A 57293-nucleotide genomic window follows, 5' to 3' on the forward strand; every position below is an offset into this window, starting at 1 on the left:
GGGGCTCACGCCCGGAATTTACTATTTTCTTCGTACGCGGCAAGCCGCGGGGTATTTACCCGAACGTGAATAAAAAAGGAGGCGTTTTGACGCCTCCTTTCGCCGAAAATCGGCAAACCCTTACCCTTACTCCTTCAGCATGTTCGTGCCGATCATCTGGATCTTGCCGGAAATCTTGAACGTGCCCGTGTTAGCAGGATCCTCATCGCGTACCGTCACTTCGTCACTCGCCAGATCGATCCAGAACGTAAGTTTGTTATCAATGATCGATACCACATCACCCGCCACTTTCTCAACAGGCTTTGTTTGCTTGGTAACATCGATTTGGTAATAACCTTCCACCTGCGATGTGTACGTACCCGTATACTCGCGCTCAAATCCGGGATCGCCTGTAACCTTCACAGTACCCGTTGTACCGTTATGGCTCACCGTCACGCGCGCATTTTGTATATATCCCAGGCTGGTCTGCGGATCATTCACTACCTGAATATTGCCGACATAGGTACCGAGGTCTGCCCCGCCTGGCCCCGGATCGTTGCCGTCATCACTGCCACACGCCACGACACTCGTGAGCACCATACCTAAGAAGAGATTACGAACAGATGTTTTCATACGTCTAGTGAGTTTTTTGAACGCCTCAAAGTAAGGCACCCACATAACCCACATCAATCACCCGAAAGCAGCATTTTTTTCTACTGGTTTTCTGGTAGAACACATATGCTGGCGCAAGTTTGAGCGCCCAGCGTTAGCGTAGGCGCGGGAACTTGTGCCTGTAACTGACGGCAGTTTGTAACTGCCGTCAGCCTACTATCCAAAAAATTTCGTTTCTTCACAGTTCCATCTTCCAACCCTCATGCACAGAATATACCTCCTGCTCTTCTCACTAACGCTATCCCTAAGCGCATCCGCGCAAACGAGCTACTCCCTGGGCGACGAAGCCGCCTACATCACCCGCCAGGAACAGGAAGCCGCCGCCGCCCCAAACGACAGCATCAAAGCCAATGCCTATCTTAAGCTCTCGCTTCTCTACCGGCGTGTAAACGACGCCGAGAAAAGCAAAGCGGCTGTGCAACAAGGCACCGACCTCGCCAAAGGGTATCCCTTGCTGGAAGCCGCATCCTACTATTACAGATCGATCGTAGAATTTGTACCCGGCGACATTACCGCACTCGAAAAAAAGCTCATCACCAGCGACTCCTTGCTGCAACCCTTTAACAACCCGGAAGCCTACAAGCTGCGCAGCATCATCTGGAACAACTATGGCATCCTGCAACAAATGAAAGGCGATGAGAAAGGCGCGCTCGATGCGTTCGTCAACAAGGCCGTACAATATGCCATACAGTCGGGCGATCTGCTGGTCCTGGGAAAAAGCTATAAAGCCATGGCCATCATCTTCATGAACGCCAACCAGCGCGAGAAAGCAGCTACGTACATGCAACAGTCCATCGCCGCCTTGCGCCGTGCACCACTCGAAAACCCCATCAACCTGACCGAGCTGATCGAAGCCTATATCAACGCCGGCGAAAACTTTGTAAACCTGCCGGCGTACGACTCGGCACGCAACTCCCTTGACCAGGCGCGTCGGCTACTGACCCCCTACCCGGGCTCGAACCTGTACATGAGCTTTTATTTTGCAGAAGGAGTCTACCTGTATAAGACTAACCGATCCGCACAAGCCGTCATAAGCCTCGACAAGGGCATCGACCTGGCCACCAAACTTGGCGCTGTACACTCGCTGAACCGATTGACGTATGCTAAGTACAAAGCGTTATCCATCCAAAAAGAATACAAAAAGGCCGTCGTGGTGTTAGAGGAGCTGGTGCGTAGCCCACACGTATTTACCGTCGACAAACAGCTCTACTACCAGGAGCTGTATTCAACGTACGCGGCACTCGGCAACACACGCGACGCCTTTCGGTGGGCAAAGCAATACATCACCCTCAGCGACAGCCTGCACAAACAGCAGCTGCAAAAAGACATTGCCGAATTAGAGAACAAATTCAAACACGCGGAGAGCGAGCGTAAGATCACCTTGCTGCAAGCCGAGAAAGAGCGTGCTGCCACCGAATCACACAACAACCGCCTGCTGGCCGGGTTATTGGGCACCATCTCCTTATTTCTGTTTGTCAGCGTCGTACTGGGTGTAGTCCTCTATCGCCAGCGTAGCGTGCGTTACCGCCAGCAGCTGAAAGACACCGAGCAGCAACAGCAGATCCAGCTCACCCGTGCCTTGATGCAGGGCGAAGAGAAAGAGCGCAAGCGATTGGCCGCCGACCTGCACGACGGGCTCGGCGGGCAGTTAGCCGGCATCAAGATCAACCTCTCTCGCCTGGCCACCGGCACATCACATCCCGACACCCAACTGCAAAAGGTCATCGAGCAGCTCGACGTCTCGGCCAACGAGCTCCGCCGCATCGCCCGGAACATGATGCCCGAGTCGCTATTGCTCATGGGCCTCGAGCCCGCCCTGAAAGACATGTGCGATTCTCTCAGCACCGACACAATGTCTGTAAACTTCCAACCGTTCGGCATCCAGCGCGACATTCAACCCGAAGTACAAATAAATATATACCGCATCGTACAGGAACTCCTGACCAACGCCGTCCGGCATGCGCACGCCAGGGAGATCCTCGTGCAATGCAGCCAGAACGGCACGCGATTTTTTATCACGCTGGAAGACAACGGCAAGGGCTTCGATCCCGCAGCAATAATCGCCAGGCCCGGCATTGGGTTGTCAAATGCCCGCAGCCGCGTAGAATATCTCAACGGAAAGCTTGATATTACATCCGCCCCGGGCGAGGGCACCACCATAAATATTGAATTTGATGTCACAACCCGATAATACGTTGCGCATTGCCATGGTGGAAGACCACCCCGTCGTGGTCGAAGGCCTCCGCCGCATCCTGGCCCAGGAAATGCCGCACGCGGCCCTCCTGGAGTTTAACACCGGTGAAACCTTTCTGCAACATCTGCGCGAAGCACAACACCTGGTAACCCTGGCGTTACTGGACATCACATTGCCCGACACCAACGGCGTAGAGCTGTGTCAAAAAGCAAAAAATCTCTCACCCGATACCTGCGTGCTGGGATTTAGTAACCACAACGACCGGGCGCTGATCATGCAAATGTTGTCCAGCGGTGCAAGCGGGTATCTGCTGAAGAATGTCGGCGCCCCGGAGCTTATGCAATGCGTGCGCGAAGCGCTGAACGGCCAGATGGCCTTTAGCGACGAGGTAAAAAAGATCATCGCCAGGCCCTCTGCCGCACACGTCAAAGCCGTGCCACCCCTCACGAAACGCGAAAAGCAGATCCTTCGCATGATTGCCGACGGCAAGACCAGCGCCGACATTGCTGCCGAGCTGCTCGTAAGTCCGTTCACGATTGAAACGCACCGCCGTAACCTCATGCAGAAGTTTGACGTAAACAATGCCGCAGCGCTGATCCGCCTCGCAGCCCAGCTGCAACTGATTTAAGATTTTCGTATATTTGCATCACAACGAATTAACGTAAGCGTGTAGTCAGCTTTTCTTTCACCGGTCTAAAACGAAGCCCCTTTCCGGGCTTTCCTTGTTTCACTTTTTTACCGAAAAGAATATGCTTACGTTCAATCGTGTATCGTACATACACCCTAACGGCGATCGTCTGTTCGAAAACATCGATCTTGCCATTCATCCTCACGAAAAGATCGCACTCATCGGCAACAACGGCGCCGGCAAATCAACGCTATTGCAGTTGCTGGCCGGACAGCTACGCCCGGCCTCAGGCACCATCAGCCTGGAGACGAAACCTTATTATATACCGCAACACACGGGACAATTTAATGACCTTACCGTAGCAGAAGCGCTGCACGTGGACCGCCCGTTGCGGGCCCTGCAAGAGGTCATGGCCGGCCGTGCCACCGAAGAACACCTGGCCATGCTAAACGACGACTGGTTGTTGGAAGAACGCTGTCGCGACGCTTTTGCCGCCTGGGGCCTCGAAGACATTTCACTCCACCATACGATGGACACGCTAAGCGGTGGTCAAAAGACCAAAGTATTCCTGGCGGGCATTGCCATTCACCGGCCCGACATCGTTCTGCTGGACGAGCCCAGCAACCACCTCGACGCAACAAGCCGCGAGCAACTATACCGCTATATCTCCATCACGGACCACGGCCTGGTGGTCGTCAGCCACGATCAGACGTTACTCCGCTTACTGCCCCAGGTGTATGCACTGGACCGCCACGGCCTGACCCTCTACGGAGGCAACTATGACTTCTACAGCGAACAAAAGAAGATCGCCGAAGACGCACTGCAGCACGACCTGAAGAGCAAAGAAAAGGCGCTGCGCAAAGCGAAGGAAGTCGAGCGCGAATCACTGGAACGACGACAGCGCCTCGACGCCCGCGGCAAAAAGAAGCAGGAGAAAGCCGGTCTGCCCACTATCTCCATGAACACCTTCCGCAACAACGCAGAAAAAAGCACCTCGCGCATAAAGGACGCCCATGCCGACAAGGTTCAGAATATCGCCCGGGAGCTTAATACGCTTCGCCAGGAGATCCCTGACCTGGACAAAATGAAGATCGACCTGGACGACGCGAGCCTGCACCCAGGCAAGAGATTGCTGGAAGCACACGACATCAACGTCGCTTACCGGGACCGCCCGCTTTGGCGGCATCCGTTAACCTTCTCGGTGACCAGTGGCGAACGCGTGGCGATCGTCGGAGGTAACGGCTCGGGAAAGACAACATTGATCAGGATCATGCTGGGTGAGATCCAGCCGACCGCTGGTACACTGGACCGCGCCGCCGTGAGATGGGTTTACATCGATCAGGATTATTCCTGGATCGATCTGCGGTTAACAGTTTTCGAGCAGGCGCAACGCGTCAATGACAGCAAGTTGCCGGAGCACGAGATCAAAATACGCTTGAACCGATTTCTATTTTCAAAGGATGCGTGGAACAAGCCTTGTCACGCGCTGAGCGGCGGGGAAAAGATGCGGCTGATGTTATGCTGCCTCACCATCAGCGATCAGGCGCCGGATATGATCGTGTTGGACGAGCCTACCAACAACCTGGACATTCAGAATACGGCCATTTTGATCGCCGCCATGCGGGATTACCGCGGCACCCTCATCGTCGTGTCGCACGACAGGCATTTTTTGGAACAAGTACATACCGAACGCGAGATCGTAGTATAGGGAGGGATCCATGTGACTTTCCGGCCCGACCGGCATTACCGTGTTACCGCCGATCTTACCTAAACCGAGTGAGTGTATGTTAAAACAGCTTCTGACCGTTTTTTACCGCAATGCACTGCGGGCAAAAGGCACCTTCCTCATCTATGCCATCGGCTTCTCGACCGCGCTGACCGGCGTTATCCTGATCTATCTCTGGATAGCCGACGAGCTTTCGTTTGATCGATACCACACACCCCAGCTCTACCAGGCTATGTATCACCAACCCACGGCACAAGGCATTCAAACCAGTGGACAAACACCCCGCTTCCTGGCACCGGCGCTCAAAGCCGATATACCCGAGGTCGCCATGGTAGCCATCGCCACGCCACAACACTTCTTCCCCGAATTTACCCTCTCGGCCCGCGGGCAACATGTCAAAGCTACCGTCAAATTCGCCAGTGAAGACTTCTTCAGCATGTTCTCCTACCCGCTTGTAACAGGCACGCCTGAACGTGTATTGCGCGATAAATACTCCATCGTAATCTCGCAACGGTTAGCAAAGGCGTTGTTCGGAAATAACCCTCACCCTATCGGAGAATCCATTTCCTATTCGCTGTTGTCGATCCGACAAGACGTCGTCGTTTCGGGTGTATTCCAGGACCTGCCCGCCAACTCGTCTGAACCATTTGATTTCGTGCTGCCCTTTGCGCTGTTTGAAGACGTCGCAAAACCTGCTCCGCCCGACTGGAAATTCACCGAGCCATTCTCCACGTATGTGCTTCTAAAAGCCCCCGGCAACATCGATCGTATCAATCAAAAGCTTAGCCATTACATTCAGTCAAAAGACAAAGCCGCCACCAGCACGCTCTTTCTGAAACAATACACAGACAACTATCTCTACGGCCGGTATACCAACGGCAAACAAGACGGAGGACGCATTCACTATGTCATCATGTTTGGTATCATCGCCCTCTGTATCGTCACGGTCGCCAGCATCAACTTCATCAACCTTTCCACCGCACGCGCCACGCAACGGATAAAACAGATCGGCATTCAAAAAACAGTAGGGGCAAGCCGTCTTTCCCTCATGGTACAACAACTGGGCGAAACGATCTTTCTGACCTTGCTTTCCCTGGCCGTGGCGTTGGCCCTGGTTAAACTGATACTCCCGCATTTCAACATCATTACGCAAAAACACCTGGCCCTCGCACCGACGTACCGGTTTGTACTTGGCTTGATGGCCATCACGTTCACAACCGGTATACTCGCCGGCATTTACCCGGCCCTATACCTTTCGGGCATCGACCCGGCAAAGGCATTGAAAGGAAAGATCATCGGCCCACGCGCGGGAAATATGGTACGCGAGGGCCTGGTTGTTTTTCAATTTACCGCATCGATCATTTTTATCGTCGCCGTGATCATTATCTACAAACAAATCGCCTTTGTGATGTCTACGAACCTGGGGTATCAGAAAAACAACCTGTTATACTTCGACGTTGACGGCGCATTGGTACAAAAGACCGATGCGTTTCTGACCGAAGTCAAACGGCTGCCAGGCGTGGTCCAGGCTGCCGGCATGGTCGGTTATCTTACCGGCGACGGTACCGGACTACCGGGCTCATTCTCCTATAACGATAAGAAGATAACCTGCCAGGTGCTTCAGGGAACCGTCGACATGATCGAAACACTCGGGCTAACGATCAAAGAAGGCAGGGGATATTCCCGGCAACAGGATACAGGACAGGCTAATAGCCGATGGATCCTGAATGAGGCTGCGGTGGATGCCGTCGGCGAAGAACATGTCATTGGCAAGGTCGTTGACGGCCGGGAGGTCATTGGAATTGTAAAGAACTTTCACGTCCGATCATTACACGAAGCGATAAAACCCATGGCATTGGTGTTGTCGCCCACCGAAAGCATGACGCTGTGGGTGCGTATACATCCCGGACGGGAAGAACAAACCCTTGCCTCCTTGCGGAAACTCTATGCAACGTATAATCCCGGGTTTACCTTCGGCTATCATTTTATCGACCAGACCTATGCGCAACAGTATGCATCGGAGCAACGGACATCGGCCCTATCAAAATATTTTGCCGGGTTGACCATTATAATAGCATGCATGGGCTTGTTCGGTCTTGCAGTCTTCACCCTGGAGACCCGAAAAAAGGAGATCAGCATTCGCAAAGTACTGGGGTCCAGCGGGCGGGAGATAATACTACTCTTGCTGCGTAATTTTACACGGCCGGTAGGCATTGCCATTATTTTCGCCCTGCCCGTTAGCTACCTGGTGGTCCGTGCATGGCTTGCCACGTTTGCCTATACCGTTCCGCTGAGCGGTTGGTATTTCGCCATCGGGGGGCTCGTGCCCTTGGTGATTACAGGACTTACGGTAGGCTCCGTAGCCATGACCGCCGCCCGCGCCAATCCCGTACGGCACCTCCGACAGGACTAAGGCAAAAAAATATCGCGGCAATACACTATAGATGCGTGGCGTTTACTTTATTTGGAATGTTAAATCCGTTTCAAATACCCCTTAAGCCATGCCCCAACCGCGTCAAAGTTCAAAAAAAAGTATACGTAAACCTAAAACAGTCCTGGGTATACCCGGGAAGTGGGACAGTCGCGAGGCCCTTGTTGCCGCGATCCATGAGACCAACCGGGGTACTTTTGAATTTCAGGACGGCATTCTCAGGAACCTGCGCACCGGCGACTCCTACGAGGTCGTGATCCAGGACCGCAACGATGGTTTGCGCGAGTCCTTTGCCACCGCCGCCGCCTTTGACGAATACCGCCGCGTGGACGATGAATTTCTCGATGCGATAGACCAGCACACGCATATTACCTACGTTGTCGGCGAGACCGGCAGCTTTGCCACCGCCGGAGCAATTGCCGCGGCGGCCATCGCGATCCTAAATGCCGGGGGCGTAGGCATAAAGGTGGAGTCATCGGGTATAGCGTTTTCCCGGGCCGAGTGGGAGCATTGCACAGGCCGCCTGCACCCGGAAAATCAATATGCCGACGACGATGTAGACCTCATGTTGATGTTTGTGCACCCCGCCGTATACGACGGCAAGCAAACGACCTACTCCCGGGGCATGCATAACCTGGGCATGAAAGACGTGTTGATCGCTGGCCTGGAATTCGAAGGAGGCGCAGAGCTGGCGGTGGAGTTCAATACCTTCCAGGTATTAGACAAACCGGAATTCCCGGACGAAGGTTTTATATTCGAATTGGAGCTCGAAAATTCGGAAGAGAGTGCATTTGACATGCTCGCGATCTACGACCAACCACACTCCGGCGACGAGCTGTTTGAAAACCCTTACGGGCTCTGGCGCCTGAGCCCCTCCGACGAAGAGGCGTACGACGAAGAGGAAGAAGAGTACGATGACGAAGAAGACACCGATGATGGAGCCACACGATGAGAAATGAGCTGACCGCATTTCTACAACTTTTCACGGACATACCCGCAGACGACCAGGCGCTGATCGAAGCGGCCTTTACACCAAAGACGTTTGCCGAAGGTGAGATCTTGTTCGAAGGCGGGCACGTATGCCGGGAAATGTTCTTTATCCGGCGTGGGGTATCAAAGATCGTCGTGACCAACGAGAAGGGTACACGGGTTATTCATTATTTTCTCCGCCAGAATCAATTTTGCACGATCCTGGAAAGTTTTCTGCACGAGTCGGTAGCCGAAGAAGACATCGTGGCGGCATGCCCCTGTGAGGTCTTCAGCATCAGTAAGGCTGCGCTGCTGGCGCTGTACGACAAGATCTCCTACCTGGAGCAACTGATCGACCAGATACGGCAGCACGCCCTGCTCGACAAGATCCGCATACGGAACACCTACCTGGGCCACGATGCCCAGACCCGTTACAAGCTATTTTTAATGCAGCAATCTGACATCGCCCTGCAGGTGCCGCTGAGCGATGTCGCCTCTTATTTAGAGATCACCCAACAGTCCCTCAGCCGCATCCGCAAGAATCTGCGATAGTCTCTTCGTTTTTACCATTTGGTAAATCCATCCTCGCCGTGCCGACGGACCTTTGTAACAACAAACAAAGGATAAACATGAGCACATCAGACAAACAAGCCAATCGGTTTACACTGGCAGGAAAGAGAGTTATTATTCTGGGCGGCAGCGCCGGTATCGGACTGGCAGTAGCCCGGGCAGCGGCGGCAGAAGGCGCCGTAGTCGTGATCGGTTCCAGCAATCCCCAGCGCGTGGACGATGCGCTAAAAACATTACCCGCCACAGCCACCGGCTATACCGTGGACCTCTCGGCCGAAGAAGCGATTAAGGATTTCTTTGCTACCATGGGCCCGTTCGATCACCTGGTCTATACCGCCGGAGAGAACCTTCGTCTGAGCAACATCTCGGAAACCGACGTCGCTTTTGCCCGCAACTACTTTACCATACGCTACTGGGGCGCATTCCTCTCAATCAAATACGGAGCCCCCTCCCTGCGCGAAGGCGGTGCCATAACCCTCACCAGCGGAGTAGCCGCCGAACGTCCCGGCAAAGGCTGGTCACTCGGCACGTCAATCTGCAGCGCCATGGAAGGGTTCACCCGCGCCATGGCCGTAGAGCTGGCGCCCATCCGCGTGAACATTGTATCGCCAGGCATCGTGAAAACCGATCTGTGGTCAGCCATGAGCACGGAGGATCGCGAAAGCATGTACAACGCAACGGCCCATGCACTCCCGGTAAAAATGGTAGCCGGCCCGGAAGAGATTGCGCTGACATATCTGTACCTGATGAAGCAACCCTATACTACCGGCCAAACCGTGGTCGTAGACGGCGGGTGGGTGCTGGTCTAACGAAAGATTTCAACGATATTCCAGCGAAGATTAGCATAGGTCGGCCCAGGTAAAGCCAGGGTTATAGCACAGTTCCGGCACAGTTACAGCAGCCTATAGAGCGCTGCTGTATCTATGCGACAACGATAGTCGAAAGGTCCAGGGGCAGTGCCGCTGGTGTGGCTTTGCTCTGCGTAAGACCCTGACCATATCCACGTCAAATCATAGTTGTTCCCGTTTTTGGAGGTTACATGCGTGTATGCAATGTCCGGAAACGGGCTTTTTTATGGAATCACGCTTATTTACTTAACGAAAGTGAAACTAATGAATTATATTCACGTTTGCTAAGGAAATATGAGTATTCTGCCGCCCCGCTATCCCTTGAAGTTTCTGCGATGGTTTTGTCGCGAAGACTACCTCGACGAGGTAGAAGGGGATCTTACGGAGCTTTTCGAAAAACAATATGACCAGTCGCCCACGGCGACCAGATGGAAATTTGCCGGAAGCGTGATTCGCTACCTGCGCCCGGAGTATATCAAGTTCTTTCACTATCGTCGCCGTAGCCCACGGTCTTACCTCAGCCTCGCCATGATCAAAAATTACCTTACCCTCGCCTTCCGCAATCTTTCGAAGCGCGCCGCCTTCTCAAGCATCAACATTCTGGGCCTGGCCACCGGCGTGGCGGCTTGTCTGGTCATTCTTCACTATATTGATTTTGAAACCAGTTACGATCAGTTTCACTCGCGCGTTGGCTCCCTTTACCGCATTACTCGCCAGCTTCACAAAGAAGGCGAGATCATGGCCCCCAACCCCAAGACCACGTATGGGCTGGGGCCTGCCCTGGCAGACGAGCTTCCGGAGGTTGAAACGTATATCCGCACACACGACGAGGCCGGTGTCGTTCTCTACGACGCCCCGGCGGGTGAAGCGCGGGCCTTTCACGAAAACCACATGCTCGCGGTAGACTCTACCTTTCTGCGCGCATTTACATTCGCCGTAATCGATGGGAATACTGCCACTGCCCTTGACGCTCCCAACAATATTGTCATTACCCGCACCATTGCCCGGAAATACTTTGGCAACGACGAGGCCCTCGGCAAAACACTCCGCCTTGCCGGCGGCCGCCTGAAAGGAGACTATACCGTAACGGCAGTCCTGGCAGATCTACCACAAAACTCACACTTTGACTTCAACATTTTGGTTCCCATGCATAGCATGCTGAACAGCTGGCAATACAGCCACGACGACGGGTGGGGCTGGAATAACTTTCAAACATACCTGTTACTGCGCGAGAATGTCGCGCACGAAGCAGCTTTACACAAGTTACCAGACTTCTGTCATCGTTATCTGGACCCCAAGCTAAAAGAGATCAAAGGTCGCATAGAAATGAATTTGCAACCCGTGCGGGATATCCACCTGACGCCCGGTTTGCGGCACGATGTGGAAACAGTAAATCCTCAGACGTTGTATTTCTTTGGTGTAATTGGTGTCTTCATTCTTTTTATCGCCTGGATCAATTACATCAATCTGTCCACCGCCCGCGCGTTGGAACGCGCCCGCGAGGTAAGCATCAAAAAGACCATCGGCGCCTTACGCGGCGAGCTGGTGATGCAGTTTCTGGTCGAGTCTTTTGTGATCAATGCCATGGCGTTGGCATTAGCCATAGGCCTCGCGACGTTGTTAATGCCCGCGCTGGCTACCGTTGTGGGCAAAGCGCTCACGTTTAAATTCAACGATCCGCGAACCTGGGTAACGCTCAGCATATTCCTTACCGGAGGCACGCTGGCATCGGGTATATATCCGGCCTTTGTGCTGTCGTCGTTCCGCATTACACAAGGCCTGAAGGGGACCGGTCGCACGCGGCATTTCTCACTCCGGCAGGCACTGGTGGTGTTTCAGTTTGCCGCATCGCTTATTCTGATGGCGGGCACGCTGGCCGTATACCGGCAGATCGATTTCATGCAATCGCAGGACAAGGGCATGCAAACGGACCAGATGCTAATTGTTGCCGGACCGGGAACACTTCCGTGGACGGAGGCAAAGCAGCGGCTGGCCATCTTTAAAGACGAAGCACGAAAAATACCCGGCATAGGCGCTGTAGCCACTTCCGGCTCCGTGCCTGGCCAGGAACACAACTGGGGGGCCAGCATTCGCCAACGCACTGCAACACCCGGTGATGCCCAGCTCAGCAGTATTGTCTGGATCGATCCCGACTTTATTCCCACGTATAACATAGACATTATTACTGGAAAGAATTTTGATCCGGGTGTGCGTTCCAGTATGCAGTCCGTTATTATCAACGAAGCTGCGTTGTCGGCGTTAGGATTCCATACGGCAGAAGAAGCGTTGCAGCAAGAGATCCTGCTGGACCGGGATACGGCCACCGTTACAGGCGTACTGAAAAACTATCACTGGAACTCCCTGCGCGTAGCGCACGTACCGTTCCTCTTCCTTGCCGATACCATTGTACCCCGCTCCATTTCACTCCACCTCAAAGGCGGATCGATCCAGGCTACAACCGAAGCCGTAGGCGCCCTGTATAAAAAGCTGATGCCCGGTGATCCATACGAGTATCAATTCCTGGACGACTCCTTTAACACACAATATAAAAGCGACCGCCAGTTTGGCAACATCTTCGGTGTGTTTGCCGGCCTGGCGGTAGCCATCTCCTGCCTCGGTCTGTGGGGCCTTGCAGCCTATACCACCTCCCTGAAATTAAAAGAGATTGGTGTACGCAAAATACTGGGAGCCTCTGTCAACAGTATTCTGTATCTGTTGTGCCGCCAGTTCGTACTGTTGATTGCCGTAGCCGCTGTCGTGGCTATTCCCGCAGCATGGTTGGGTGTCGACCGATGGCTCCAGGGATTTGCCTATCGCATCGGGCTGCCGTGGGATCTCTTCGTGGTACCGGTTCTGGCACTCACAGGCATAACATTAGTTACCGTCAGCGTACAGGTGATCAAAGGCGCTACGATCAATCCGGTGAAAGTGCTGCGATCGGAGTAGTGTCCTATTCCCCAACCTGTGTGGACACGTACCACTGGTTTCCATCAAAGTCGGTAAAACCACCGCGACGATCGGGATCTCCTTTTTGTACAGGTTCGCCCAATGATTGACAGCCCATTTCCAGGGCTTTTTTGTAAACGGCGTCGACATCGGCAACGTACACGTGCATCATGTGCGTTATCGCCCCGTATTCTTCGGATGCCTGGCTTACCATAATAACCGAGTCGTCAATGCGCAACTCCATGTGCATGATAGTACCGTCAGGCCGGTCGAATTTGCGCAGCTCGGTGGCCTGGAACAGCTGCTGCAGCAAGGCGGCGAATTTCCGGGCATCACTCGAAATAAAGTAGGGTGAAACGGAATTGTAACCGTTGGGTTTGAAGGGTGTTTTCATGAGGATAACATACGTTTTTTTTGTGTAACATCCCAGACCACAACCTCCCCCAGTCGTCTAAGAACCTAAAAACGAAGATTTTAGCCACTTCCCTAATCATTCACTTCAGAAACTTTCAGAAAAGTCTGAAAATTCAAAACTTAGTAGTATCTTTATCGTACATATGAATGTGGCGGTCGCTGGAAATGACCGATTCTTATGAAAACGCTCGAAGATCACACCATCCTGTACGACAACGAATGTCCCCTGTGCGTAACCTATACGCGTGCTTTTGTCAGCACGGGGATGCTGGACGAAGCCGGACGCAAGTCTTATAACGAGTCTGTTGGAAAAATTGACGGCGTGGATTGGGACCGCGCCCGAAACGAAATAGCGCTGGTCAACCACCGTGATCACACCGTTGCCTACGGCGCTGACGCTATCGTAGCCGTGCTGGCAAATCGTTTTCCCGCGCTCCGGTTGTTCACACGTGTGCGGCTGTTGCGCTGGCTAATGAGTAAGCTCTATTCCTTTATATCCTACAACCGAAAGGTGGTGGCGCCGGGTAAAGTCTTTGAAGGGGCCGCTAGCTGCACCCCATCCATGCATTATGGCTACCGGTGGGCTTATATCCTGCTGACATGGTTTATTGCATCCCTGGTGCTGGCAAACTACACACGGCTGCTGGTGCCGCTGGTACCTGCTTCTACCTTTGGTCGCGAGTTCCTGGTCTGCGGCGGGCAACTTGTTTTTCAAGGCTTCGCCGTCTGGATGTTACACCGGCAACGGTTCGTACACTATCTCGGCAACATGATGACCGTTTCACTGCTGGGGGCGCTGCTGTTATTACCTGCCTTCTTTCTCCACGGTATGATTACCTCTCCCGTCCCCTATACTATTTACTTTATCACGGTCGTGGCGATCATGTTTCTGGAACACTATCGCCGTGTCAAAATACTGGAGCTGCCCTGGGTGGTATGTTTCACCTGGGTATTGTATCGCTTCATCGTCCTGGGTATCATTCTCTAATCTCTGTTTATATGAAAAAGATCGTCATTGCCGGTGGAACAGGTTTTCTCGGAAGCTGCCTGGCCCAGCATTATGAAGCCCACGGATGGGAAGTTGTTATCCTGACGCGAGGCACCACCCGTCAACAGGGCCCAGTACAGTATGTAACGTGGGATGGAAAGAATCTCGGCCCCTGGACCACAACGCTGGAGGGTGCAGAGGTCGTCGTAAATCTGAACGGACGCTCTGTCGACTGTCGCTATACGGAAGAGAACAAGCGCCTGATCTATAGCAGCCGCCTGGACGCCACGGCAATACTGGGCGCCGCCATACAGCGGGCAAAAAACCCACCCAAGGCGTGGCTTAATGCGGCCTCCGCGACAATCTATCGCCATGCTGAAGATCGCGAGATGGATGAGTATACCGGCGAGATCGGAACAGGCTTCTCCGTGGACGTTTGTCAAAAATGGGAAGCCATGTTTAATAGCGTCGACACGCCGGCTACACGCAAGATCTTATTGCGCATCGGCATTGTGCTGGGCAATCACGGCGGACCACTGCGGCCGTTAAAAATGATGGCGAAGCTTGGCGCGGGTGGCAAGCAAGGCAGTGGAAATCAATACTGCAGTTGGTTGCACGAAACAGACTTTGTCCAGATTGTAGAATTTCTGATAACACATCCGGAAACCGCCGGTGTATACAACGTCACCGCCCCGGTACCTGTTAAGAATAAGCTATTCATGCGCGCGCTTCGCCAGGCAACAGGTATACCCTTCGGGATCCCCATGCCGGCAGGGTTGCTGGAGATTGGTGCTCACATCATTCAAACCGAAACGGAATTGATACTAAAGAGCCGACGCGTTGTTCCTGCTCGTTTGCTGCAGGCAGGCTATCGCTTCCGTTTTCCGACGATCGAGCAAGCACTGGACAATCTTTGCTGACATGCACGAACACACGCACACTAAAAGAGCCCAGGGAGTTAGCCCGGGCTCTTTTTCGCGCTCGACCAGGAGCTTACCGCGCGAGGATCTTTTCCAAACGCTGCAAGGATGCTTCTGTACCCTGACGGAAGCTGTCTTTGTTCTGCTGGAAGGTATCAAGCTCTTGTTGCGTGGCGTTAAACGGTGAGCTTTCCAGCGTCAGCGTTGTTTTACCGCCTTCTTCCTCCAGGGTAACGCGCACAAAAATTTCCAGCGGCCAGGATTCAAAGAAGGGTGCTCGTGTCACGGTTCCTTTTTCGTCCGTAAACGACAGGACGAATTCGATCAGGTCATGCCGGCGAATGTTTCCGAAGGTAAATTTCGCCCACATGGGTCCCTCTTCGGTGTCCATTCTAAAACGGAAGAGTCCATCGGGTTTGAAGTCGAGGCTTAGGGCCGACACCTTAAACATGTCCGAAGGTGCCCACCACTCGGCGAGTGCATCGGCCTCTGTAAAAGCATTGAATACGGCCTCTGCCGGATAATCGTACTGACGCGTCAAGGTCAATACAGATTCTTTAGTCTGACTTGCGCTTTGCATGTTTCTTTTGTTTTTGTGTTTTCGCTAAATACTTATCCAAATTATCCAGGCGGGTGTTCCAGAACTGGCGGTATTGTTCAATCCAGTCTGACACTTCGCCCAACTGCCCAAGACTTGCGGTACAATACCGCTCGCGTCCTTGCTGCTCGATCACCACCAGGCCACACTCCGTCAACATCTTGATGTGTTTGGATATGGCAGGTCTGCTGATTGAAAAGTGATCCGCAACAGCGTTTAAGTTCAATTTCTGGTATGCCAGCATACCAATGATCTCCCGCCGGGTGGGATCGGCAATGGCTTGAAATACGTCTCTGCGCATATAATTCTGATCTGTAACAAATTCGTTACAAATAAACGCGTAACTAATTTGTTACGCAATAACACGGGCATATTTTTTTACGTTTATTCTTTAGACACCTAAAATTTACACGCCATGTATCCACAACCGACATTCATTTGGTATGCCACGGATTATCATACCACCGAGAATTTTTCGTTAAGCGTATCGGGTACACCCGTAGCAAAGGGCCTTATTATTGGCGAAGCAGATGGCCAGGCTGTACATATCGAATATGAAGTTCAGGTCGACGCACAGTGGCACGTGAGCCATGCGATCGTGAAAAAAAATGGCACGTTGTTCCTCAACATCAGCCGAAAACACGATGGCCGATGGTTTGACAACCATGGCCAGCACCTAACCCGCTTCGACGACTGCATCGACATCGATCTTTCGCTAACACCCTTTACCAATACGCTTCCCATTAAACGACTGGGCTTGCAAAATCAGCAATCGGCAGATATTCATGTTCTCTACATCGACCTTATTGGCGACGACATATATCCTGCCCCGCAGCGTTATACCCGCATGGGCGATCATCATTATCACTTTGAGACATTAGACCAGGAGTTTCACGCCGATCTGGTTACTGACGACGAAGGGTGGGTGGTCTATTATTCCGGGCTTTGGGAACGTGTATTCCCCTTACAAACTTCGTTTGCTCGGGAACGCGACGCACTGCTATCCGCACGTCTGTCCTAATGCACCGCATGACTAACCCCGTTGCCGATGATATCCGGCCGTAGTATTTAACGAATGATGCGGTTGAGCAAGTCAGATTCCAGCTCGGTCCATGGCTTGCGGAGATCGATCGTTCGGAAACTGATGGTTTGTCCGCGAACCCGAAAAGTTTGATCAAAATCGACGGTCACGGTGGGATAAAGCAGCACGCCCTCTACCCGCCGGCCGGCGTTGGCGTCGTTTAACAGGTTGCTTACGTAGGCGTGTACCTGAAAAAAATGCGCAGACCGAAACTTCTCCTGGTCATAACGCGACACCATAGCTTCTTTGTAATACTTGGCATCGATCACCAGCTTCCGCTCCACATTTGTGAGTGTCACATCGGTTTTCATCCTGGGTAGAAATTCCAGCGATGAATCACCGATCGGCACAGCCTGCCAGGTAATATATTCGGATGCCACGGTATAGCGATTGCCAACCTCATGCCGATAAAAGTTGTAAATGAATTTCTCGAAGAGCGCCGCCATCTTCTCCTCATCGCGGACAAAGTCCCGGAATGTCCACTGTCCTTTGGTCTCGTCAAACAAGAGGTTTTCGTGCAGAACGCGTGCGACGTTTAGCAGGAATTTGTAAAAACTATTATTGCGATGTAATACGACTTTGGAGAAGTCGCGCGAGGTAATGCGTATGTCGTCTACGTCGTGGAATCGTTGATATAACGGGCGCAAGAGATCGTAATTACGCGAATCCAACGAGGTGTAGCGCAACAGCTGGTGTACGGTGGCTTTGAGCAACTGGTTTTGAAGTACATTGTGTGTTAGCTCATCGCATTCGCAATAGGCGCGCCCCAGGGTCAGGCTATTGTGTTTTAACGACTGCGTGAGCTGGAACTTACCCTTCACACCGCGGTACTCTTCTACAGACGACCGATAGCTTCGATCCAGGCCACGCTTGAATAAAAAGCGCAGCCCGTTTACCAAAACACGGGCGAAGAGATTCGGCAGATCTTTGAACTTCTGTGCGTTTACCGCTACCAGGTCGCGTTCTTCCAGTTTATCCCATGCATAGCACAACAGGTAATAAATATTCTGAATTGGGATCTCTTTCATGACATGAGGATCTCGATAGCTTTGTTCACCTTGGCCACATCGTCAAACCAGTATTCCTGCAGCAAGGGTTTGATCTCATTTTCGATGATGGAGCGGTAGGTGGGCACCAAGGGTTGTTCCAGATCGGTGAAGTAGGCGTGGCCGATGAGGAAGCCACTGCCCAGAGTAACGTCTGTTGTAATCATGTGGTTTACCTCATCCAGCTTTCGCACCAGGCTGTGAATAAAATCCTCTGGAAGCGAATTGCCTCTCAGTACTGCAATGAACCGATCGGAATAGCTCGGCTCCAGCGATACAAAAGCAAAACGTCGCCGAAGGGCAAAGTCCACCAGGGCCAGCGATCGGTCGGCGGTGTTCATGGTGCCGATGACGTAGAGATTGGCCGGGATATAAAATCGTTCGCTGCTGTTGGCGGCATAGATCAGGGGGACGGCAAACGCTGCGCCGCGTTTGTCGTGTTCGAGGAGCATCATCAATTCACCAAAGATCTTGCCCAGGTTACCACGGTTTATTTCGTCGATGATAAACACGTATTCATTCTCCGGATCTTCTTGTGCCCGTCTGCAGAACTCATAAAAGACACCGTTCTTTAATGTAAAGCCCCCTGCGCCCAGGGGGCGATAGCCCTGAACGAAGTCTTCGTAACTGTAGGACTGATGGAACTGGATCGTTTCGATGAACCGGTTATTCTTACGATTCATAAGCAGGTAGGCCAGGCGTTTCGCCACAAACGTCTTCCCCACGCCAGGAGGCCCCTGCAGGATAAGGTTCTTTTTCCGCCTTAGCAGGTGGATGATATCGTCTACCTGTTTTGATTCCAGGAAAATCTCATGGTATACCTCATCGCGAAAGGCTATGTCTTCGTGCTCGATCTCATACATGCTTGTCGCCTCATGAAGCGCTGATACTTCCGGCAAGTCCTTATATTCTTTTAGCAAGCTATCAAGATCCGCATTGATCTGTGAAAAGTCTAACGGCTTGTCTGTATCGTATACCGCCTTGACGAGCGAAGCTCCGTACTTATCAGGCGTCTCGTTTAGATTTTCCTTAAACCATGATAAGATGGTGGGTCTTGCCTGGGTGTTGGGCCATGACTGCGGCGGCGCGTTAGGGTCGCTTACACCATACGCCAGCGCTAACTTTTTAACGCGACGATAGTACAGGAACGTTGGATAGATCCCATTTTGAATGGTGTTGTCCTCGTCGGTAAACGCCACCCAGGGCACTTTGGCCTGATTGCCCTTTCCGAAGCTGACATGTAAACGCAAACCTCTATGCTCTTTGGGATAATTTGTCGTAGTTAAATCCTTCGTCTGGGCCTGCTCCAGGAATTGTCTTAGCAAAACAGGTATGTTTGCGTGAGGATTTATACCGAGTGTATCCCGAACCTGATTAACATACGATTTACTTGCCGTGACATTCACCAGGTGCCTGTGCATTCTTGTTTCTCTAACGTCCCACTCCCCTTTCCTCATCCAGTTCACTTTACGTATGTGCTTATGATCCTCCCGCTCTTCCTCGTACCGATATTCAGAAGTAACAATACCGTATCCTAAAATGGCACTCCGTTTACCCCGCACCATAATAACATCGCCAGTCCTTACCCGGCGATAAAAATCCCAATACGCATCACTCTCCTTCTCATATCGCGGCCGATCGGGATACATATTTCGCAAATCCAGAGAAGATAAAAAATTCCGCAAATCACCGAGATCATCAAAAGGCAATCCAATAATACCTTCCCGATAGAATTCATTCCATTTTTCAATATTGTCGTCTATCTTATAAAGCCAATATTGCCTGGAATTGGAGTTTGCCGGGCCTTCACCTCCCTGATCCGCAGGCCTCCTCCACTTACTAACATCTTTCATGACATCATACCCTCCGAAAAATCTAAATTATGAAAATTCAGAATATTAAATACCCGTCATTATCTCACAATAAGAATTCTTTCTTTATACTGTCCGTTCTCCAACTTCAATAGCAGAACGTACAAGCCTCCGCTCAACGATGAGACATTCACGGCAAGGGTATGTCCCTGCCACTCCCAGTCAGCATTCGAGTGCGTGATGCCCCGGCTGTCGACAAATCCTATTCCGAGAGGCGTTTGCACGTTCGTACCCAGATTGATAAACAAAATATCCTTCGCCGGCACCGGGTAGGCTCGCGGCGTGGCCCGGTGTTCATCCTCTTCATTATTGACAATCGTACCTCGGGTTACAAATAGCGTGGTCACTCCGGAAGATGTGCTCGTGTTCCCGGCGCTGTCCGTTGCTTGTAATGTCAGCGTATGTTTCCCTACGTACAACGCTTCCGCATGCTGATAGTCCCAACCTCCGACGGCATCGGCGACGGTCGTGCCGATCGCGTTTCCGTCCATGCTGATAAGGACACGGGAACCGGCCTCTGAAGTACCGGCCATAACCAGTATATCTCCTTCGATAGTGCTATTGTGAGCAGGTATCATTATCTGAGGCGGTGCCGGTGGTATTCCATCGATGGACAGATAACTTGTGCCTTTCAATGAGGACGCAGTTCCCGGCATCGGTAGTACTACCGTCGCATCGGTGGCTAAGGAGTCCCGAAGCAGCGCGCCGTTCAGTAATAATGCTTGCCTACCGGCATACTCCAACCGCGGCGTGATATCTCCTGCCTGCACGGTGTAGTCGAATAACAATTGCGGTGTGCCGGATCCTCCCTGATAGGCCGCCTGACTGCCTTCGCCCGCCTCCAGGCCGAGCGTGGGAACTCCCTGGGATACCCACACCGAATGATTAAACTGCACCGCGAGTGTGATGTGATCACCCGCTTTATAAAGCCCATCGGGCGACAGTGCGGTTACACGCATGATCACGGCCGGCGTTGCTGCAATCTTTATATGAATCGCGCCTGTGACTATCTGCGGACCACCCTCGCCTACGTTGCCCAGGTCGTTTGTTGTAACGGTAATGACGGCTGCGCCCGACCTTGTGGGCCGGAAAGCCAACGCTGTCAAGGCCGCGTTGATACTATCCAGTCTACCTGTCAGAACCAACGAGGAAACTCCTGCCCCTATCTCTCCACCCGAAATCGGGCTAACAACCAACACCCCCCCGGTAGCAGCGATTGTGACCGATATGCGGGCGTCGCCTGCATCCACGTCATGTATGCGGATGGCTTTCGTCCCCGTAAGTACTAGTAGCTCGTTCTCCTTCATTGTCTGATCACCGGGAAGGCTATTGACCGGCGCATCATTCACAGGTATTATGGCAACGGACTTGCTGACGGCAGCTTGTTGTGCGCCGCCGCTTCCTGTATTCCCGAGATCATTGATCACCACCCGGATGGATTGTCCGCTGGTAGCATCTTTCACGGGAGTATACATCAGGCCTTGTTCCTTCAACCAGGTGTTGATAGAAGATATCGGGCCTGTGATATTAATGATCCGGCTGCCCGTGCGCACAATGGACAACCCGGGGGGTAACGTTCCGGCTGTCATTGCGCTCCCCGTCTGAATCGCCTCGAATGTTACCCGTACGGGATTATTACCGGCGTCCGGATCGGCGAAGGAAATATCGCTTAGTGGCGTGGGAGTATCTTCCCGGGCCGATAATATTGCCGGCAGGAATACAGCGGGTCTGTTGTTCGCATTCGTGACCGTAATGACTACCGCGGCGGTATCACATTGCATGCTCCCGTCGCACACCTGATACAATAGTCGTTCAATGCCTTCCTGGTTGCTGCGTGAGATATACGAGAACGTGCTTTCATCGGCGAGGTGGACCAATTTGCCCCACGTTGGTTCTGTCAGGAACGTGGCTTGCAGCACATCCTTATCATAGTTTATAACATTTTGCAAAAGATCACTGGTCAGCCACGTGGTGTCAGGCACCGCAAGGATGATGTCGGGAACATAGGGCGGGTAGTCGACGTCGGCCACGGCAATTGTTACTATACTCTCAGCACATGCATTATCGGTATCGCATGCTTTGTACCGAAAGGTGTCATCGCCATGATAATCCGCTGCCGGATGATACAGGAATGTTCCGTTAGGATAGAATGTCAATGTTCCATGCTCAGGTGATGACACTAACGAGGCGGTAAGGACAATACCCGAGCCACTGTTGGGGTCTGTATCATTGCCCAGTACTCCGTTCCCGACGCTGCCAATGAACAAACCCTGATGCTCTTTTAAAGGATAATGGTCGGGTATGGGTTGCGGGGCTTCGTTCTCACCTCCGACCTGAAAGGTTATCGTCTCCGAAACACACACGCCCCAGTTGTCGCAGTTTGTATAGGTGGCCGTATAGGTACCTGTTGTCCCCGGTTGCGGTGTATAGTGCACACTGCCGTCGCGGCCGACCACAACGTGCCCAACCGGCGTATCGCGGGTGAGCTTTGCTTCAAACGGTCGCTTGTCGGGGTGATAATCGTTCTTCAACACACCGGGTGCTGGAATGACAAGCGATGTCTGACCTTCTGAAACGCGGTAATAATCGCTCGTGGCGACGGGCGCCGGACGAGGCATGAGTATCTCGATCCAGACCACCGATGTAGTGCTGACGGATCCGTATCCGTCGCTTACGGCTACCTGGATGTTGCGAGGCGCCACGGTTGGGTTAACAGTATTTACGTTTGTATAGGCCAGGCTTCGTATTACGGCCGTGATACTGGCGGCCGTGGCTCTTTCATTAAAGCGAACCGTGAGGCTGCTCCAGGCCAGGGCGGGCTGGTAGGTCCCCACGACGACGCCTTTATAAAGTACCTTGCGGCCTTGCAAGGTGATTCCTTCGCCGGACGTTACCGGACGAATTAACAGGCTATCCTCGCCGGGAACACCCAGCGTGATGACTGCCGTAAGCAGTGCCCGGTTAAAGTCGGGAGCAGTACCGGCCAGCACGGTGGCATTACTGTTTAAATCTATTCCTACCGTACTACCGATTTTGGGGTAACGAACATTGTCTGCATGTAACGACCGAATAATCGGGGGTGTATAGGGTGTTGCCCGTAATAATGGGAAATACGCAATAAAAAGACACAATAGCGCCGTGCGCCTGCGAATGAACAAAGAAATCATACACAAGTTAAGATTAGAATGATTGAAACTATATAATTCAACTATCGGGGCGCTCCGGAGGCGCCTATAGCTGCCAACTTTTTGAAAGATCGTACGCCAAGTATAGTGAGAATATTTTAGAATACAACGACCGGTTAAAAATTATATACCTGTAGAGAGGGTATATTCGGCATCAAAGCGGACTAAATACAGGTTTTTATCCTGCAGGCGCTGGCAGAGTTCGGCCAATGTATCTTCCCGAAAAATAATCCCTGTGCGTTTACCCAGTTTCTGCATAACCCGGGTATCATATATATTGAGCGCATTGGCCAGGCTGATAAAACTCAACAGATCGAGCAGCACTTCGTCGTTACCGAGCACGGCATCAAAGCCGTGGTCTTTCATCAGGGCTTTTACCCCGTCTAACTCAGCGGGTACACACGAGGCTGACAGCGTGAGCCGGTATAGACCATTCAGTTCTAACGCAAATTTCTTGAGCGTACTGGCGTGCAGGGCCGCCATCGGGGCATTTGTCTCGCGGAGAACATCTAGCGCAATCTTAACAATACCGGAATTATCGGGGTCGTTGTGACCATCGAGCGCGAAATGATCGAGGAACACTTTTTCGTCCAGCAGCTCCCAGTTGGCCAGAAAATGACTGTATAATAATTTCTCTTCTGCTAAAAATATCAAACAGGTATTAAACGGTACCTGCATGACCCGGTAGTTACGCAAAACACCTTTTGCCTTGATCGGCGGGTAGTTGCCTGGATTGGGTAACGTCATGGCCAGTCGATAACCCAGGCCGTCTACTACGATGTCGGGCATTTGGCTTTCGGGGCCGGCCGATGGAAGCGGTGTATAGAACAATACCCGGTCATCGCGTGTGATCTCGATGTAGGCCTCACGGCTAAACAGCTGGAAATACTTGCGTTGAAAGAACCGGCTCTGGGTAACAGCCTCGCCGTGCTGGATCAGATCGGTGTATAACGCGCGGTGTAACGCGAGCCCTGCTTGTTGATCAGCATCGGTGGTAAACATATTCAGGCAATGAACCACACGGCCGGGATCGGCAACGTCCTGTTCAAACTGGTCGATGACATCGGGCGGCAACATGCGCAACTGCCCGATGCGACTGTTAAAGTATCCGGCGAGGGACGCTGGAATGTCTTCTGGTCGTGTGTTGGGATGAAGTGTGGCGTTGAACCAGCCGATGTCGTTAAAGAAGAAGTTGACGATGAAGTTGAGAAACACGTTGGGATCCCAGAACTTTTTGTTCTTGTCCGCCAGCATGCCTTGTATACTTTTGACAAACAGATAACCTTGCAGCGTGGGGCTTTTGATCGCATCCAACGGCTGCCGCAACAGTTCGCTTTTGTGCTGTATGCCCCCCAATCCCCCCAGGCGTTGGGCTTGCAGGAAAGTAAGATATTCTTGCTCTGTCTGTTCAATGCCGGCTTGTTGCATCTGCTCCAGGGTGAGGCCCGAGTAGGCCATGGCCATAAATGCCAGATGTCCCGGCCCAGCTTGCGTGGGCGTAGGATAAGAGTCGTAGGTGGCGAAGCGCGCGAGTCCTTCGGTAAGCGGCTCAAAGAGCTGTTGTAGCACGTGCAGACGCACGCTGTTAGCAACGAGGTCGGCTTTGTCGCCGGCCAGCAGCACGTCGGCGTTGAGAATGCTGCCGGCACTGCGCGCGGCTATCCTGCGAACAAAAAAGAACAACTGTCCCCAAAGGGTGTTGTGGCACCAATGCCGCGTGCTTTCTTGCACAACAGAAGAATGAGTGGCCGAGGGATACTGTTGCCCGAGGTACAGGTTGGCAAGGTCTGCGGTGTTACTGCTGGTCAAGATGGCGCGCCGTTAAAAAAGGGTCCATTACTAAATTAGCCGTATTTGCAGTCCGTTTAACAGTACAACAAAAAATATTTTTCAACGGTTGCTTCCTTCGCCACCGTTCTGGAACTGTATAGTTGACATGGATGGGTAAAAAAAGCCCCGGCGCTGTGTCGGGCGCCAGGGCTTCTGAAGGACAATCTATTTGTCCAGGTTTGTGGCTGTTGCCAGGTCGCGGACAGCTTCCATCTCTTTCCTCACTTTCTCTATTTTCTTCTCGACCATGTCGTAGGCGTCCGGCCCCAGGAACAGGTGCAGCACCGGCTCGGCTTGCTCGGCCACACGAATCAGCACCTCGGCGGCTTTGACGGGATCGCCGGCCTGATTGCCGTTTATGCTGCCTTCATGCAATGATTGCATTTTGCGCACCGCCTTGTAATCCTCGATGGGATGCTGCGGCACTACCAGCGATGAAGATTCCAGGAAGTTCGTACGGAAGTAGCCGGGCGACACAACGGTAGCGCGGATGCCGAACTCTTTTATCTCATCCTCAAGCGCCTCTGTAAAGCCGTGCATGGCAAACTTGGTAGAGCAATAGATACCGAAGCCGGCAAAGCCCCCGGTAAAGCCAGCGACCGAAGCGATGTTAAAGATGTGACCCGATCGCTGTGCACGGAGATGCGGCAAGGCCTGGCGAATGACGTTCAGTGCGCCGAATACGTTCACGTCAAAGTTCGCGCGTGCCTCGGCATCGCTCAACTCTTCAAGACCACCTGCTAAGCCATAACCGGCATTGTTCACCACGACATCTATCTGACCGAACCTGGCGCGCGTGGCATCGATCGCCTGACGTACGCTATCTTCTTTCAACAGATCGACCTCCAGTGGCAAAAAGGCATCTGCACGCCCCTGCGGCACGGCCGCTTTGAGCTCGGCCAGCTTACGCGACGTAGCCGCTACCTGGTAGCCCTTGTGTAATAATGCATGCACCAACGCGAGCCCTAATCCTTTAGAGGCTCCTGTTACAAACCATACTTTTGTTTTCATGTTCTTTTTAAATGTTTTAGTGTTACCACGGCAGCTGCTTTGGTGATTCAAAGGTAGCGGGCCGGGTGCGGGGCGGCCTTGCGGCAATGAAAGGGATACTTGCAGAATTCAAACCGCCTGTGTTAGGGATAAAATGTCGGGCTGGAAAAATACCCCTGCGGCGCTCACTATTACTGCCGGGCAGGCAGATGGCAGAAAATGGTTTAATCTTAGGAGGATCGGATAAAAGAGTATTTATTTAGGTGCCGAAAGGCCCTGGGGCTATTAGAAGATTATTAAATGCGGCTGAATATGGATATGGACTCTGCATCCGGCAACGAGATGCCCGCGCGCTGGCTTGACCTGTATGGTGACTATCTCTATTCATTGGCCTTTACGAGGGTGAGCCACCGCGAGACGGCGGAAGACCTGGTGCAGGAAACGCTTGTGGCGGCCATTCAGGCACACGGCTCCTTTCGTCAGCAAAGCTCTGTAAAGACCTGGCTTACCTCGATCCTAACACACAAAATCATCGATCACTACCGCAAAAGAGATGTTTTGAAAAACACGGTTGAGTACCTGGCCGGGACAGAGGACGGCTTTACAGAACATTTTTTTGAGAAGGACAACGGCCACTGGCTGGATGCCAGTGCGCCCGAGCCGTGGCACGAGGGTGCTGACGCCACGATCGATCAGCAAGAGTTTCAGCAGGTTATGCAACAGTGCATTCAAAAAATGCCACCTCGGCTGGTACCCGTCTTTATTGCTCGTTTCCTGGAAGATCAGGATGCGGACTCGATCTGTAAGGATCACGCACTTTCTTCGTCTAATTATTGGGTCATTCTGCACCGGGCTAAAGTATTGATACGAAGCTGTCTGGAAAAGAACTGGTTCTTACGATAAGGCAACTCCATGGCGATCTACCTTTTTAAGAAGACGGTCTACAACTGCAAACAGGCAACGCTTCTTTCGTTGAAAAAAGAAGCGGGGGCTGCTTCATGGTGGGAGCGCTTTAAACTGTGGTATCATTTATTGCGGTGTGATCCCTGTCGGAATTTTATTCAGCAATCTCATCTTATCACGCAAGCGGGCCAGAAAATGTACCAGGAATGGCAACAACGCCCGCCGCATGCGCTGTCGGCCGAACGGCGGGAACTGATCCGCAAAGAGCTAGAATCTTTGCACTAGCACGCCTTTCTAACCCGGCATTCGATCATTTTCTTCCTTATTTTTTTAAGAAACCGTTGTAAGGTTCGTACAGCCCGTCCGTCTATGGTGGCAGAAAGAAATTCAACCATCAAACAAACGGACCATGAAAACCATATTATCACTCGTACTGGTTGTCATTGCCATCGGCTGCAGCCCGGCGCAAGAAAAAGACGTGTATGCCAAGAAGGGTGTGGCAATCGACGGCTATGATGCCGTAGCTTACTTTACCGACCATGCCGCTGTGGCCGGCAAAGAAGCCTTCCACCATACGTGGCGTGGCACTACGTGGTACTTTCAAAGCCAGGCTTCGCTGGATACCTTCCGCAAAGATCCTGAGCGGTACGCCCCGCAATATGGGGGGTATTGCGCCTTTGGTGCCAGCCGCAATTATAAGGCTCCGACAGATCCTACAGCATTTACGATCGTCGGCGATAAACTATATCTCAATTACAACCACGAGGTGAAAGACACGTGGATAAAAGATACGACGACCTACATCCAAAAGGCTGACTCCTACTGGTCGTCCTTAAAATAGAAACATTCAATAAAACTTATGTATATGTTCCGAACACCCATGTTCCTGATGGTGGCGCTATTTTTTGCCGCATCATCGCTTTACGCGCAAACCAATGCACGCACAAAAGAATTTAATCTTGAAAACAATGTTGCCTTACAGGGTTATGATCCTGTCGCTTATTTTACCGTTCAAAAGGCTGTGCCGGGCAAAAAGGAATTTGCCGTGCAGGTTGAAGGTGTAACTTATTATTTGTCGTCTGCGGCCAACAAGGCCTTGTTCCAGAAAGAACCGGCACGTTATGTACCTCAGTATGGTGGCTGGTGCGCTTATGCCATGGGGGCTAAAGGTGAAAAGGTAGAAGTCGATCCGGAAACCTTCAAAGTTCTGGATGGCAAACTCTATCTCTTCTACAATGCTTATTTCAATAACACATTGCCCAAATGGAATCAGGATGAGGCCAAACTGAAGGCCGCTGCCGACAAGAATTGGGCTGGCATTGTTCATTAACCACGCTACTGTCATGCATACTAAACATATTTTATCGTGGGGATTGCGCCTTATTGCGGCAGGCATTATGCTGCAAACGCTTTACTTCAAGTTTACCGCCCAGCCCGAATCCGTCTACATTTTTACCCAGGCGGGGATTGAGCCCTGGGGTCGTATTGCCACGGGCGTGGCGGAGCTATTAGCTTCTATCTTATTGCTCATTCCAGCTACGGTACCCTTGGGTGCCGTGCTGGGCATTGGGCTCATGTCGGGCGCCTTGCTGGTACACCTGACGGTGCTGGGCATCGAGGTGCAGGGTGACGGTGGACAACTGTTTGCTTACGCTATTATTGTTCTGGCATCATGTGTATCTTTGTTGGTACTACACCGACAGGCGCTCAGAACTTTCCTCACCAGACTAACGATATGACATACTCTCCTGCCCATGAAGAGCATCTACCCTACAACCCTCTTCACGACCTGATAAGGCTCCTCCGAAAGATTGATCGCCCGGCATACATCTTTCCCGCCCGTATGCTGGGCCACGCCACCGTCGGGCAACACGTACGTCACATTCTGGAGCTAACGCAGTGCCTGTTGCAGGGCTATGCCACCAGTCATGTAAACTACGATGCCCGCAAACGCGATCTTTCTTTAGAACAAGACCCCGACACAGCATTGGCACTGGCCGAAGACCTTGCTAACCGCCTGGAGTTACCGGATAAGCCTTTGTGGTTGGCGCAGACAGCCTGGCCAGTGAAGCTTGTGCCCTCCTTCTACTCGCGCGAAGTGATGTATAATACCGAACATGCCATACACCACATGGCGCTGATACGAGTGGCCTTGCGGGAGATGGAGCTGAACATCGTAGACGAGCACTTTGGCGTGGCGCCGGCTACTATGCGGCATCGCAGAAGTACGGCAGAACGATAGGTCTATCCCGCAGGTTTGGTTGCTTAAGCCCTCTTAATGTAGGATCGTCGAAATCACGCCATCCATGACGTTTATAGAAAGCATTTTTGACGCATACAGTCAAAACTTATTAAACTCATGAGAGCAGGATTTTTAGCTACTACCCTTTGCGTTGTGTTTGCCGTGGCTTGCAGCGATGACCAGGATGGTTCTTATTGGGGTGTTGACCACGCCGGGGTTGATGCCATTGCGAAGGCCGAAGGTACGATCGATCAGCAGAACGCCGGTCCCAAGGCGACCTACACGATCGAGTCAGCCTATCTAACCACCCTGGAGAATGGCACGCACTTGTTACACTACCGGTTTACGTCGCAAGACTCGCTGGAGCTGTTGATCGGCAAGCGATCAGCTGACTACAATTATCATTCGGACGCTGTCAGTGACCAGAATGTGTTGTTGAGCGTTTCTTTTAACAACAGCCCGATGGCCCTGGAAGGGAGCGCCGTGTCGATCCAACCTCGTTCGGACGAAAATCGCTTCCATACTGTAGTAAATGTACACACCCTGGACAAGGGTGATTTTAACGGTACCGTGAACAAAGTGCCACTGGTGAATAGAAACGACCTTCTGTAACAATCCTACCCTGCCCGGGCTTTCTACCCGGGCAGAGGCCTTTTGGCTATGCGGCATTTATCAGGGATGCACCCGTTGTGAGAGGTCGGTCATGCGTCTTGCCAGCGCTTGTTGGATTTCCAACATTTGCTCGGCCGTTACATCGGCCGGTGTATGATCGTGATGATGATGGTGATCATTATCCGCATGTACATGGTGTGCTTCGTTACCGGGAACTTCGACGACATCTTCCTCCCAAGCCTCAAAGAGTTTTCTCCAGTGGGCTATCGAATCGTTTGAGATGCCTTGTATAGTATCTGATTCATACTTCTTTATTCTCTGTTCCACGGCAACTGCCAGTGTCATTGTTTCGTTATGTACGCGTGCGGCTTCTTCCATAACAACTTCATTACCCCGGCCGCCACGGCAGGCGGTCATTAGCACCAGGCCGAATGTTAACGATCGATTTATTTTATAGTTCATAGGCGCGCATATTCCTGCCTGTCAATTGGACGACTGTCCATTGATTCTTCCCTGGCAAATAAGATACAAAACAAAATTACAGGAACGTCTTTGCAATTGCAACACTGTTGCACATATATTTGCTACGCATTATATAATCTGATTGTGACGTATGAGGATATGGTTTCAACGCCGTGCAGGGCTGGCATGGCTGGGTATGCTTTTGTGTCTTTGCACCGGCTTGATTACCAGGGGGCAGGATCTTCCACCGGTGACCAATGGATGGGCGTTGTTCAGCCAGGTGAAATATACGCAACGCTTCTTTAAAGAGTACAACGAATATTTCCTGGTGCCCTTTTTCGATACGCGCATACAGCAGTATAAAAATCAGGAAATTTTACTGAAAGGGCATTACATGCCGCTGGACCTGGAAGAGAAGAACGTTATCGTTCTTTCAAAGTTTCCGTATTCAGCTTGTTTTTTCTGCGGTGGCGCGGGTCCCGAGTCGGTAGCAGAGATCCATTTTCGGAACAAACCACCACGCTTCAAGACTGACGAAGTATTACAGGTTTCGGGTAGGCTTATGCTCAATGCAGACGATGTTAACCACATGAACTTTATTCTGAAAGACGCCGAATTGATAACACCCTGATATCCATTTCAACACTGATATGATAAATATATTCAAATCCCGAAAATTACCGGTGACCGTGCTCAGCGGTTTCTTAGGCGCGGGCAAGACCACCTTACTAAACCACGTGCTGCACAATCGTGCGGGCTTGAAAGTGGCCGTGATCGTTAACGACATGAGCGAGATCAACATCGATGCCCGCCTGGTCAGGAATGAGATCAAGCTTTCGCGTACGGAGGAGCGGCTGGTCGAGATGAGCAACGGTTGTATTTGCTGCACCTTGCGTGACGACCTGATCCGCGAAGTCAGTGTTCTGGCCCGGCAACGTACCTTTGACTACCTTCTTATTGAAAGCACGGGAATCTCCGAACCTATACCGGTGGCACAGACATTTACATTTGAAACCGGTGATCCGACCCATGATCTGTCATCCATGACACGGCTCGACACACTCGTAACGGTAGTTGATGCCTGTAATTTCCTGAAAGATTTTGGCAGTGCTGATACTGTTCAAGAGCGCCACATGACTGACGACGATGAAGACAACCGAAGCATTGTCGGGTTACTAACCGAGCAGATTGAGTTCGCCAATGTCATTGTTCTGAATAAAACCGATCTTGTGTCGGCTCCGGACCTCGCGCTGGTGAAAGGCATTCTTACCCGTTTAAATCCCGGAGCACGGATCATTCACACGTCGTTCGGAACGGTAAACCCTCAGGACATCTTTCATACCGGGCTGTTTGATTTCGAAAAGGCTTCGCAGGATGCCGGTTGGATTCGTGCCCTGAACAATGTGCACACGCCAGAGACGGAAGAGTATGGCATCAGCTCGTTTGTGTTTCGCGATCACAGGCCGTTTCATCCCGACAGGTTCTGGCATTACATTCAGCATGCGTGGCCGGGTAATGTCCTTCGGAGCAAAGGCATCTTCTGGATGGCTTCACGTGCCGACGATGCGTTACTGTGGAGCCAGGCAGGTGGTTCTTCCAAAGCTGAAATGTATGGCAAGTGGTGGGCATCTGTACCGCGGGCGGCGCGGGCAAAGCACCCTGCTTACCAGGAGAATGAACTTGCGCTGCGAAAGAAATGGCATGCCACCTGGGGTGACCGTCTGAATGAACTGGTGATCATCGGTCAGGCGCTGGATATGGCTCGTATTACCCATGACCTGGAACAATGTCTTTGTGATGATAGCGAGGTAGGGCATTATTTGGACGGCGGAACGTTTAATGATCCCTGGCCGCTCTAGGCGCCTTATCGAGCTTAAAGTTTTGTAACTGTCAGCGTGGTATACTCGCGGTCTACCAGTTCGCCCATTTTGTTTTTTACCTTCTCTGTTTTTGAGCGGACGCCCACGATTACAAAGGCTGTTTGCGCGACCAGTGTTTTTGCTTTTTCTGTATCGTACAGCTCGAAGCCAAAGCGGGTAAACGGCAACGTCTCCATGAAGCTTCTTTGTGCGAAGGTAATGCTGAGCTTGCCACCGGGCTTGAGTATCCGGTATAATGATGATAGCAGCTCCACGGGCTTTACCCAGAAATAAAGCGTGTTGACTGTAAATATTTTGTCAAATGTATTTTCTTCGAAAGGAACATCCATGCCGTCATATAGATAAAACGTTGCCCGACCCCTCACGGTATACGCCTGATTTGAAGATTTGGCCTCGTCGTGCATCAATGTGGAAGTTTCCAGACCGTGATATTGCACTGAGGGGTGTTTGTCAAGTATGTGCGAAAGGTGGCCGGCGTTGCCATGGCCTAGTTCGAGAATTGTATCGTGGTCGGCAATCGCCAGCGATTCGATCGCGCTCAGCGTCATACCGATATTGGTTTCGTGCATCATCGCGGCCATGTCTATGCCCTTCGCGCCGTGTGGGCCCTTGAGCTGGGCGGCGATGCTCATCAATTCTTCGTCTGTCATACGTGCGGGGATTGTTGTTTAAAGATAACAATCGGCCGTCATCCTACGGAAGAAACAGCGGATTCTATAAGTAAAACGTGTTTACATATAAACGAGGCAATCAGGCCAGCGTCAGGCTGTGCTTTTTGTACTGCACCGGTGTAATCCCTACTTCCTTCTTAAACAACCGCGAGAAATAAGGCAGGTTTTCGAACCCGAGGGTATAGGCTATTTCCGAGACGCTGGTATCGGAGGACGTCAACAGGTTTTTGGCTTCCGACATCAGGAAGAGGTGTATCAATTCCAGAGCAGTCTTACCCGTTTCTTGTTTAAGAACGTCACTGAGGTACCGCGGCGACAGGTGCAGCGTGTCGGCCATCAGCTTGACAGTGGGCAGTCCTTTCTCTTGCAGGTGGCCGTTCGCAAAGTAACTGGCGAGGCTTTCATTGAACTTTGATACAAACTTGCCGGACGCTCCTACCCGATGAATGAACTGACGTTTATAAAAACGATGAGAGTATTTCAGAATAGAATCGATGTGTGTCAGAATGATGTCGCGGCTGAAGTCGTCCAGATGCTGGGAATACTCGAGGGCGATCTTTTCGTAGAGGTCCCAGATGATACGTTCTTCCTGGGCGGTGAGATGCAGGGCTTCGTTCGATTCGTATTCGAAGAAGCTATATTTTTTGATCTCGGCGTGTAGCGCATGGCCGTTGAGAAAATCTTCGTGAAAGGAAATGATAAATCCATCTTCTTCCATTTCGAGGTTCCTCATTTCTATGACCTGGCGCGGCTTGACAAACGACATGGTGCCGTTGTCATGATCGTAGCGGGTTCTGCCGTAGAGGAATACACCTGCTTTTAGCTTTTTAAACCCGATGTTGTAAAAATCCGTGGTAAACTCACTGCCTCCGATCGAGCATTGCTGGTTACATCGGTACAATGCGAGGAGTGGATGGGCGGGCGGCTTGAAGCCATATTCGGCGTGCAGGGCTCCCAGACTCTTAAAGTGTTTCATGCAGGCAGGATTACGTGACGGTGATACGCCCCTGGAGAACCACATCAACCAGGGGCGACCAACTTGCATAAAACCGAGAATCTTGTCTTTTAGTTTATACGCCGTGTGCTTTTTCAGCGACTTCGTTCCACGCTTCCCAGGTAGCCAGGCGCTCGGCATATACGGCTTTTGCAAACGGATAGGCTACTTTACCCAGGAACAACCGCAATGGTGGGTTGGCGCTGTCGACCAATTTCAGCACGGCCTGGGTGGTGGCTTCCGGATTACCGAAGGATGTTTCCGTCATGCTGGCCTGAAAGGCGGCCTTTACGGGTTCGTATTCCGGCATCGGCGTGGTGTGTGCGGCCGAGCTGCCTCCCCAGTCGGTAGTGAAACCGTTGGGTTCAATGAGGGATACGTTGATGCCAAAGCCTTTGACCTCGGTGGCCAGCGTTTCGCTCAACCCTTCGACAGCAAACTTGGAGGCATTATACAATCCGAGAACGGGCAGCGTAACGACGCCCAATACACTCGATACTTGTATGATGTGTCCGCTGCGTTGTGCACGCATAATGGGCAGGACGGCTTGTGTTACCCACAGGAGTCCGAATACGTTGGTTTCAATTTGGGCACGTGCTTCCTGCTCGCTTGTTTCTTCTACGGCGCCAAAGAGCCCAAAACCGGCGTTGTTGATCAGGACGTCGATGCGTCCGAAGTGGTCTTTTGCTTTTTTGACGGCGGCGAACGTTTGGGCGCGATCGGTTACGTCCAGCTTCAGCGGCAGGATTGCATCGCCATATTGTTTGACCAGGTCGCTCAAGGCTTCTGTGTTGCGGGCCGTGGCGACTACTTTGTCACCCCGTTTCAGAAATGCAGCGGCCCAAATTTTACCAAATCCCTTGGAGGCCCCTGTAATAAAAACTGTCTTTGCCATGTCTTTCATGATTTTGATAGGACAAAGCTAGTGGCACCACCCGGGCCGGGATTTATACAAAAGTCGGAAAGGATGATACGATTTTTCGTAACTATTCTTGACAATACCTCGTATTTCTATGTATCTTTATTCTATGTATTCGAAGGAACTATTAAAAGGGACGCTTTCTGCGATCCTGTTAAAGCTTTTATCTGAAAACGAGCGCATGTACGGGTATGAGATCTCGCAGAAGGTAAAAGAGCTTACAGAAGGAAAGATCATATTAAAGGACGGGTCACTTTATCCTGCCCTACAGAAAATGACGGCCGATGGGTTGTTGTCTTTTAAAGAAGAGATGGTCGGCGGACGGGTGCGGAAGTATTATTTCCTGACCAGGAAGGGTCAGAAGGAAAAGGCTGCATACTTTGACGAGTTAAAGGACTTTATACTGACATTAAATAATATTGTTTTCCCGCAACTGAAGCCTCTATGAAACTAACCGAACAAGAGATCGCGCACATACGTCAGGTAGTAGACGCGAGTGGCATCGAGCGTGTGTCCTTGCGTGACGATATCGTGGATCATCTGTGCTGCGTGGTAGAAAGTTGGGAGCATACGCGGGAAGGCTTTGATGTTCAACTGAGACATGCCATACTAACCCTGGCACCGTATGGGCTGAAACAACTGGAACATGAAACGGTACGACTACTAAACTATAATCGAATAAAAGCGATGAAGAAGATAATGTACACTACTGGCTTTCTGGGCGCGGTTGCTACCACCCTGGGCGTTATGTTCAAGCTCATGCATTGGCCCGGCGCCGATGAACTTTTTGCCGTGGGTTTTGTATTACTCTTGCTGGTCTTCGTACCGCTGTCGGCTATAGACCGCTTTAAGATAATACTAACGAAAGCGTTGCCAGAAAAGCTACGAGCGTTTACCGGGGTCGTTGCTGCACTTGCCGCAGGCATGGCCGGCATTTTTAAGATCATGCATTTGCCGGGCGCGGATCTGTTGCTGATAACGGGAGCACTTGTATTTGCTTTCGGCTTCCTGCCGTTCCTGTTCTTCACATTGTATAAAAAATCAATCGCGTAGTCGATTCTCTTCTTATCTTTCCCGTTCAAAAGAGATTTTATGAACGAGGAAACATCGTCCAGCCAGCGGCTCTTTCTGCTGGGTATGATCCTCAGCATGACGTGCTGGGGATTTAGCTGGACTTCGGGAAAGATATTATCGCTCTATGCTGGTCCGCTAACGATTTCATTTTACAGGTTCGCACTTACGTTCGTTTCGCTGCTGGTGATCCTGGGAATTACCCGGGAGTCCTTACGCGTTAAGCGCGAAGGGCTGCGCGACCTGTTGCTGGCATCGGCGCTTATCTCTCTGTATACGTATCTTTTTTTCAAAGGTCTTTCGGTGGGCAAGGCTGGCGCCGGCGGTGTGCTGGTGACGGTGCTCAATCCCATCATTTCGTATACGCTGGCATTGATCATTGCCCGGCGCAAACCTACACGCCAGGAGGCCATCGGCCTGTCGATCGGCGGATTGGCCGGGATCATTTTGCTGCGGTTGTTCTCAGACGCTTCTGCGTTGTGGAGTGCCGGTAATATCTACTTCCTGCTGGCGTCTTTGTCGTGGGCGTTCCTTAGTCTGGTTACGTCGCGCGCGGGGCGGTATGGATCGCCCGTTACGTTTAGCTGCTGGATGTATACGGTCAGCACGGTGCTGATGTTTGCGTTGTCCGGCCCGGTGTCGGCGGGTGCGGTGCTGGAGAAGGCAGATCTTACGTTCTGGGGCAACCTGTTCTTTAGCGCTACGATCACAACGTCGTTTGCCACGACGTTTTACTTTGTGGCTACGGCCAGGATCGGTGCGAGCAAGGCCAGCAGTTTTATCTTCCTGGTGCCCTTTTCAGCGGCACTGGGGTCGTGGATCTTTTTAAACGAGATACCACAAATACATTCTATTATTGGTGGTATCTTGGGGATCGGTGCTGTCTACATTCTGAACAAAAAGAAAGCCACTGCTTAACCTCCCCTTATGAAAGATTACATCCTGATGCTGGAGCCCGATCTGGATGATCGGCACATCGTAAAACATTTCTTTGAGGCAAGAAATTATCCTGTAGAGCTCGAGTTCGTACACGATACGGATCAGCTCCTGGCCTGTCTTCACGCCTGTGGGCCGTGGAAAAAATTGCCAGCATTGATACTCGTTAATCTGTATGCCGGTCCCGTCAAAACACCGGTGCTTATTCAAACGCTGAAGCAGGATGTCGTGACGGCTCCGATCCCGGTGATCGTGCTAAGCGGCAACAAAAACCCAGAGGCGATGCGCGCCTGTTATAGCGCCGGCGCGGCGTCCTTTGTCATCAAGCCCGACCTGTTCCACACGACGGATGAGAAGATCTCAAACTTCTTTAATTATTGGTTTCGCACCGTTGAACTGACCGGGGCCTGATCTTTTTTCAGGTCGATGGTGTTATCGATGCGTGAAAACAACTCGTAAGATGCCCGCAAATACCTCCTCCCTTCAGAAAAGTACCTTTGATTTTTTAAAGAAGCTGGCCACCAACAACGACCGCGACTGGTTTAATGCCCACCGTGATCAATATGAGCAGGCAAAAGAGAATGCCGAGGGTTTTATGGATGCTCTCATTGCCAAAATGAATACGCATGATCAACTCGAAACTCCTTCGGGTAAGAAAAGCCTGTATCGCATTTATAATGATGTGCGATTCTCTCAGGACAAGGCCCCTTACAATCCCCGCTTTGCAGGCTACCTGCGACGCTCGAAACCGTTGTTGCGCGGCGGGTATTACATCTGGATCAAGCCGGGGGCCTCGCGTGTGGGCTGTGGGTTCGGAAACCCCAATGCCGACGACCTGAAGCGTATCCGCGAAGACATCAATATAAACTATACGGATTGGAAGAAGCTGTTGAAATCAAAAGGCATTGTAGCGAACTTCGGCCAGATGGCAGGCGATCAGGTGAAAACTGCTCCCCGCGGTTTCTCCGCCGATGATCCCGCAATCGACTTGCTGCGGTTCAAACAATACTGGTTCGAACGCTCGTTTACCGATGCGGAAGTACTGGCGCCCACATTCCTGCAACAGGTCAATCAGACCTATAAAAGCATCCGTCCGTTCTTTGACCATGTGAGCGAGGTATTGACCACCGACGCCAATGGCGAATCGCTGTTTTAACGGTAGCGGCAGGGTTTACTCGTCGCGCAGGGTCTCGACTGGGTTGACGCGGGCGGCTTTCCACGATTGGATGCCGATGAAGGCAAACGCCACGCCCCACGCCGATAGGCCCGCCAATATGATCAGGAGCCAGTCAACGCTGATGCGATAGGCGAACTTGTCGAGCCAGGGCGTTATACCAAAGTAAATTACGGGAGCCGCCAGTACGAAGGCAATTACAATCGGCAGGGAAAAGCCACGCGTAAGCATGACTAAAATCTGCGATGCGGATGCTCCCAATACTTTGCGTATCCCGATCTCTTTTGATCGTTTGTTTACCACGAATGACGATAGGCCCATCAGTCCGAGGCAGGCTATGACAATGGCCAGTGCCGAAAATACCTGGAAGAGCATCAGGAATTTTTCTTCCTGCGCATAGGTCTCTTCAAATCCCTGATCTACAAAATGATATTCAAAGGGACGGTCTTGTGTGAGTGTCTCCCATTTTTCCTTGAGCGATGCCAATGTGGCCGGCAATGACGAAGCGGTTACGCGCAGCACCAGGTTGTCGGGGCAGGTCCGATCGCCGGGCGGGATCGGGAAGTAGGCGATGGGTGCTACCTTTTGATGCAGCGAGTAGTGGTGAATGTCTTTTACTACGCCGACGATGGTACGTTTTTGTGTGCCCAGGGTTATTTCTTTACCCACTACCTCGCCACCACCCATCCATTGGCGAGCGGCTTCGTTGATGATGACCGAAGCAGAGTCGTCGGTCATAAAATCGGGTGACAGGTTACGGCCTTCCAGGAAGGAGGCTTGCAGCAGCTTGAGGTAGTTGGCATCGATGGCGATAATGAAAATGCTGCGGTGGTCGTCGGCGGGGAGGCCTTGCCATGAAACATTGTAGGCGTAGTTCATGGCGGCGGGAAAGCCCTCGCCGCTGACGGCTGCACTTTGTATGCCGGGGCTTGTGGCCATGTAGTCGCGAATGGCGATGAGCTTCTTTTGCATCTGCCGGTCGTCTACCGGTATGGTGATGAGCTGGTCGACGGTGAAGCCCAGGTCGGCTTGCTTCAGGTAGTGGACTTGTTTGTTGATGATCAGCGTGCCGGCGATCAGGGCGATGGAGATTGTAAACTGAAATACCACCAATACTTGCCGCACGCTGACGGACGTGCCGCGTATCTGGCTTGTGCGGGACTTGAGCGCGTCTAATGCGTTAAAGGCGGAAAGGAAGACCGCGGGATACAATCCTGCGCAGAGTGCGATCAGGAGCATGATGCCGAGAAAGGCCAGCGGCAAGGTGAGCGCCGGCAGCATGATGGTGGTACTGTCGATATAAGCATCTGCCAGGGGCAGGAAGGCTGTGGTAGCGGCAAATGATATGATCAATACGATGGTGGCGGTCAATAATGCTTCCAGCATAAACTGCGCGAACAGTTGCGGGCGGAATGCTCCGAGCGCTTTGCGCACCCCGATCTCTTTGCGCCGTTCTTCGGCTCGCGCAGTGGAGAGGTTGACGAAGTTGACGCAGGCCAACAGGAAGATAAAGATGCCGATGGCGGCAAAGACATAAATGTTGTTGATGCCATCGCTCAGATTCTTGTCTACATGGCCAGAGTGCAGATGAATGCGATGAAGGGGCTGAAACTCCAGTGCCACGTTGGGGGCGTTATCGCCTGTGTATTTTTTGAAGAACGTGGTTGTGCCGGCCTGTTTAGCCTGGAAGGAAGCGGGATTGTTCGTCAGGACGAATGTATATACCCAATGCAGGCCCCAGAAGCTTTCAAACTGGGGGTATACCTTCAGGGCGGTGCTCATCGGGGCCAGGAATTCAAACTGTACCGACGCTGTGCGGGGTGGGTTTTCGACAATGCCTGTTACTGTAAAATCGAATTTGCGGTCGCCGTCGTAGATCTTGAGCTCTACGACTTTGCCGATGGGGTCTTCACCCGCAAAGTATTTAGCAGCCATAGCCTGGGTCATGACCAGGCTATTGGGCTTTTGCAGGGCTGTGGCGGGATCTCCCTGCAGCAGTTTATAACTGAAGACGTCGAAGAAGGTTGAGTCGGCCCAATAGAAGTCTTTTTCAAAAAAGTAGGCGTCGTTGTTGGCGCGGATGGATACGTTGTCCTGGCCGAGGCGCACAACTTTTTCGACTTCGCCGTAGGCGCTTTGTAGTACGGTGCCTAACGGGTAGGCCGTCAGCATGCCCGAGCGGCCGGACTCAAGGTTGTGATAGTTTACGCGGAAGATGGCGTCGCGGTGAACGTGCATGCTGTCGGCTTGCAGCTCAGACACGATGTATAGTGCAATGAATATACAGCAGGTGATGCCGGTGGCCAGCCCCGCGATATTAATGGCGGATGAAAAAGGATGGCGGAGCAGATTGCGCCAGGCGCTTTTCAGGTTTGTAAACAGCATGGGGTTGATTCGGGTTAAAGCTCGTTGTCCAGGAAACGCCTTCCCGGTGATGTTCCTTATACTAAAGTAGTGCCAAGTGGGAAATTAGACTGGAAACCAGTTTTTTGTTTTCACGCTTGTTCATGGGCGGATAGGCATGATCGGATGCGGACGTTGCAATATCCCGATTTGGGATATCATCTCCATCTGAAACCATTTGAAAAATTATCCGTTGGAAAGATCATAACGCTTTATGGCGTTAACAGAGGCTCTACCCTAACTACCTTATCTCTTTATGCACAAACGAAGTCCCTACCGGCTCATCGGAGCGCGGAACATATTCATTGTGACTTTACTGGTCGTGGTATTGACAATCCTGAGTGTTTACTTTTGGGGGTTGGGGCATCATCGCACGTTCTTTGAGAATTCGATGATGTCTACTACCGTACTGGCGATTACTTTTTTTTCTTTTACCGTGATAGGGTTATACCGCGGGGTAAAAATCAGGGACGATGTCGGGAAGCTTACGGATCTTTATCAAAGTAAATTTCTTCGATCAGAGTATTCTTCTATCGGGGGTAAAAAGTCCAGCACCGCACATTCATCCACTTTCTATGAAGGATTAACCCTTGGAGATGCGACGCCCGACGGCGACGATATCTTTGGTATTATCATCGCGATAATCTTCTGGTTGTTCGTGGCGGTGGTGTTGGCTTTTGCGCTCGCTTTTATCGGCGATATATTGATCGTGTCGTTGCTGGCATTTGTCGGTATGCTGTATTGGATCTTCTTCCGGGCGTTGCGGCTGGTATTTAAGAATTCCAACCGGAGTAAGGGGGATCTTTTGGAGAGTATGAAGTGGGGGATGCTTTATACTTTTCTTTATTCAGGGTGGGTGTATGGGATACTTTTTATAGTTGAGTTTTTGAAGCATTAACAATTCCCCTTCCAGCATCCTTGCACCCGTGGTTTAGTGGTTGGGGTGGCCGGGCGTTTATAGGGTGGTAAGCCTTTTGTCTCCTTGGCTTTGTCAGTGGCCACGGTTTAGGTAGATGGAGAAATAGCTGCATTCGTTGATCACTTCTTTGTAGTATTTGGTGTGGGCGTATTTTGTCTTTAGTTGTTTGAAGCCTTCCCAGGCGAGGGATTCGTTTTCGGGGTCGCCTTTGAATTTTTCGTTGCGCTCGCATTTGGCCATCAGGTATACGCATTTGGCGCGCTGCTCGTCGGTGGTGGCGGCAGCGAGGGCCATTTTGTAGTAGCGACTGGCGGTGGTGCAGGTCATCAGTTGGGGGTTGTAGTGGTCGTCGATATAGATGCCGTACTGATCCAGGATGTTGTTGTAGTAAAATGCGCGGGCGTTGCCGAAGTAGGTCATGTTGTAGTAGGCGTTGCCCAGGAGGAGACTGTTGTTATAAATGTCTTCACTCTTGTCTACGTGGGTTTGCATCTCTTTCATTTTTTGGAGGAAGGAGAGCTTCGTGTACTTTACCTTTTGCGCGGCAGCGTGGTCGCAGTCGTGGCAGTCCTGGATCTTGCCGTTGAATGGATTGCCGGGTAATTGGTCGGTGTTACCGCTTTTTTGCATGAGGGCGATGGCGTTCTCAAGTTTACCTTCGTACGCCGCCATGATGGCTTCGTATTCGTAAATGTTGCTGAGGTTTACGTCGTAGAGGGAAAGCGCCATTTTCTCCCAGGGGGTATAGTTGGCTTTTTGCAGGAAGGCTTTCATGGCTTCCAGGTTTGAGGCTGTGCGGTAGTAGGTGCGGTTGCGGTCGAATAGTTCTCCCTGCACGACGTTGCCCTGGTGGCGGTATAGTGATGCCAGGTAACGCCGGCTCCAGCTCGTGACGTGCATGCTGCGGAGTGTTTCCTGATCACCGGTCTTGTAGAGCCATTCGAGTTCGGGTAGCAGGCGCGTTTCGACGGCGGCGTCCAGCCGGTTAGTGCTGTGCAGGGTGTTGATGAGGCGGAGGATGCGCAGCTGGGCGGTGGCCAGGTCGGATGGAGGTGCTTCTTTTTCTGCCTTGCTAAAATATTGCGTGGCCTGGGTATTGTCGCCATTAAATACAGATAGGTAGCCGGCGGCCAGGTTCCACAGATACGGTTTCCCGGTTTTGCCTTCTTTGGCCAGACTCGTCACGAGCTGTAATGTTTGCTGATCTACCTGTCGTTTCAGATGCTCGCGGTACTCGTCTGCGCTGGTGAAGCCTTCGCTATTCAAGCTAATTTCTTCTTTATTAACCAATCGCGTAAGAAGATAGTCCAGGTGATCGCTCTTGGGGTTCAGTTTATAGATTTGCCGGATGGCTTCTTTCTCGTCTGCATAGTAGCCGAACAGTGACCAGAGTGTCGCTTTCTCTTCTGCGTTTTTGGCCATGGCCAGCGAGGCCTGGAAGTCTGCTTCTTCCTGCGGGTGGAAATTATAGGTGGCTACGGTGCGCAGTACCGGGCACTTGTCGAACACGACACTGTAGAGATAGTTGGAGGTGGCGTATTGTTTCTGTTGATAGGCAACCCCCGCTACATACGCCATGCTGCGATAGTACAGGGTGTTTTGCGGCACGGTGTTCCTGGTTTTCTCGAAGAACGCGGTTGCGTTCTGTTTGTTGGCGCTGTAGAAGTTTGCCTTCATGGCCTGGAACCAATAGCGGTTCTTCAGGAACTCGTCTTTGGCTCCTGCGTACAGCTGCTCGGCGCGGGCGACGGTTTGCGGCGTGACGACGGGTTGTTTTTTCGACTCGTCGTAATCCCACCATTCATAGGCTGTGGTGCTGGCGTTCTCAATCTCTTTGGCCAGGTTCAGGAAGATGATAAAACCCTTGACGCGTTCATCCACGAGGTTGATGCGACTGAAGGCCGGCGGCGGTTGTTGTTTTTTCTGCAGCGCGGTGTACAGCTGGCTTACGGCTGTGACACCTTCTTCTTTGAGGAGAAGCATGGAGACTTCGTCTGTGGAAAGCCGCCCCTTCAAATAGGTTGACCAATCGGCTACGATGTCGTCGTTGAACCGTCCCACGTATTCTGCGTCAAAGCCGATGCCGTAGAATATGTCGTTCGGTGCATAGAACAGCGGTGCGTAGGATTCGTCTACATATACCTCGGGGGTGAAGCTCGAGTCGTAGTCATAGCCTTCCCAATCTCCGCCGGCGCAGGCGTAGATCACGCCGTAGGCGATCAGTGCCAGCGCGGGAATGCTAAAAAGAACGGCTAACGTCTTCCAGGAGATCTTTTTCATGGTTATAATGGTTGAGATTCGATGCGTCGAGGTCGTAGAACAGTATTTGTGCCGGGGGCTGGGCCAGTTCGCCGGAAAGATCATCGGCCATTTCGCGCAGGTCGTCTGCGGTAATGGCTTCGACCTTTACGCGGTCGCCTTGTTTAAAATACTTTCCTAGTTTAAGGACATTTTCTTTTACCTCAAAGAAGGGCGGCGTTTTCTGTTCAAAGTGCGGGTCGTTGGCAAAGGTGTCGCGGTCGGTCTTGTTCAGCAGGCCTATTACCTTGTCGTCGCGCAGGTGTATGGCCCATGTAAACAGGGGCAGGGCTACATCGAGTGGGCGGGGATAGGCATGAATGGAACCCAGGTATGCCTGGGCGGTGGGGCGATCGTAGATCGATCGGGCGGCGGCGGGCCCGATGCGGCCCATGTTGTAGTACATCAGTACGCCACGGTCAACGGGCGGCAGGCCGGTGGTGGCGTAGTATTTCACCTGGTGCAGGCGGATGGTGGCCGACAGGCGTTTGGCGCTTTGACGCTTGAGCTGGTCGAGGAAGCGGAAGTAGGTGTCGCGGCTGGTGAGTGTCCAGTCGCAGTCGATCTGAAGCTCGCCGGTTTGAATGCCGGCGTCGGCGTTTATCTGGTCGATGTAGTGCAGTAGTTTTTGGGCGATGTCGGCTACGTCGAGGTTGGGATGCAGCATGACTTCGTTTTTTATATACACTACGGGCACGATGGCAACGGAGCGGGGTAGCGCTTCCTGAAACACGATGGGTGATACCGGCACGGGTTGCCCCTGCCGCAGGGCGACGTCGCAATAACGAACGTAGAGGGTGGACACGCGGTGCTGTTGCAGGGCGGCCCGCTCGGCGGCGGGCAGCCGGAAGGTTGTTTTCCAGTAATAAAAAGAAATGGCGGGCGGGGCGTGATCGGGCTGCCGGCAGGCAGCAAGCATGGACAGGAGGACAAGAACCGTGATGCGCTTCATGGGGGTGACGACAAATGTACGGATTTACGGGCGCGGGTGTTTTCGCATTTAGACAGATTTTTGCCGCAATTTGAAACCGTCGCCGACCGGGTATTTAACACTTTCGCACTATTGTGCAACAGTTTGTTGCCTGACTATGCTATGACCAACAAGACGATAAACAACGCCGTGGCTTCGCTCCTGGCTGCCTTCTGTTTCTGGGGCTGTACACGTTCAGACGGCTCGGGGGAGCTTGCCCGCCAGATACGCGAGAACAAAAGCTATGCTTACACCAAGGATCTGGCACGGTCGGTCGTGCGCTCGGGTTTTAATGCGGGCGACGGCTATGGCGAAGTGTGGATCCGCGACTATAACACTTTTATCGAGCTTTCGGCGGAGGTGCTTCCGGCCGCGCAGCTGCGCGAAAACCTACTGGTGTTCTTCCGCTTGCAGGGTGCCGACGGCAACATTATCGATGGATTTATTCCGAAAGAGAAAGCGGGCGGGGGCTATACGTACCTGTACTCCGACCTGGAGCCGCGCTATGCCGGGCATAAGAACACGGTAGAGACCGACCAGGAGTCGTCGCTGGTGCAGGCGGTGTACAAGTATATACGTGCGACGAAGGATACAACGCTGCTGCGCGATACGGTCGGCGGTAAGTCTGTGGCCGAGCGGCTGGAGGGGTCGCTGCAATTCCTGATGGAACAACGGTATGATAGTACGCACGGACTGATCTATGGTGCCACGACGGCCGATTGGGGCGATGTGCAGCCCGAGCACAACTGGGGCGTGTACCTTACCCAGGATACGCACTACGCCATCGACGTGTATGACAATGCCATGTTCCTGATTGCAATCGACAATTTCCTGGAGCTGCTGCCGGCCGAACGTGCGCACTGGGGGCCGATACGCGAGGCTGTGGCGGCCAACGTCCGCAAGCATTTGTGGGATGCCTCCCGCCAGAAGTTTATTCCGCATATATACCTGAACGGGAGCCCTTTTCCGGACAGCCTGGACGAGAACTCTATTTATTATCACGGCGGCACGGCGGTGGCCATTGAGGCGGGGCTGTTGAACCACGACGAGATCCGTGCGTCGCTGGAAACGATGATCCGCAACGTACAGGCCAGCGGCGCGCCTACGATCGGGCTCACCCTCTATCCCCCCTACCCCAAGGGTACGTTTGTGAATGAGGGCATGTACCCCTATGGATACCAGAACGGCGGCGACTGGGATTGGTTTGGCGGACGGATGATCCAGCAGTTGGTGCTGCACGGCTTTGTGGCCGAGGCGGTGCAACAGCTGCAGCCGATGCTGGACCGTGCCGAACGAAACAAGGGTTTCTTTGAATGGTACTCTGTGACGAACGAGCCAAAGGGGTCGGGTACGTTTCGCGGTTCGGCGGGGGTACTGTATAAAGCCATTACGCTGCTGGAGCGATGGGCCGACGCCCCGAAGGCGGCAAAGTGATGTTTTATCGCTACCTTCCGGGCTGTTGCATGCTCTGTGAGAAACACTCGTTTTAAGGTTGCCGTATTGCTGGACGCCGCGCGCGCGTATGACCGCGATGTGCTGAAGGGCATTACGCATTTTAACAAGCTGTACGACAAGTTCACTTTCTTCTTTTATTCGCCCCGCTATATTCATCCCGAAAACCAGGACAAGCTGCTGAAGCGTTTGTCAGACTGGCATCCCGAGGGCATTATTGCGCGGGAGATGCCGGGCCTGCGCAGCGTACAGGCGTGGCAGGTGCCGCTGATCGTTTCGCCGCATACGGCGTTATACGAGGACGCTGTCAACGTGTGGGCCGACAACGAGGCCATCGGTGCGTTGGGCGCCGGGTACTTTTTGAGCAAAGGGTATAAACACTTTGGCATTCTCGGTTTCCGGCAGTTTCAATGGTCGGCTGAACGGGAGGCGGGTTTTACCCGTGCTGCGCGGGCTGCAGGTATTCAGCCGAACGCGTTCCTGTTTGACGACCGTACCATGTTGTGGGAAGACCTGCCGGCGAGTCTCTCGGCCTGGGTACGCGCGATGCCAAAGCCGTGCGCGATCTTTTCGGTCACCGACGAGCTGAATATACATCTGCTGGAGGCCGCCAAGGATGCGGGGTATGCTGTGCCGGACGAGCTGGCGATGCTCGGCGTGGATAACGACGCGTTGCTGTGTGAGATGACGCAGCCGACGCTGTCGAGTATCGACCAGAACGCGATGCAGGCGGGCTTTGAGATTGCGCAGGGGTTGCTGGCGTGGATGGAGACGGGTGTGCGGCCCGGCGCTAACTTTATCCATAAGCCTAAGGCTATTGTCGATCGGCAGTCGACAAGCGCGTTGGCGATCGACGATGAAGAGGTGCGCAAGGCGTTGACATTTATTAACACGCATGCGCCGGCGGCAGACATCGGTGTAACTGATGTGGTCGAGGCTACGACGCATTCGCGGCGCATCCTGGAAAAGAAATTTAAGGTGCGGCTTAATTCATCCATCCTGGATGAGATCAAGAAAGTGCGCATCCGGCGGATCCAATACCTGCTGACGGAATCTGAATTGAACGTACAGCAGATCGCGTACGAGATGGGATTTGACAATCCCGGAAATATTACCCGTTATTTTAAACTGGCCACGGGGTACAATCCGCTGGAGTATCGCAAGGTGTTTGGCGCCCGCAAGGGCTGATTTCCCGCCGGCATCCTATAGCACGCTTTGTTTAATTGCTCGGGGCTCATCTGCGTGCCTCGAATTTGTCACGCCCTTTCAGCGTTGGCGGGAGAAATCGCCAGATGCCAGGCATCAGCGCAATTCGATCATTCGTTGACGCAATCGGACAGGCACCTTCATGCGCAGGCTTGCATCTTTGTAGGGTGCTAACGGCCCGCCGTCGCTAAAGCTATGGCGGGCAAGCACAATGACCATTTGGGTTAATTGGTCGGTTGGATGTCTTGTTTGGTAAACGTTACTCAGTTGCCGGGTGTGCCGGTTAATGCCTGGTGTAATGTTTACCAACAAGACTATCTGTGTCTAAGCGGACGAAATAATCTGACATACTATAACAAGTGCATGCTATGAATGAAGTTGGGGTGGTGATCGATATGGGGGGGACGATGATCAAGATCGGTTTAGTGGCGGATGGGAAGCTCTTGGCTCATACGAAGGTCGATGCGGAGTCACGCGTGAACCTGGAACAGCGGTTGCAGGGCGTGGGTGATGTGGTGGAGGGATTGCTGCGCGAGCATGGGTTGACGCCCACGGGTGTAGGGGTGGCGTTCCCGGGTATTGTCGATGCGGGGAATAAGAAAATCCTGTCGCGGTATGTAAAATATCCAGATGCGCAGGATTTTGATCTGTCGGCATGGGCGCATCGCCGTTGGGGTGTTCCCCTGGCGGTGGAGAATGATGCGCGCGCGGCGTTGATGGGTGAATGGCAATACGGGGCCGGGCAGCAGTGTGATAACCTGGTGCTGGTAACATTAGGTACCGGTTTTGGCAGTGCTGTGCTGATCGATGGCAAGTTGCTTCGCGGGCGCAACCACGTGGCGGGCAACCTGGGCGGACACATGACGCTGAATGTACACGGCAGCACGTGCAACTGCGGCAATATCGGCTGCCTGGAGACGGAGTGCTCGGCGTGGGCGCTGGAAGATTATGTGCGCCGGCAGCAGGGGTTTGCAGGTAGTGCCCTGGCACGGGAGCAGGAGATCACGTTTAAGGCTGTGTTTGCGGGGAGCCGCGAGGGTAATGCGCTGGCAAAAGAAGTGCTGGCTCACTGTTTGAAGGTATGGTCTTTAGGAATTATATCACTGATTCATGCGTATGACCCGGAGCGGATCATTATCGGTGGCGGTATTATGAAAAGTCAGGATGTGATCATTCCGGCGGTGCGGGAGATGGTCGCGACGCATTCGTGGGTGAAAGACAACGTGCCGGAGATTGTGCCTGCGGTGCAGACCGAGTTCGCGGGCGTGCTGGGAATGTATCACGCGTTGTCGACGTTGGGAAAGGGCCGACACGCGTTGAAGGGCGTCAGTGCGCTGTGATGCAGCGGTACCCCGAGCACTTAAAATCCTTAAAAGACCGTGAAGTCTATGCGCCTGTTCATCTGACGGCCCTGCGTCGTTTTGTTGGAATTCTTCTTGACCGCCTCGCCGTATCCTACTATTGAAATGCGCTCGTCGGGCACGCCCATGTCGAGCATGAGCTGGCGGATCTTCTGAACTCTTTTGATCGAAAGCTGCATGTTATAGTCGTCTGCGCCGCGGTCGTCGGTATGGCCTTCGATCAGTACGGTGTGGCCCTGCAGGGCATATTCCGTGGCGATCAGAAAGGGCTCCATGTCTACCACGGCAAATTCATCCTGGTCGAAGGTGAAATACAGCGGTGCCAGGGGAAGCGGTTCTGAATCGGGTTTGCTCTTGAGCTTCTCGGCTACTACTTTTCTGACCTGCTCGTGTTTTTCGGAGGTCGGCTCCGGCAGCTTATTTTCCTTGAGCACTTCGTCTTCTTTGTGATGGAGCTGCTCCAACTTTTTTTCGTCTATCTTTTCGACTTTATGTTCTGTTTGAGCCACCTGCGGCGCAGGGTCGGGAGCCGGTGGTTTAGGCTTGGGTTGAGGAGTTGTTTTGGTATAGTTGCTCAATACAACGTTTTTTCCTTCTACATACGAAGACTTGCCTTTGTTTTTGCGAGGCTTTTTCCCCCATTTTTTAGAGAGACCACAGGCCGTGCTGTACATTTTGGTTCGTCGTTTATATCCTTCTCCGCGGAAGTTCTGCGCAGTGGAGGAGACACACGCCATCAGCATGACGAATGTTATAACGCCTATCTGCCGTAGTAAAAAGGACGGACGAGGGATAAGCATGCGATGAGTCATACCAGGTATTGGATATGGAAGATCATCTAAAAGTAAGCCATAGACAAACCCCGGCTTATTTCCGGTGCTTGTTTTGCGATCAATCTGAGGTAAGATGTATGAAAGATTTGAATACCTCGCTTTTATTAAGTGAGATACCGGCGGACAGGATATAGTTGAACAGATGTATTTGGCCGTTGAACGTGGTTCAGCTACTATGAAATCGCTTTTTTGGGCGAAATATTACATACTTGATTTTTGTGGACGTAAAGAGAATAGCAATGCTTCCGTTGTTCAACAAATTTCAATAGTGAAATCTAAGCTGAATTATCGTAAATATCTGATTGGGCTTTATTCCCGAAATTCTGTAAACAAACCGATGCTCACCGGTAATTCGTCGCGACCAGTAACCGGCAAGATTTCCTTTCAGCGGCTCGGGTTTACCAGTTCCCTTAAAGGGCTCTCTCTTTATTTCTCTAATAAGATCATTGACCTTTTGTAAGGTGTCGGTGTCGTTGGTTTGCCAATATAAATAGTCATCCCATGCATGATCCGTAAATGCTATTTGCATGCCGATTACCTCGATGACTTTGCTCTTGCCGAACGCTTGCGGGCCGGAGCCTTGGGCTTATTACCCTCAAGGTTTAACTCCCGGACTGTCGCTTTACCAGCTTTATCCTGCGCGATACTCTCCATAAGACGTTTTGTATTTGCCGAGGTTGAGAGCAAATGTGCAGTCTCTTCCATGGCGTTGAACGTCTCAAGCGTTAAGATCACAAAATCTTTCTTTTTAGGTCCCGTCAGAACGAGGATATCCTGGTCTTGCTGAATCTCATCGAGATGTTCTTTCATTTTTTGCCTGAAGTCTGTAATAGTCGCTGTTTTCATGTCAATTCCTCTTGATGGCCTTCCAAGTTAATAATTACGTACGTTAATACGTACAAAATAACGCAAAAGTTTCACACAATCGTCTGGAATCGATAATCATGCCGAGAAACCGCAAAAAACCTTCCCGAGCGCTATGTTTGATTGAGCATCAATTCAACTCTTTTTAAATCAAGTCCCATAAACTCGCAAAATTCATGAGTCGTTAAATATTGATGTGATGCTTTTCCCAAACTCATGGAAATTTTCTTATGCAGGCGGACTGAGGCACGGTAGCCGAGGCCTATGATTAATTGGATGTCTTTCGGGAAGATGATCATGCGGGGATGTGCCATGGTTGGGATTTATTTTATATAAGCTCGATATAAGGTTACTATAAGTCAGGGATAGCTTTGATATAGGTATGGGATAGGTATGCCTATAGGTGAAGCGTATCTTTTACCTAAAATACTATACTCCATGCTAATCTCCATGTGCTATACATGCTTTTCAATTGATTGTAACTCGTTGACGTTTCGCACTCATGTCCGACAATTATTTTGAGTTTGTTTGAGTCCATTTGAGCTGCACGGATACATTATGTACTATTATGTACCATTATGTACTTCTTGTGTACTTGATGTACCACTATGTACCACCTGGTATCCGGTCGCTATGTTTTACCTCGGCGGTGCGCTATGTTTGAATCGCTGCAGCAAAAAGGTGTGACGAACGACCTGCAACAGTTCGAGTTACTTAAATGTATTTTCAATTATGGCAAGACAAAAAAGTTTTATTAAGCTGGAAGGCGAACTCGGTGGTATTTTGTTCTATCAGACAAAGGACGGGTTTGTGGCTCGACAAAAAACGGGCGTGAGTGGCGACAAGATCAAGTCGGACCCGAGGTTTGCCCGTACCCGGGAGAACAACGCAGAGTTTAAACGCGGCGCGCAAGGAGCGAAACTGATTCGCTCGGCATTTCGGGATATTGCGGCGGGGATTGCCGACAAGCGTATTACCAGCCGGTTGATCAGGGAGGCGGTGAAGATCGTTAAGTCAGACCCGGTAAGCCTGCGCGGTGAGCGCAACATGCTGGAGGGTGACCAGGAACTGTTGACGGGATTTGAGTTCAACGTAGATGGTACACTGGCCAGTACTTTTTACGTGATATTCGAGGCGTCGCTCGACCGGGTGACGGGGCAGGCTACGATCGATATACCTGCATTCAACCCGCAGAAGATGATGCTGATTCCCGAGGGTACGACGCACTTTCGATTCCTGGCGGCGGCTTCTACGGTTGACTTTGAAAACAGTCGTTTTCGGTCGGCTCGGGTTGCGAGCGCGGAGCTTGCTGTGAACAGGGACGTGGCGGCGCTGCAATTAAACGCTGCCTTTACGCCCGACGCGAACGAACAAACGGTGTTTGTTGCGTTTGGGATCGAGTTTCTGCAGTTGGTGAACGGGCAACACTACCCGCTCATTAACGGCAACTTCAATGCGATGGCGTTTGTACTGATCGATAAACCGCAAGCGTAATGGAACTGAGGTTGAAGCCGGAAGACCTAGTCTTTGCGGCGATGAAAAAACAAGAAGAAGTCTATTTAACTATTAAATCCAATTTAACATGAGTGTAATACAAAGATTGCAAGCACCTACTCCCAGGTTTTTTAAAGTTCTGCGCACCATCGGGCTATCGCTGGTGGCGGCGAGTGGCGCCCTGGTGGCGTCGCCGATAGCATTGCCGGCGGCGATCGTTTCACTGGCAGGGTACCTGGCGGTGGCGGGGAGCGTTGTGACGGCGGTGAGCCAGACTGCTGTGGAGAAAGAGGGTGAGTAACCGGTGGCGCTTGTCTATGACGCGTGATGGATGAGCGCCTGAGTAAATAAAAGGCAGACTGATAATATCAATCTGCCTTTTTACTATTCAAATTCTCCGCGAGAAAGCACCTCCAGCACTTGTGTGACCAGGCTCATCAAGGATGCTGTACTAAAAATTGTATCCACATAGCAACCTACTCTCGTGCGCGGATTGTGGTATGGTTTTATAAGTCGACTTAGCTCGTCCGAATAGAATTCATCGTCACCGGCGGGACAGTCGGGAAAATCATGGGAACTTCCGTACACCACTACGTATAGATACCTGCCGTCGGGCAACCGGTGGGAATGCAGGCAATCATATTTGCACGATTTCAATCGCCAGCCGAGTTTACCTCTATCATAGAGAGACTCGAAGATGCCGACACTCGTAACCCCGTATCCTAAAACAGGCGGAAGCTTATAGCCACCCGATGGGCGAAAGCGATCATTGCCGGAAAGGAGATGATGCGGCATGTGGACGTCCAGCAACCTAAACAAGCCACTGGCTACCTGTCGTTTATACCATCGTTGTGATTTTAACGGAGGCACATGTAGCGGAAGGGACTCGCCTCGGAGATACAGATCCGACGATTCCTCACACTCTCCTGTTGGATATATGCTGACTTTGGTCGTTCCGCCTACGCAAGTGGCTATTACATGAATATTATTATCTATCGTTGAGACTGTCCAAGTACTAGAATATCTCCCCGAATCGTCTTGAAGAAAGAACTTAAAATTTGTATCAGACATGACTATTGATTATGTATGGCGATTCCTATTTCTTGTGTTTATCGAGCACGTACTTTATGTCTTCTACCTTGTAGTATACTACGCCTCCTATTTTGGTGAATGGGAGGATGTTCTTTGCGCGAAGGTTGTGCAAGGTGCCTATCGAGACTTGCAACATGCGACATGCCTCGTTGGAACGGATGTACTCGCGTTGGACGCCTTCGGCGGTGCGCGGCTGGTACAACTTAGACAGTTCTGCTGTCAGCTCTTCTTTGAATTTTCGCCAGTCTGCGAATGTGACTAATCGATTTAACATAGCTATTTTGGTTAATGGTTTACGCAATACTTACAGTAGGAACATAGAAGCTCTTTGCTACCCCGGTTTATGAGATGGCCTGTAACAAGAAGGAAGTTCTATTCAGAACCTACGGCTGGGTAGCGGGGTGCCGAAAAGGCCAGGTGAATACGCAACGGGTGATCTGTGCGACAACTGGGGTGATAGCGGGGTGAACGTTGGTCGATACCATATAAAAAACAGTTAGTGAAAAGTTCTTAGCAACCTGAGTGGGTCTTTGTAGCTGAAGTAATTTTCAATATTTTAAGAACGAGGTACTCCCCCGGAATGTTGTATACTTTATGGAATTATTGGGAGTTTTGAGGGAAATATAGCATACAACGGGGTATGTACCTTATTTTTCAGGTATACATTGTCTGGCTTTGTGTCGTAGTGGGCGGAGATTGTGTAGCTACACCCCTAAGGGCGAAGGCGGTCGGAGACCGCAGCCATCTGCCGGTAGACGGACGCGGTACGGGGCACCGGTCTCGCCCGACCCACCTTCGCTGAAGCTATGGCGGGCTAAGAACGGGTTAAGACCGGCGCCAGCAACGGTAACTCGCTGGATGCTGATGTTATAGGGGCTTCGCCCCTACTGTGTACCTGGCAATGCATTTCCTTTGCTGAGGAACGTCGCGAAATCGTCTATTGTGCGGTTGTGGAGGGCCAACAGCCTGGCTATGGTGCGAAGGGTTAGGTTGGACCTTCCGTTTTCGACGCGCCAGTATTGGGCACGGGGAAACTCGTTGTCGAAGGCAAATGCCTCGTAGCTGTTATAGCCCTTTTGTTTTCGGAGGTCTTTGAAGATGGTCGCTACACGGTCGGTTAGCTTTCGGTACAGGATGTCTTCTTGCATGGCTTTAAACTGTTTTTATAAAAGACACTGCGCAAGTGGGGGCCTCTTACGGTCTTTCTATTTATAGAGTCGAAGGGAGGGACGGGGTAGTATGGGGTATAGGATACTATATTATTCAGACCCGAAATAGCGGCGGTTATAACATCCCGACAAGTGGGGGTTAGGCTTGGTCAGAAGAAATCGCCAGATGCGATTCCCCACGCACGTGCCTCGAATTGTTACGCCCCTTCAGGGCTTGGAGGTTGTATGTGTTGTCTGGCACCCCAGGCCTACAGCCTGGGCTGTTGTGTTGCGCCCTTACAGGGCTGGCTGAATACGAACGGAGTAAAAACTCCGGGGCAAGCCCGATGGCTATTGGGACGGCCGCTCTTTGCTCCTTCACTAAACTATGACGAAAAAAAGTAGATCGGAGGGCTTGCGCCAAATGCGTTTACGCCGGTCTGGAGACCGGGGCAATGCCAGGCACAAGTCATCCTCCCTTTGGTCGGAAGACTCGCGCCAGTCGTTGCTTTTTTTGCGCTGCGCGCGGCTTGCAAATAAAAAAGCCACCTGACGGTGGCCTTTGTTATACCTGAGAAGATTTTAATTACATTTTTTTATATGACTCCAGAAGTTTCTCTAGCAGGGTGATTTTTTCGCGCTCTGACTTGAGGAGATCGTCATATAGACTTTTTATCTGGGAAATGAGTTCATTGGACTTCTCGACTGAAGGGTCTTGCTTTTGCTCCAAATGATCCACCTTCTCAATATGTTGAGGATTGACATTGTGATCTCCGTGGTTATTCTGCCCATTTTGTGCGTTGTTTTGTCCATAATCCCCGTAGTAATTTTGGATAAAATTCTTAACCTTTTCATGGTCGTATTTCTTAATGTGTTCTACGCCGACACCCAGACCTTCTGCCAGCTGCTTTAAATCGTCGTCATCAATGTCGGCTCTGCTTTCGAGTACGGAAATCTTCTTCTGGGACCACCCCTCGCCCAGCCTGGCGGCTAAGGCCTCTTGTTTCAGGCCGAAGGCTTCGCGAAGATGGCGGACGTTTTCACCCAGGTGGGTTTTCTTTTGGTTGCGCATATCTGTTTTTATCATAACGATGAATATTACTTTTATCAAATATCGATAATATTTCATTTGCGTGGAAATTTTTGTAAGGGCAATGTTTCCTTAAAACGGATTTTATGCAACGGAACTGCGTCATATATTATTCTACTAAGCTGCTATTGTATGATGCGCACGACTTGAAATGCCGGGAGGCAGGTGCTTTCTTTACATTAACATTACGAACAAGGACAATGAAGACAACGATACAGCTAAACCCGATGACCATAGCACAGAAAAATTTATTCTATGGAATGCTTGCGCCACCATGATCAACATCAACCCCACTGGTAAAAAAATATAAACTTTAAAACACCCCGCCTATGAAACGAAATCTTTAAGACAAAAAAACAATACTGCCTATGGATACCGTTAGATATACTACGTTACTGAAAGATTACTTTAGAATAGCCACCAGCCTTGCTGAGTGGGTAACAACGGAGGACGAGCATAAAACGCAGGAACAGCTCAACAACCAAATAGACCTCCTGATCAGCCACCTGGAAGCCATGAAGTTTGTGAACGCTCTCACGCATGAGGCAAGACCTCTGGCATTGTTCACAATAACCGCACCGCGCCTCAACTGAGGACATAATCCTACTTTATTTTACGCGAACGAGCCCGAATGTGTTAGATGCGCCGGCCTTGCCGGCAGGCGCATCTATGCGGGAGAAGACTTCGCCACTGCATGCAGCTCTGTACACCTGTGTGCTGATATTTTAATGCATTGTCGCTAAGGCGGCAGCGCAGTGGAGTTTCTTTTTCTTAACCATTAAATAAAAAAACGATGGATCACGTTCGCTACACACCTTTGATGAAACAATACTTAGACAAAGTGCTGCCCCTGGCGGAGCGGTTGCAACGGGAGGATATTACTAAAAGCCGGCGGCAATTAGATGCCGAGGCTGAATTGATGATGGAGTATATGACGATTATTCTGCTCATTAACAAATACGACGATGGTGAGAGCCTGGGGGCGATGCTGCGGCGGAGGATAGCGGGCCTGTTTACCGACCTGCGAAAGAAGGTATGGCGAAGTGGCGCGCCGCGCCCGATCTGAGGAATTTCTGACATGAGGGCGCACACATAGTTTTTCACAAATAGGATTAGTGCGACGGTGCGCCCCGGGCCGGAGGTTCTCCGCCTTCGGCCTTCTTTACGATTCTTTATCCTACGACCATGTTATGAGGGGTGGGCACCGTGTTTTTAGAGATGCACGTGTGCCCGGGCCGGAGGCTTGTTGCCTTCGGCCTCTTTGTAAGAATTTTTTATTCCAAACTTTTTTACCAGTGGGCAGTGTGCAGCCAGGCTGCATGGGTGCCTGGCCGGAGGCTGCGGGGCCTTCGGCCTCTTTTTTGTCTACCGCAGGTGTGACGGTACTTTAATGTCCATGCGGACGTATTTGATGCGCGTACGGTTGTCCGTATACGTTATGTGTACGATGCCGTTTTCGTCGACAATAATGGCGGGGTAGCTGTACTCACCTTTGGGGTGCTCTTCAAACGTATAGAAATCCTGAAGCTCATCCTTTAACAAGCCGGCGATCTTTAGTACGGAGCGGCCCTCCCACCACTCTTTGCCGGCGGGCAGGGAGTTGTATACCAGCACCTGGAAGGCGCTGGGCAAGGTAACGGCATCGATGCCCGAATTAGGATTGGGGATGGCGGTAGGTTTAAGGGGTGACCACGTCCTGCCGTCGTCGTACGACCAGCTTTCGACCACGACGTTGTGCTTGCTGCGGGCGAGGAGCCTGATGGGGCACCGGCTGTTGTCGATCTTATTCCACGCGCCGTACTTCAACAACGTAGGCTGAATGACCTGGAAGGTGTCGCACGGTATTTCTACCTTCCACCATTTCTGCAAGGTAGCGTCAGATCCTTCTATGTGAATGCACCAGTGCTTTTCGTCGCGGCTTTCGGTGCTCGAAGGGTAGAGTATGGTGCCGTTCCACAGTTTGATGGGTTTGTTTTTGATGGGGCCCAGGTAACCTGCCGGCAGTGATTGCGCCCCAGACCAGGTGCGACCGTTGTCGGCCGAGACTTTGTATTGCGCCCACCACTCGCGTGGGTTGGGGCCTACTTTGTAGTGCAGGTATAGTTTATTGCCGATGCGGAATAGTACGGGGTTCCAGCACGGGTATTGCTTTTTATCAGATTGTACTCCGTCGGCTATTCGCACGGGCGGTGACCAGCCTTTGGGGTCGCGCGTGGACATCCAGATGCAGACGTCGTCGGCTCCTTCGTGGTCGCCGCCGAACCAGGCTGCGGCGATGTTGCCGTCTGACAGCTCTACCACGGTGGAGGCGTGGGCGGATTTGAAGGGAGCTTGCTCGAAAATATATTCGGTGGTGATGCTGCGGATTGTGAACTCGCCGGCTTTCTTTTGTCCGTACGTCGCTGCTGTTGTT

General features: G+C 51.8%; 57 protein-coding genes (1 of these 57 running past the window's edge). 33 read left to right on the plus strand and 24 right to left on the minus strand.

Going from position 1 to position 57293, the window contains the following annotated elements:
• Positions 1-126 precede the first annotated feature (126 nt).
• Positions 127-612, minus strand: a complete 486-nt coding sequence (locus KK078_RS15575; protein ID WP_254091217.1) for a hypothetical protein — start codon at positions 610-612, stop codon at positions 127-129.
• Between the two features lie 241 nt (positions 613-853).
• Here KK078_RS15575 and KK078_RS15580 point away from each other — a divergent pair, with 241 nt between their 5' ends.
• The 8 genes from KK078_RS15580 to KK078_RS15615 all read left to right on the plus strand — a co-directional run bounded on the left by KK078_RS15580 (position 854) and on the right by KK078_RS15615 (position 12963).
• The gene (locus KK078_RS15580) at positions 854-2842 is read left to right on the plus strand and encodes a sensor histidine kinase (RefSeq protein WP_254091218.1); all 1989 of its coding nucleotides are present in this window, start codon (positions 854-856) and stop codon (positions 2840-2842) included.
• Positions 2826-3473 (plus strand): response regulator transcription factor, encoded by a 648-nt coding sequence (locus KK078_RS15585; RefSeq protein ID WP_254091219.1) that lies wholly within the window; start codon positions 2826-2828, stop codon positions 3471-3473. The genes KK078_RS15580 and KK078_RS15585 overlap by 17 nt, the downstream gene beginning before the upstream one ends.
• A gap of 121 nt (positions 3474-3594) precedes the next feature.
• Positions 3595-5181 (plus strand): ABC-F family ATP-binding cassette domain-containing protein, encoded by a 1587-nt coding sequence (locus KK078_RS15590; RefSeq protein ID WP_254091220.1) that lies wholly within the window; start codon positions 3595-3597, stop codon positions 5179-5181.
• 76 nt (positions 5182-5257) lie between these two features.
• A complete protein-coding gene (locus KK078_RS15595) occupies positions 5258-7612 on the plus strand; it encodes an ABC transporter permease (protein ID WP_254091221.1) in 2355 nt (784 codons plus the stop codon).
• An 88-nt stretch (positions 7613-7700) separates the two neighbouring features.
• On the plus strand, positions 7701-8582 hold the full coding sequence (locus KK078_RS15600) for a hypothetical protein (RefSeq protein ID WP_254091222.1): 882 nt from the start codon (positions 7701-7703) through the stop codon (positions 8580-8582).
• Positions 8579-9151: a Crp/Fnr family transcriptional regulator gene (locus KK078_RS15605; protein ID WP_254091223.1), complete on the plus strand. Its 573-nt coding sequence runs from the start codon at positions 8579-8581 to the stop codon at positions 9149-9151. Before KK078_RS15600 ends, KK078_RS15605 begins: the two co-directional genes overlap by 4 nt.
• A gap of 77 nt (positions 9152-9228) precedes the next feature.
• Positions 9229-9978 (plus strand): SDR family oxidoreductase, encoded by a 750-nt coding sequence (locus KK078_RS15610; protein WP_254091224.1) that lies wholly within the window; start codon positions 9229-9231, stop codon positions 9976-9978.
• Between the two features lie 333 nt (positions 9979-10311).
• On the plus strand, positions 10312-12963 hold the full coding sequence (locus tag KK078_RS15615) for an ABC transporter permease (RefSeq protein WP_254091225.1): 2652 nt from the start codon (positions 10312-10314) through the stop codon (positions 12961-12963).
• Positions 12964-12967: 4 nt separating this feature from the next.
• Here KK078_RS15615 and KK078_RS15620 read toward each other — a convergent pair whose 3' ends face one another.
• Entirely contained in the window at positions 12968-13357 is a 390-nt protein-coding gene (locus KK078_RS15620) for a VOC family protein (RefSeq protein WP_254091226.1), read from the minus strand.
• Positions 13358-13555: 198 nt separating this feature from the next.
• Between KK078_RS15620 and KK078_RS15625 the strand changes: the two genes are divergently transcribed.
• Positions 13556-14365 (plus strand): DUF393 domain-containing protein, encoded by an 810-nt coding sequence (locus KK078_RS15625; protein ID WP_254091227.1) that lies wholly within the window; start codon positions 13556-13558, stop codon positions 14363-14365.
• 11 nt (positions 14366-14376) lie between these two features.
• Positions 14377-15285, plus strand: a complete 909-nt coding sequence (locus tag KK078_RS15630) for a TIGR01777 family oxidoreductase (RefSeq protein WP_254091228.1) — start codon at positions 14377-14379, stop codon at positions 15283-15285.
• A gap of 73 nt (positions 15286-15358) precedes the next feature.
• Here the strand turns inward: KK078_RS15630 and KK078_RS15635 are convergent, their stop codons facing one another.
• Positions 15359-15865, minus strand: a complete 507-nt coding sequence (locus tag KK078_RS15635; RefSeq protein WP_254091229.1) for an SRPBCC family protein — start codon at positions 15863-15865, stop codon at positions 15359-15361.
• Entirely contained in the window at positions 15843-16184 is a 342-nt protein-coding gene (locus tag KK078_RS15640) for an ArsR/SmtB family transcription factor (RefSeq protein ID WP_254091230.1), read from the minus strand. The genes KK078_RS15635 and KK078_RS15640 overlap by 23 nt, the downstream gene beginning before the upstream one ends.
• Positions 16185-16298: 114 nt before the next feature.
• Here KK078_RS15640 and KK078_RS15645 point away from each other — a divergent pair, with 114 nt between their 5' ends.
• Positions 16299-16904: a putative glycolipid-binding domain-containing protein gene (locus tag KK078_RS15645; protein WP_254091231.1), complete on the plus strand. Its 606-nt coding sequence runs from the start codon at positions 16299-16301 to the stop codon at positions 16902-16904.
• A 47-nt stretch (positions 16905-16951) separates the two neighbouring features.
• Here KK078_RS15645 and mcrC read toward each other — a convergent pair whose 3' ends face one another.
• The 5 genes from mcrC to KK078_RS15670 form a co-directional block, all read right to left on the minus strand.
• A complete protein-coding gene (gene mcrC, locus KK078_RS15650; RefSeq protein WP_254091232.1) occupies positions 16952-17992 on the minus strand; it encodes a 5-methylcytosine-specific restriction endonuclease system specificity protein McrC in 1041 nt (346 codons plus the stop codon).
• Entirely contained in the window at positions 17989-19335 is a 1347-nt protein-coding gene (locus KK078_RS15655; protein WP_254091233.1) for an MrcB family domain-containing protein, read from the minus strand. Before KK078_RS15655 ends, mcrC begins: the two co-directional genes overlap by 4 nt.
• A 587-nt stretch (positions 19336-19922) precedes the next feature.
• Complete coding sequence (locus KK078_RS15660; RefSeq protein WP_254091234.1) at positions 19923-22871, minus strand: Ig-like domain-containing protein; 2949 nt, start codon at positions 22869-22871, stop codon at positions 19923-19925.
• 318 nt (positions 22872-23189) lie between these two features.
• Positions 23190-24875 carry a hypothetical protein gene (locus KK078_RS15665; protein ID WP_254091235.1) on the minus strand — a complete coding sequence of 562 codons (1686 nt, stop codon included), beginning with the start codon at positions 24873-24875 and terminating at the stop codon, positions 23190-23192.
• Positions 24876-25061: 186 nt separating this feature from the next.
• The gene (locus KK078_RS15670) at positions 25062-25907 is read right to left on the minus strand and encodes an SDR family oxidoreductase (protein ID WP_254091236.1); all 846 of its coding nucleotides are present in this window, start codon (positions 25905-25907) and stop codon (positions 25062-25064) included.
• 291 nt (positions 25908-26198) lie between these two features.
• On the opposite strand from KK078_RS15670, the gene KK078_RS15675 reads away from it, so the two are divergent.
• The 7 genes from KK078_RS15675 (at position 26199) to KK078_RS15705 (ending at position 29643) form a co-directional block, all read left to right on the plus strand.
• Complete coding sequence (locus tag KK078_RS15675; RefSeq protein ID WP_254091237.1) at positions 26199-26789, plus strand: sigma-70 family RNA polymerase sigma factor; 591 nt, start codon at positions 26199-26201, stop codon at positions 26787-26789.
• Positions 26790-26798: 9 nt separating this feature from the next.
• A complete protein-coding gene (locus KK078_RS15680) occupies positions 26799-27074 on the plus strand; it encodes a hypothetical protein (RefSeq protein ID WP_254091238.1) in 276 nt (91 codons plus the stop codon).
• A 124-nt stretch (positions 27075-27198) separates the two neighbouring features.
• Positions 27199-27630, plus strand: a complete 432-nt coding sequence (locus KK078_RS15685; RefSeq protein WP_254091239.1) for a YHS domain-containing (seleno)protein — start codon at positions 27199-27201, stop codon at positions 27628-27630.
• 24 nt (positions 27631-27654) lie between these two features.
• A complete protein-coding gene (locus tag KK078_RS15690; protein WP_254091240.1) occupies positions 27655-28119 on the plus strand; it encodes a YHS domain-containing (seleno)protein in 465 nt (154 codons plus the stop codon).
• 13 nt (positions 28120-28132) lie between these two features.
• Complete coding sequence (locus tag KK078_RS15695) at positions 28133-28528, plus strand: DoxX family protein (protein ID WP_254091241.1); 396 nt, start codon at positions 28133-28135, stop codon at positions 28526-28528.
• The gene (locus KK078_RS15700) at positions 28525-29031 is read left to right on the plus strand and encodes a DinB family protein (RefSeq protein ID WP_254091242.1); all 507 of its coding nucleotides are present in this window, start codon (positions 28525-28527) and stop codon (positions 29029-29031) included. The genes KK078_RS15695 and KK078_RS15700 overlap by 4 nt, the downstream gene beginning before the upstream one ends.
• A gap of 117 nt (positions 29032-29148) precedes the next feature.
• Positions 29149-29643: a hypothetical protein gene (locus KK078_RS15705; RefSeq protein WP_254091243.1), complete on the plus strand. Its 495-nt coding sequence runs from the start codon at positions 29149-29151 to the stop codon at positions 29641-29643.
• A gap of 60 nt (positions 29644-29703) precedes the next feature.
• Here the strand turns inward: KK078_RS15705 and KK078_RS15710 are convergent, their stop codons facing one another.
• Positions 29704-30105 carry a hypothetical protein gene (locus tag KK078_RS15710; RefSeq protein WP_254091244.1) on the minus strand — a complete coding sequence of 134 codons (402 nt, stop codon included), beginning with the start codon at positions 30103-30105 and terminating at the stop codon, positions 29704-29706.
• A 151-nt stretch (positions 30106-30256) separates the two neighbouring features.
• Between KK078_RS15710 and KK078_RS15715 the strand changes: the two genes are divergently transcribed.
• Both KK078_RS15715 and KK078_RS15720 read left to right on the plus strand, forming a co-directional pair.
• Positions 30257-30736, plus strand: coding sequence for a DUF3299 domain-containing protein (locus tag KK078_RS15715; protein WP_254091245.1), 480 nt, complete (start codon positions 30257-30259; stop codon positions 30734-30736).
• 19 nt (positions 30737-30755) lie between these two features.
• Positions 30756-31964 (plus strand): GTP-binding protein, encoded by a 1209-nt coding sequence (locus tag KK078_RS15720; RefSeq protein ID WP_254091246.1) that lies wholly within the window; start codon positions 30756-30758, stop codon positions 31962-31964.
• A 14-nt stretch (positions 31965-31978) separates the two neighbouring features.
• Here KK078_RS15720 and KK078_RS15725 read toward each other — a convergent pair whose 3' ends face one another.
• From KK078_RS15725 to KK078_RS15735, 3 genes are all read right to left on the minus strand, one after another.
• Complete coding sequence (locus tag KK078_RS15725) at positions 31979-32635, minus strand: class I SAM-dependent methyltransferase (protein ID WP_254091247.1); 657 nt, start codon at positions 32633-32635, stop codon at positions 31979-31981.
• Positions 32636-32735: 100 nt separating this feature from the next.
• A complete protein-coding gene (locus tag KK078_RS15730) occupies positions 32736-33632 on the minus strand; it encodes a helix-turn-helix domain-containing protein (RefSeq protein ID WP_254091248.1) in 897 nt (298 codons plus the stop codon).
• A 94-nt stretch (positions 33633-33726) separates the two neighbouring features.
• Positions 33727-34545: an SDR family oxidoreductase gene (locus KK078_RS15735; protein ID WP_254091249.1), complete on the minus strand. Its 819-nt coding sequence runs from the start codon at positions 34543-34545 to the stop codon at positions 33727-33729.
• Positions 34546-34663: 118 nt separating this feature from the next.
• Here KK078_RS15735 and KK078_RS15740 point away from each other — a divergent pair, with 118 nt between their 5' ends.
• From KK078_RS15740 to KK078_RS15760, 5 genes are read left to right on the plus strand one after another with little or no spacing between them, the layout of a single operon-like run.
• Positions 34664-35017 (plus strand): PadR family transcriptional regulator, encoded by a 354-nt coding sequence (locus KK078_RS15740; RefSeq protein WP_394370568.1) that lies wholly within the window; start codon positions 34664-34666, stop codon positions 35015-35017.
• Positions 35014-35622 carry a GldL-related protein gene (locus KK078_RS15745; RefSeq protein ID WP_254091250.1) on the plus strand — a complete coding sequence of 203 codons (609 nt, stop codon included), beginning with the start codon at positions 35014-35016 and terminating at the stop codon, positions 35620-35622. The genes KK078_RS15740 and KK078_RS15745 overlap by 4 nt, the downstream gene beginning before the upstream one ends.
• Positions 35623-35661: 39 nt before the next feature.
• Positions 35662-36558 carry a DMT family transporter gene (locus KK078_RS15750; protein WP_254091251.1) on the plus strand — a complete coding sequence of 299 codons (897 nt, stop codon included), beginning with the start codon at positions 35662-35664 and terminating at the stop codon, positions 36556-36558.
• Positions 36559-36567: 9 nt separating this feature from the next.
• Positions 36568-36987 (plus strand): response regulator, encoded by a 420-nt coding sequence (locus KK078_RS15755; RefSeq protein ID WP_254091252.1) that lies wholly within the window; start codon positions 36568-36570, stop codon positions 36985-36987.
• A gap of 49 nt (positions 36988-37036) precedes the next feature.
• Positions 37037-37732, plus strand: coding sequence for a DUF2461 domain-containing protein (locus KK078_RS15760; protein WP_254091253.1), 696 nt, complete (start codon positions 37037-37039; stop codon positions 37730-37732).
• Positions 37733-37747: 15 nt separating this feature from the next.
• On the opposite strand, the gene KK078_RS15765 is transcribed toward KK078_RS15760, so the two are convergent.
• Positions 37748-40135, minus strand: coding sequence for an ABC transporter permease (locus KK078_RS15765; protein ID WP_254091254.1), 2388 nt, complete (start codon positions 40133-40135; stop codon positions 37748-37750).
• 274 nt (positions 40136-40409) lie between these two features.
• Between KK078_RS15765 and KK078_RS15770 the strand changes: the two genes are divergently transcribed.
• Positions 40410-41051, plus strand: coding sequence for a hypothetical protein (locus tag KK078_RS15770; protein WP_254091255.1), 642 nt, complete (start codon positions 40410-40412; stop codon positions 41049-41051).
• A 93-nt stretch (positions 41052-41144) separates the two neighbouring features.
• Here the strand turns inward: KK078_RS15770 and KK078_RS15775 are convergent, their stop codons facing one another.
• Complete coding sequence (locus KK078_RS15775; RefSeq protein WP_254091256.1) at positions 41145-43352, minus strand: hypothetical protein; 2208 nt, start codon at positions 43350-43352, stop codon at positions 41145-41147.
• The gene (locus KK078_RS15780) at positions 43312-44322 is read right to left on the minus strand and encodes a hypothetical protein (RefSeq protein WP_254091257.1); all 1011 of its coding nucleotides are present in this window, start codon (positions 44320-44322) and stop codon (positions 43312-43314) included. The genes KK078_RS15775 and KK078_RS15780 overlap by 41 nt, the downstream gene beginning before the upstream one ends.
• Positions 44323-44463: 141 nt before the next feature.
• On the opposite strand from KK078_RS15780, the gene KK078_RS15785 reads away from it, so the two are divergent.
• From KK078_RS15785 to KK078_RS15795, 3 genes are all read left to right on the plus strand, one after another.
• Positions 44464-45774 (plus strand): glucosidase family protein, encoded by a 1311-nt coding sequence (locus KK078_RS15785; protein WP_254091258.1) that lies wholly within the window; start codon positions 44464-44466, stop codon positions 45772-45774.
• Between the two features lie 36 nt (positions 45775-45810).
• Complete coding sequence (locus tag KK078_RS15790; RefSeq protein ID WP_254091259.1) at positions 45811-46980, plus strand: XylR family transcriptional regulator; 1170 nt, start codon at positions 45811-45813, stop codon at positions 46978-46980.
• Positions 46981-47366: 386 nt separating this feature from the next.
• Positions 47367-48338, plus strand: a complete 972-nt coding sequence (locus tag KK078_RS15795) for an ROK family protein (RefSeq protein ID WP_254091260.1) — start codon at positions 47367-47369, stop codon at positions 48336-48338.
• A 29-nt stretch (positions 48339-48367) separates the two neighbouring features.
• Here KK078_RS15795 and KK078_RS15800 read toward each other — a convergent pair whose 3' ends face one another.
• From KK078_RS15800 to KK078_RS15815, 4 genes are all read right to left on the minus strand, one after another.
• Positions 48368-49102 (minus strand): OmpA family protein, encoded by a 735-nt coding sequence (locus KK078_RS15800; protein WP_254091261.1) that lies wholly within the window; start codon positions 49100-49102, stop codon positions 48368-48370.
• A gap of 352 nt (positions 49103-49454) precedes the next feature.
• Positions 49455-49721, minus strand: a complete 267-nt coding sequence (locus tag KK078_RS15805) for a Txe/YoeB family addiction module toxin (protein WP_254091262.1) — start codon at positions 49719-49721, stop codon at positions 49455-49457.
• 5 nt (positions 49722-49726) lie between these two features.
• Positions 49727-50038 (minus strand): type II toxin-antitoxin system Phd/YefM family antitoxin, encoded by a 312-nt coding sequence (locus KK078_RS15810; protein ID WP_254091263.1) that lies wholly within the window; start codon positions 50036-50038, stop codon positions 49727-49729.
• A gap of 131 nt (positions 50039-50169) precedes the next feature.
• Positions 50170-50370, minus strand: a complete 201-nt coding sequence (locus KK078_RS15815) for a hypothetical protein (RefSeq protein WP_254091264.1) — start codon at positions 50368-50370, stop codon at positions 50170-50172.
• A 418-nt stretch (positions 50371-50788) separates the two neighbouring features.
• Here KK078_RS15815 and KK078_RS15820 point away from each other — a divergent pair, with 418 nt between their 5' ends.
• Both KK078_RS15820 and KK078_RS15825 read left to right on the plus strand, forming a co-directional pair.
• Entirely contained in the window at positions 50789-51550 is a 762-nt protein-coding gene (locus KK078_RS15820) for a hypothetical protein (protein ID WP_254091265.1), read from the plus strand.
• An 88-nt stretch (positions 51551-51638) separates the two neighbouring features.
• Positions 51639-51851: a hypothetical protein gene (locus KK078_RS15825; protein ID WP_254091266.1), complete on the plus strand. Its 213-nt coding sequence runs from the start codon at positions 51639-51641 to the stop codon at positions 51849-51851.
• A gap of 795 nt (positions 51852-52646) precedes the next feature.
• On the opposite strand, the gene KK078_RS15830 is transcribed toward KK078_RS15825, so the two are convergent.
• The 3 genes from KK078_RS15830 to KK078_RS15840 all read right to left on the minus strand — a co-directional run bounded on the left by KK078_RS15830 (position 52647) and on the right by KK078_RS15840 (position 54877).
• Positions 52647-52916 carry a helix-turn-helix domain-containing protein gene (locus tag KK078_RS15830; protein WP_254091267.1) on the minus strand — a complete coding sequence of 90 codons (270 nt, stop codon included), beginning with the start codon at positions 52914-52916 and terminating at the stop codon, positions 52647-52649.
• A gap of 610 nt (positions 52917-53526) precedes the next feature.
• The gene (locus tag KK078_RS15835; protein ID WP_254091268.1) at positions 53527-53790 is read right to left on the minus strand and encodes a helix-turn-helix domain-containing protein; all 264 of its coding nucleotides are present in this window, start codon (positions 53788-53790) and stop codon (positions 53527-53529) included.
• A 586-nt stretch (positions 53791-54376) separates the two neighbouring features.
• On the minus strand, positions 54377-54877 hold the full coding sequence (locus KK078_RS15840; RefSeq protein ID WP_254091269.1) for a helix-turn-helix domain-containing protein: 501 nt from the start codon (positions 54875-54877) through the stop codon (positions 54377-54379).
• Positions 54878-55248: 371 nt separating this feature from the next.
• Here KK078_RS15840 and KK078_RS15845 point away from each other — a divergent pair, with 371 nt between their 5' ends.
• Together KK078_RS15845 and KK078_RS15850 are read left to right on the plus strand one after the other, a co-directional pair.
• A complete protein-coding gene (locus KK078_RS15845; RefSeq protein ID WP_254091270.1) occupies positions 55249-55473 on the plus strand; it encodes a hypothetical protein in 225 nt (74 codons plus the stop codon).
• A gap of 227 nt (positions 55474-55700) precedes the next feature.
• The gene (locus KK078_RS15850; protein WP_254091271.1) at positions 55701-55946 is read left to right on the plus strand and encodes a hypothetical protein; all 246 of its coding nucleotides are present in this window, start codon (positions 55701-55703) and stop codon (positions 55944-55946) included.
• Positions 55947-56245: 299 nt separating this feature from the next.
• Here the strand turns inward: KK078_RS15850 and KK078_RS15855 are convergent, their stop codons facing one another.
• A protein-coding gene (locus tag KK078_RS15855; RefSeq protein ID WP_254091272.1) for a sialidase family protein crosses the window boundary here: on the minus strand, positions 56246-57293 show its 3' portion. 56 nt of this gene lie beyond the right edge of the window; only the last 1048 of its 1104 coding nucleotides appear in the window; its start codon lies beyond the right edge, outside the window — the gene reads right to left on this strand; it ends in the stop codon at positions 56246-56248.

This window comes from Dawidia soli (genome assembly GCF_018598185.1).
GTDB classification, from domain to species: domain Bacteria; phylum Bacteroidota; class Bacteroidia; order Cytophagales; family Cyclobacteriaceae; genus Ohtaekwangia; species Ohtaekwangia soli.

Bases quoted from the DNA above. Each gene is read 5' to 3' on its own strand.
- KK078_RS15575 (WP_254091217.1), bottom strand. From the start codon at position 612: ATGAAAACATCTGTTCGTAATCTCTTCTTAGGTATGGTGCTCACGAGT.
- KK078_RS15580 (WP_254091218.1), top strand. From the start codon at position 854: ATGCACAGAATATACCTCCTGCTCTTCTCACTAACGCTATCCCTAAGC.
- KK078_RS15585 (WP_254091219.1), top strand. From the start codon at position 2,826: ATGTCACAACCCGATAATACGTTGCGCATTGCCATGGTGGAAGACCAC.
- KK078_RS15590 (WP_254091220.1), top strand. From the start codon at position 3,595: ATGCTTACGTTCAATCGTGTATCGTACATACACCCTAACGGCGATCGT.
- KK078_RS15595 (WP_254091221.1), top strand. From the start codon at position 5,258: ATGTTAAAACAGCTTCTGACCGTTTTTTACCGCAATGCACTGCGGGCA.
- KK078_RS15600 (WP_254091222.1), top strand. From the start codon at position 7,701: ATGCCCCAACCGCGTCAAAGTTCAAAAAAAAGTATACGTAAACCTAAA.
- KK078_RS15605 (WP_254091223.1), top strand. From the start codon at position 8,579: ATGAGAAATGAGCTGACCGCATTTCTACAACTTTTCACGGACATACCC.
- KK078_RS15610 (WP_254091224.1), top strand. From the start codon at position 9,229: ATGAGCACATCAGACAAACAAGCCAATCGGTTTACACTGGCAGGAAAG.
- KK078_RS15615 (WP_254091225.1), top strand. From the start codon at position 10,312: ATGAGTATTCTGCCGCCCCGCTATCCCTTGAAGTTTCTGCGATGGTTT.
- KK078_RS15620 (WP_254091226.1), bottom strand. From the start codon at position 13,357: ATGAAAACACCCTTCAAACCCAACGGTTACAATTCCGTTTCACCCTAC.
- KK078_RS15625 (WP_254091227.1), top strand. From the start codon at position 13,556: ATGAAAACGCTCGAAGATCACACCATCCTGTACGACAACGAATGTCCC.
- KK078_RS15630 (WP_254091228.1), top strand. From the start codon at position 14,377: ATGAAAAAGATCGTCATTGCCGGTGGAACAGGTTTTCTCGGAAGCTGC.
- KK078_RS15635 (WP_254091229.1), bottom strand. From the start codon at position 15,865: ATGCAAAGCGCAAGTCAGACTAAAGAATCTGTATTGACCTTGACGCGT.
- KK078_RS15640 (WP_254091230.1), bottom strand. From the start codon at position 16,184: ATGCGCAGAGACGTATTTCAAGCCATTGCCGATCCCACCCGGCGGGAG.
- KK078_RS15645 (WP_254091231.1), top strand. From the start codon at position 16,299: ATGTATCCACAACCGACATTCATTTGGTATGCCACGGATTATCATACC.
- mcrC (WP_254091232.1), bottom strand. From the start codon at position 17,992: ATGAAAGAGATCCCAATTCAGAATATTTATTACCTGTTGTGCTATGCA.
- KK078_RS15670 (WP_254091236.1), bottom strand. From the start codon at position 25,907: ATGAAAACAAAAGTATGGTTTGTAACAGGAGCCTCTAAAGGATTAGGG.
- KK078_RS15675 (WP_254091237.1), top strand. From the start codon at position 26,199: ATGGATATGGACTCTGCATCCGGCAACGAGATGCCCGCGCGCTGGCTT.
- KK078_RS15680 (WP_254091238.1), top strand. From the start codon at position 26,799: ATGGCGATCTACCTTTTTAAGAAGACGGTCTACAACTGCAAACAGGCA.
- KK078_RS15685 (WP_254091239.1), top strand. From the start codon at position 27,199: ATGAAAACCATATTATCACTCGTACTGGTTGTCATTGCCATCGGCTGC.
- KK078_RS15690 (WP_254091240.1), top strand. From the start codon at position 27,655: ATGTTCCGAACACCCATGTTCCTGATGGTGGCGCTATTTTTTGCCGCA.
- KK078_RS15695 (WP_254091241.1), top strand. From the start codon at position 28,133: ATGCATACTAAACATATTTTATCGTGGGGATTGCGCCTTATTGCGGCA.
- KK078_RS15700 (WP_254091242.1), top strand. From the start codon at position 28,525: ATGACATACTCTCCTGCCCATGAAGAGCATCTACCCTACAACCCTCTT.
- KK078_RS15705 (WP_254091243.1), top strand. From the start codon at position 29,149: ATGAGAGCAGGATTTTTAGCTACTACCCTTTGCGTTGTGTTTGCCGTG.
- KK078_RS15710 (WP_254091244.1), bottom strand. From the start codon at position 30,105: ATGAACTATAAAATAAATCGATCGTTAACATTCGGCCTGGTGCTAATG.
- KK078_RS15715 (WP_254091245.1), top strand. From the start codon at position 30,257: ATGAGGATATGGTTTCAACGCCGTGCAGGGCTGGCATGGCTGGGTATG.
- KK078_RS15720 (WP_254091246.1), top strand. From the start codon at position 30,756: ATGATAAATATATTCAAATCCCGAAAATTACCGGTGACCGTGCTCAGC.
- KK078_RS15725 (WP_254091247.1), bottom strand. From the start codon at position 32,635: ATGACAGACGAAGAATTGATGAGCATCGCCGCCCAGCTCAAGGGCCCA.
- KK078_RS15730 (WP_254091248.1), bottom strand. From the start codon at position 33,632: ATGAAACACTTTAAGAGTCTGGGAGCCCTGCACGCCGAATATGGCTTC.
- KK078_RS15735 (WP_254091249.1), bottom strand. From the start codon at position 34,545: ATGGCAAAGACAGTTTTTATTACAGGGGCCTCCAAGGGATTTGGTAAA.
- KK078_RS15740 (WP_394370568.1), top strand. From the start codon at position 34,664: ATGTATCTTTATTCTATGTATTCGAAGGAACTATTAAAAGGGACGCTT.
- KK078_RS15745 (WP_254091250.1), top strand. From the start codon at position 35,014: ATGAAACTAACCGAACAAGAGATCGCGCACATACGTCAGGTAGTAGAC.
- KK078_RS15750 (WP_254091251.1), top strand. From the start codon at position 35,662: ATGAACGAGGAAACATCGTCCAGCCAGCGGCTCTTTCTGCTGGGTATG.
- KK078_RS15755 (WP_254091252.1), top strand. From the start codon at position 36,568: ATGAAAGATTACATCCTGATGCTGGAGCCCGATCTGGATGATCGGCAC.
- KK078_RS15760 (WP_254091253.1), top strand. From the start codon at position 37,037: ATGCCCGCAAATACCTCCTCCCTTCAGAAAAGTACCTTTGATTTTTTA.
- KK078_RS15765 (WP_254091254.1), bottom strand. From the start codon at position 40,135: ATGCTGTTTACAAACCTGAAAAGCGCCTGGCGCAATCTGCTCCGCCAT.
- KK078_RS15770 (WP_254091255.1), top strand. From the start codon at position 40,410: ATGCACAAACGAAGTCCCTACCGGCTCATCGGAGCGCGGAACATATTC.
- KK078_RS15775 (WP_254091256.1), bottom strand. From the start codon at position 43,352: ATGAAAAAGATCTCCTGGAAGACGTTAGCCGTTCTTTTTAGCATTCCC.
- KK078_RS15780 (WP_254091257.1), bottom strand. From the start codon at position 44,322: ATGAAGCGCATCACGGTTCTTGTCCTCCTGTCCATGCTTGCTGCCTGC.
- KK078_RS15785 (WP_254091258.1), top strand. From the start codon at position 44,464: ATGACCAACAAGACGATAAACAACGCCGTGGCTTCGCTCCTGGCTGCC.
- KK078_RS15795 (WP_254091260.1), top strand. From the start codon at position 47,367: ATGAATGAAGTTGGGGTGGTGATCGATATGGGGGGGACGATGATCAAG.
- KK078_RS15800 (WP_254091261.1), bottom strand. From the start codon at position 49,102: ATGCTGATGGCGTGTGTCTCCTCCACTGCGCAGAACTTCCGCGGAGAA.
- KK078_RS15805 (WP_254091262.1), bottom strand. From the start codon at position 49,721: ATGCAAATAGCATTTACGGATCATGCATGGGATGACTATTTATATTGG.
- KK078_RS15810 (WP_254091263.1), bottom strand. From the start codon at position 50,038: ATGAAAACAGCGACTATTACAGACTTCAGGCAAAAAATGAAAGAACAT.
- KK078_RS15815 (WP_254091264.1), bottom strand. From the start codon at position 50,370: ATGGCACATCCCCGCATGATCATCTTCCCGAAAGACATCCAATTAATC.
- KK078_RS15820 (WP_254091265.1), top strand. From the start codon at position 50,789: ATGGCAAGACAAAAAAGTTTTATTAAGCTGGAAGGCGAACTCGGTGGT.
- KK078_RS15825 (WP_254091266.1), top strand. From the start codon at position 51,639: ATGAGTGTAATACAAAGATTGCAAGCACCTACTCCCAGGTTTTTTAAA.
- KK078_RS15830 (WP_254091267.1), bottom strand. From the start codon at position 52,916: ATGTTAAATCGATTAGTCACATTCGCAGACTGGCGAAAATTCAAAGAA.
- KK078_RS15835 (WP_254091268.1), bottom strand. From the start codon at position 53,790: ATGCAAGAAGACATCCTGTACCGAAAGCTAACCGACCGTGTAGCGACC.
- KK078_RS15840 (WP_254091269.1), bottom strand. From the start codon at position 54,877: ATGATAAAAACAGATATGCGCAACCAAAAGAAAACCCACCTGGGTGAA.
- KK078_RS15845 (WP_254091270.1), top strand. From the start codon at position 55,249: ATGGATACCGTTAGATATACTACGTTACTGAAAGATTACTTTAGAATA.
- KK078_RS15850 (WP_254091271.1), top strand. From the start codon at position 55,701: ATGAAACAATACTTAGACAAAGTGCTGCCCCTGGCGGAGCGGTTGCAA.